We start from the raw sequence: 57,671 nt of genomic DNA, 5'->3' as shown, positions 1-57,671 counted from the left end.
TAATTTCACAAAGCCCAATTTTTTAGCCGAGTATTGCTATGATTAGTTTCTATCTGAACGGAAAGTACCATGAGATAAGCCACCTCAATCCGAATACGACGGTACTTGAGTATCTACGCTTGCACGAACATCAAACTGATACTAAAGAAGGCTGTGGTAGTGGCGATTGCGGCGCATGTACGATTATGGCGCAACGCTTGCCTAGTCATGTGATGAGCGATTCTAGTGACAGCACGCCTTTTTATACCTTTAACTCTTGTATTGCTCTATTGTCGCTGATGGATGGTCATCATTTAATGACCGCTTCTTATCTGGCGGACAATCCAGCACATCATCCAGAACGGGCCCTATTGCATCCTGCACAGCAGGCGATGGTTGACTGCCATGGCTCGCAATGTGGATTTTGTACGCCTGGTTTTGTCATGTCTCTGGCGAATCTGTATGAAAATAATCGTATGCAACAACAGCAAAATGCCAAGCAGGGCAGCACAAATGGTGAATCAAGCTACGATGACCCAAGCTATGATGATATTGTCGCCGCAATTTCAGGGAATCTATGCCGCTGTACCGGTTATCGACCCATCATTGAAGCAGGTCTAACGATGGGTAAGATTGGTCAGCAAAGAGTGGCTGATAAAACAGTCGCAAAAGATTTAACCATAAGCTTAGCGACGGATGCGATGGCAAGTAATAGTGATGCGCTGCTTAAAACTGCATCATTGGATACCTCGAATAAAGCCTCAACTATTGAGCCTGCTCTTGCTGAAGGGTCGCGGCAGTTATTCATTCCAAAAACAGTGGATGCGCTTAATCAGTTATTGGCCGTATATCCACAAGCGACTATTTGGGCAGGTGGTACGGACTTGGGATTAAGCATTACGCAGCACTTGGTTGATCATGAAGTGATTATTCAGCTGTCCGCTATTGATGAGCTAAAAACATGGTCACTTTCTCATTCAAAGTCTAGCTCAAAGCATGATTCAAAGGCTAATGCAAAGCTGTTATCCGAGTTAGACAATTCCACTGATAATGAAGAAGAAGTACAGGAATTGACGTTTGGGGCTGGCATGACCTATCAGCAAATGCTGCCGATACTTGAGCAAAACTATCCTGAATTTGCAGCACTATTCGCAAGAACGGCTTCACCGCAAATACGTAATATGGGTACGCTTGGCGGTAATATTGCCAATGCCTCGCCAATTGGAGATTTGCCACCAATTTTACTGGCGTTAGAAGCGCGCATTCATTTGCGTCATTGCAATCCCAATAATAGAGATATGGGTGGTGAAGAGGCAAACGCTAAAGATGAAAACAATGAACATAATCAAAAGCCTTATATAGACGAGATAATACCCTTATCAGAATTTTTTATAGATTATAAAAAGACCAAGCTACTGGCAGGCAGTTATATTGTCGCTATTCATATGCCACTGATGCAGGCTAATCAGCATTTATTTATTCATAAAATTAGTAAGCGTTATGAAGATGATATTTCTGCTTGTTTGGTTGCCGTAAGAATCGATCTGTCAGCAGACGGAATGACTATTGACCATGCAAAAATCGGTCTCGGCGGTATGGCGGCAATACCATTATTAGCCAAGAATTGCCAGCAAGCGCTCCTAGGTCAACCCCTTGAGCTTGCAAGTTTTGAGAAGGCTGCAAAAGCGCTACCGATGGATGTCTCGCCATTAACAGATGTTAGAGCAAGCCGTGAGTATCGCTTGCATGTGGTGCAACGTTTACTAATTAAGTGTGGCAAGCAGCTGATAAAAGAGACGCAAACTGAGAGAGAATCATCATGAGCCATCAATCATCCTTATTTGACAGTTACAGTATTCGCCGCGTACGTCCGCCTAAAAATAAAATCGGCACTTCTGCCAAACATGATAGTGCGATAAGCCACGTCATGGGAACGGCAACCTATGTGGATGATATCCTAAAGCCGCGAGGCACTTTGCATTTGGCAGTTGGTAAAAGCAGTCACGCTCATGCTCGGGTAACCAGTATGGATCTCAGTGCTGTTAGAGCAGCTGATGGGGTCATTGATGTTTTAAGTTTTAAAGACTTACCTGCTCAAACGGATATCGGCGCAGTGTTTGACGGTGAGCCATTGATGGTGGATGAGATCACAGAATACGTAGGTCAGACGCTATTTTTGGTCGTGGCAACCACTCACCGTGCTGCAAAAAAGGCGGTGCTTAAAGCAGTTGTAGAATATGAGCCATTAGCAGCGATACTGAGTATTGACGAGGCTTTGGAGCAGGAACAGTTTGTACGTCCAAGCCACTTTATGCAGCGCGGTGATACCGAAGCAGCGCTTGCAAATGCGCCTATGCGTATTGCAGGCCATATTCATATGCTAGGTCAAGAGCATTTTTATCTTGAAGGCCAAGTGTCCTATGTCGTGCCTTGTGATGATGGCGGGCTTGAAGTTTATACCTCATCGCAGCATCCGAGTGAAGTGCAACAGCTGGTCGCTGAGGTGACGGATTTGCCCTTTCATGCGGTCAATACGGTCGTGCGCAGAATGGGCGGCGGTTTTGGCGGCAAAGAAACCCAAGCAGCTGCATGGGCATGCTTTTGTGGTATCGTTGCCAAACGTCACAATGTACCTGTAAGTATGCGCTTGGATCGTCAAGATGACATGGTGGTGACCGGTAAACGCCACGAATTTGCCAACCGTTATGAGGTCGGTGTCGACGAGTCAGGGCAAATCCTTGGCGTCGATATGCAGCTGGCTGGCTTGTGTGGTTATGCACCAGACTTGTCCGATGCTATCGTCGATAGAGCGATGTTCCACTGTGACAACGCTTATTATTATCCAGCCGCGCACGTAGCAGGACATCGCTGCAAAACGCACACGGTATCGAACACTGCCTATCGAGGTTTTGGTGGGCCTCAAGGTCTGATGACTGCCGAATATATGATGGATCATATCGCCTATACTTTAGGCAAAGACCCTCTGCAAGTGCGTTTGATGAACCTCTACCAAAATGGCCAAAGTACTCATTATGGTCAGCCAATCGAGCATTTTGATTTGGCAACGATTATGGAGACACTGGCAAAAGATTGTGATTATGAGCAGCGTCGCCAGCAGATGATAAAAGCCAATGAGCAAGCCAAAGCTGAAGGCAGCGATAAGCGTCTGGGCATTGCCTTAACACCTGTGAAGTTTGGCATCTCGTTTACCGTGCAGACGCTCAATCAAGCAGGCGCTCTGGTACATATTTATACCGATGGCAGTATCCACCTTAATCATGGTGGGACAGAGATGGGGCAAGGGCTATTTGTCAAAATTGCTCAAATCGTTGCCAATGAGTTTGATGTGGATTTGGATACCGTAAAAGTATCGGCAACGCGTACCGATAAAGTGCCCAATACCTCACCGACTGCGGCTTCATCAGGAACCGATATCAACGGTAAAGCCGCGCAAAACGCTTGTTTAACCATCAAGGCACGTATCGTCGAGTTTGCCGCTGAGTATTTTGAAGTGGCGCAAGAAGACATACGCTTTGAGCGTAATCATGTCTATATTGGTGATAAGGAAGATTTTACTTTTGCTGAAATGGTGCAGTTAGCGTATCAGCACCGCGTTAGTCTATCTTCTACGGGCTACTATAAAACGCCAAAGATATTTTACGACCGCTCTAAAGCGTGGGGTCGACCTTTCTTTTACTTTGCCTTAGGCGCTGCCTGTTCTGAAGTTGAAATAGATACGTTAACGGGTGAGTATCAAGTGCTGCGCTGCGACATCTTACATGATGCAGGACAGTCGATTAACCCTGCTATCGATATTGGTCAGATTGAAGGCGGCTTTGTGCAAGGCATGGGTTGGCTCACAACTGAGGAACTTACTTGGGATAAAAAGGGCACGCTCGCATCTAATAGCCCTGCCAATTATAAGATTCCAACGTCACACGATTTGCCAAAACAATTTAAAGTTAAACTGTACGACCGTAAAAATGAAGAGCAAACCATTTATAATTCTAAAGCAGTGGGCGAGCCACCTTTTATGCTGGCAGCTAGCGTTTGGTGTGCTATCAATAATGCAGTCGCAAGCTTAAGTGATTATAAAAAGAACCCTGATCTTACGATGCCTGCAACCCCAGAGGCAGTATTAAAAGCGGTGATGCGCATGCAAGGCGAAAAGTGGGAGATTGACACGAATGTAAACTTTGATGCGATTGATAGCTTGACTAGAGATGAGGAGGACAACTGCGGTATTGACGACGATAAAGTTAAGCCACAACTCGTGCCACATGCCGAAGATATCAGGCCGCCAGAGGTCGAGGGTCAGACAGTCGACGAGCAGCCAGAAGCGATAGAGCATCCTAACGTAGCAACGGCTAGAGGCCCTGCACATAGTGAACCGACGCACAGTGAATAATTCATCATTGCCACCTATGCCAATACCAGTACGTTGGTATGATGGCCTAGCCCAGTATCAGCAGCAAGGGTATGCGCATGTGTTAGCGACTATCGTTGCGGTCAATGGTTCTGCGCCCCGAGCGCTACAGGCCAAAATGGTGATCACCCATGATAACTGTTGCGATACGCTTGGTGGCGGCGGTCTTGAGCATGATGTCGTCAGGACAGCACGGCAATTGCTAAATGGTGAGATAGATACAACCATACTCAAAGCTTCTAAAAGAGACAAAAGTGTCAATAAAAATACCGACAATGACAATGATAAAGATAACGACAGTGATTCGACGCCATCTAAAGTAGTAAGACGCGATACAGTTTATACCAAGCATTATCCGCTAGGCGCAAAGCTGGCACAGTGCTGCGGTGGTAGTGTCACCGTTATGTTTGAATGTTTTAATGTGACGCCGCCGATGTCAATATTGGTATTTGGAGCAGGGCATGTGGCAGCAGCGTTGATGACGATACTTTCGGAGCTGCCTTGCCAAGTCGATTGGGTAGATAGTCGTGCAGAGATGTTTGAGCGCTATTTATTAGATAAATCTAATTTACCAAATAAATCTATCCAAACAGAAGATTTATCTAAAGAACTAGAAGCCCAGTCTAGCTCAAATCAGCCCAAGCTTTATAATCTTCCTGTACATATCCGTCCGCATGTTGATGATGATCCTGTTGATTTCATTCGCCCGTTTGTTGAACCCTTTAAACAAAGTGGGCAGCGTTTTATTTTGGTTATGACCCATGATCATAGTCTGGACTTTGAGTTAGTACGTGCTGCGTTAGATGCTAGTTCAGAGGCAAACGGTTTAGCAACTAGTCTCGATAATGATGATTTAGATAACAATTTAGATAATGGTCGCTCAAAAGTCTCGATGCCTTATATTGGTTGTATTGCCTCGGCAACTAAAGCAGAACGTTTTAAAAGTCGTCTGCTGCAACGTGGTTATGATAAGCAGATAGTCGACCAATTAACCATGCCCATAGGACTACCAATTGGCGGTAAAGAGCCTATGGCCGTTGCCGTGTCTATCGCTGCGCAAATTTTGCAACATTATCATCAAAAATAATCTATAAGTGCTAGACCATCAATACTGATTTCTACCTTTACCATTAATTTAGATTCTAACTAAAACGTTCGGTATGACCAAGTGACGGGAGATTTACCCATGGCTCTACATATTTATCAAGCGCAGCTCCTGCACTATCTTACCGAAAATGATCTGAATCAAGTGGCTGAACGTGCGCATACTGAGAAATCCAGCTCAGCGACTGATAACCACCCAAATACAGCAACCATTGATAAAAACATCACGTTACTACCCGTCATTGCAGGCGTGAACGTCTATCCTGAGTATATTGCTAAGGGTGCGCTGGTTGTCGATGATGTAACAGGCTGTATTATAGATTATGGTAGTAGCGAAGCAATGTTAGCAAGTTATGCTAAAACTAATGATCAAGAACCGGTCAAGATTCATGATTATCGAGATAAGCTGATTATGCCGGGCTTCATCGATACCCATGTGCACTATCCGCAAATAGATATGATTGCCGCTTACGGTGAGCAGCTCCTTGACTGGCTCAATAATTATACTTTTGTCACTGAAGCCAATTTTGCTGATCTAAAGGTTGCCCATGATACCGCGCAATTCTTCTTAAATCAGTTACTCGCCAATGGCACGACTAGCGCCATGGTGTTTTCTACGAGCCATCCGCAATCCGCAGAAGCCTTTTTTACTGAAAGTCAGAGGCTTAATACCCGTATGATTACGGGCAATGTGTTGATGGATCAAAACGCGCCTGAGCATCTATGTGTGCCTGCTGAGCAAAGCATTCGAGATACGCAAGATATTATTGATAATTGGCATGGTCGTGGACGCCAACATGTGGCTATTACCCCAAGGTTTGCGATTACCTCAACGCCAAAACAGCTGCAATTGGCAGGCGAGCTATATGCCAGCTACGACACTGTTTATCTACAAACACATCTGGCAGAAAACCGTGATGAAGTGGCTTTTGTACGTAAGCTCTACCCCAAGCATAAAGGTTATCTAGATGTCTACGAGGATATGGGGCTGCTGGGTCGATACACCACTTTGGCACATGGTATCTATCTTGAAAATCCAGAATACGAGAGGCTACGGGCAACTGGTACGCAAATAGCACATTGTCCAACGTCTAATTTGTTTTTAGGCAGTGGATTATTTGATTTGCCTAAAACATTAAGCTATACCGGCGTCAGTATCGCTACTGATGTAGGGGCGGGAACCAGTTTATCGATGTTAGCAACCTTGTCAGAGGCTTATAAAGTTCAGCAGCTACAGAACAATCAATTGTCCGCTCATCAAGGGCTATATCAGATTACTTTGGGCAATGCACAGTCGTTAATGCTAGATGATAAAATTGGTAACTTTATGCCTAATAAAGAAGCGGATTTCGTGGTAATAGACATGGCATCGACGCCTTTACTTGAGCGACGTATGGCACAGACCAAAAATTTTGAAGAACAACTATTTGTATTGATGATGCTCGGTGACGATAGAGTGATTGAGGAGACGGTCGTTGCAGGGGTAAGTCGTTATAAAAAAGTGACTACAACATAAAGTTAAATCATATAGGAACAGTTCATGTGCGGGAGGGTAGAGAAAGTAAATTGCAAAATTTCTACGAACTGGGACACATCTTTAAATGACGATCAGCGTCTTTCTACTACAGCTTTTAGTTTGCGTAAACAAACACTGATCGTTTTTAATTATTAACGATGTTTAAACCTCAATTGCTAAAAATATGGCTACCGTATCATTCGGGATATTGTAGCCACACCCAGCCATTTTCTAACCATTCACTTAAGTCATCTGAATCGATATCCGTGACATCTTGATGTTGTAAGTGCTCGCCATTAGCCAAACGCACTAGTATGGCTGTTGCCGCAGCATCAAGACCATCAAGGCGTTGACCATTGGCATATATCGTCACGCCATCATCAGTTTGGCTATAGAGTAAGCGATTACTATAGTCTGCTTGCAGCGTTGCACCTTCTGATAAGGCTTGCATCAGCTCATCAGTGTCTAACGTTTCTTCTGGAATTAGCGCATCATACTGACGTTTGCTCACGACTTCCGACACTGCTTGACGAATGATATCGTCGCCACGCTCAGACTGCAGCATTTGTAATAGCTGGTCTTTAATCGCATTGATACTATCTGCTTGCAATTCACCTGACGATTGCAGCGCTTGTGGTAGTAGCATTGGGATAAATAAATCGCTATCATTGGTGGCGATATCAGCTAGGCTATCGATAATTTGCATCAAATTTGGACGACGACAGCCAAATGAAAAGGTTAAGCAGTCATCTTGCGCGACGCCAAAATGCGAGAGTTTCGGCGGTACATAAAGCACGTCACCAGCTTCTAGTATCTCATCAAAGATGAGCTCGCCCATATCATCAAACAATCTAATCGGCTCATCGGCAACGAACTCAGTATCTTTATCACAAAATTTGCCGAGCTGCCAACGCCGGGACCCAAACCCTTGCGCTAAAAACACATCATAATCGTCATAGTGCTTGCCCACCGAGCCGCCTTTGGGCGCATATGAGACCATAATGTCATCACGCTGCCATTGCGGAACAAAGTCAAACGCTTGCCATAATTGACCAAGCTCAGGTGACCACTGTTCCATATTCTGCACCAGCACGGTCCATTGTTCTGGTAAGTTATCAAAATCTGCTTCGGTTAGCGGGCTCTTTTTGAGTTGCCACTGTGGAAAGCCTTCTTGCTTGCTCGCGGCTTGGGTCAGTAGGCGCGCCGAAGCGTCTTCTTCAACGGCAAGCCCAAGCATGTCTTCTGGTTCGAACATGCCGACTAATTGTGGTAGACCTTGCTTAATGAGTAATGGTTTTTTTTGCCAATACTCGTTTAAGAATTGCTCAGGCGTAATAGAATCGGGTAAACAAAGGGGAATTGAGGTCATTGATAAATCCATATCTAAAGATGGGCATAAGATTAATAGTGAGGAGTGCTTTATAGGACAGTTTTAATAGTTTATGATTATTGCCTATCTGATAGTGAGTATTACAGTGTCAATATCAATAGCTACTGTCAGAACACTCCATCAATCGTAGGAAGTTTATGAAAAAATTGCATTTTATCGTCATTATCGCTAGCGTGTTTTTATTACAAGCTTGTGTCCACAAGATAGTGACCGTACCGGCTAAAATCGCTTATAAAACCACCAAAGGCGTGGTAAAAGGCACAGTAGCTGTCGGTAAAGCTATCATACCTGGCGATAGTGATGACGAAGATAAAAAGGATAAAAAATAAAACCTTACTCAAAAGCTATGTACCATTAAAGACGCATCTTTAACGATAAATCATAGCATTCAAAGTAAGGTCAATTATTTAGCAAGATATCAATGCATAGTCATTGATATCTTTTTTTAAGGTAACTGCAGCGTTTATTAAATCTTAGCAATCCACTCTTTAATGGTACGTGCTTGCTCAGCTGCATTACCGGTATAGGTGGCAGGCGTCATTTCACGTAAACGTGCTTTATCCGCATCGCTCACAGCATTCAACTCATCACTTTCAACGAAGGTTAGCATGGCTTCGCGGGTCATGGCATTGCCACGGGTTAAAGCTTTTAGCTTCTCGTATGGGTTTTCGACACGGTAGCGACGCATGACCGTTTGAATCGGCTCTGCCAACACTTCTTGGGCATTGTCCAAATCATCATTTAAGCGCTGCGCATTTAACTCAAGTTTGCTCACACCTTTTAGGCAAGCATCGAACGCAATCATACTTTGAGCTAAGCCAACACCGATATTACGCAGTACAGTAGAATCTGATAAATCGCGCTGCATACGTGAAATCGGTAATTTTTCACCTAAGTGAGCAAGCATCGCATTTGCCACGCCCAAGTTACCTTCTGAGTTTTCAAAATCAATCGGATTGACTTTATGCGGCATAGTAGAAGAACCTACTTCACCGTCTTTTAGGCGCTGCTTGAAATAGCCTAAGCTAATATATTGCCAAATATCACGGTTAAAATCGATTAGAATCGTATTGAAGCGTCTTACCACATCAAACAATTCAGCGATATAATCATGCGGCTCAATTTGCGTGGTATAAGGATTAAAGGTCAATTCTAAACGCTCATTGATAAATTGCTCAGCATGAGTTTGCCAATCAACATCAGGATAGGCTGAGAAGTGCGCATTATAGTTACCAACAGCGCCATTGATTTTACCCAATAGTTCTACTTGATTCACTTGCTTAATTTGGCGAGCTAGACGGTAAGCGACGTTTGCCATCTCTTTACCAAGCGTCGTTGGGCTGGCAGTTTGACCATGCGTACGTGACAACATTGGCTGGTCAGCATGAGTAATAGCCAAGTCAACGATGCTGTCGGTCACTTGCTGCATTTTAGCTACCACAATCTCGCGGCTGTCTTTTAGCATTAACGCATAGGACAAGTTATTGATGTCTTCACTGGTACAAGCAAAGTGGATAAATTCTAGGCTATCTTCTAGTTGCTGATTACCGCGGAATTTGTCTTTGATGAAATATTCAACCGCTTTTACATCGTGGTTGGTCGTCGCTTCGATATCTTTAATAGCTTGCGCATCGGCTTCACTAAAGTCATCAACAATGCTGTTTAAAAAGTCGTTGGTATCGGCATCAAACGCTGCCAACTCAACAATCGCGCTATTATCCGCCAATGACTGTAACCAGCGAATCTCGACGGTAACGCGGGCTTTAATCAGACCAAATTCAGATAAATAAGGACGCAAGCTGTCAGCTTTAGATGCGTAGCGACCATCGATTGGGGAGAGTGCGGTTAAGGCAGATAAAGAGGTTGTCATAAATATCCTTTAACTTAGTTAGTTAGGTTTAGTTAAATCAATTGCTTTAATTACAAGAGTAAAAATAATTCAATATGATAATTTATTTATATGATCAGCTTCAGATAGAAGCCGCTGCATCGAATACTTCTGATATGAAAATTGCCATAAAAGCAATTGAGCAGACAATTTGAATTGCTAGAGCCACTAAAATCAAGTTTCGTTTCTTTGTAGAGTATTTAGAACTATTCTTATTAGAGAATGTAAAAACTCCAATGATTAACAATAAAAAAACGGCGATCCAAATGGTATAAGCAATGATAAGCATCTATTTGCCCTTTATATGTATTCTAAAACCCACAAGGCGCATCAATAACAGCAATCACACCGCCACCAAGACACACCTCATCGATATAAAATACTGCTGATTGACCAGGAGTAACGGCACGTTGTGGCTCATCAAATAGCACACGAACCTCAGAGCCATCATCATTTAGCGTATAAACACGGCAGGCTTGATCGGGCTGGCGATAGCGAGATTTTGCCATGCAGCGTAAGCCTTCCGTGCTAAAAATATCAGCAGGCGGCAATCCATCGACCCAGTCAAGCTTATAAGCTTGTAGCTCATTACTCATTAGCATCGGATGCTCATGACCTTGACCGACGATTAAACGGTTTTTATCCAAATCCTTTGCCAGTACAAACCAAGGTTCTTCTGGACGGTCTTTGACGCCGCCGATACCGATGCCGCCACGCTGACCTAAAGTATAATACATCAAGCCATCATGCTGACCTATCACATGACCGTCGTCGGTGACGATATCGCCTTTTTGCGCCGGCAAGTACTGTTGTAAAAAGTCTTTAAAACGGCGCTCACCAATAAAGCAAATACCAGTAGAATCTTTCTTTTTAGCTGTCGCCAAGTCATGCTCTTCAGCGATTTGACGCACGACTGGTTTTTCAAGCTCACCTACTGGGAATAGCGTTTTAGCGATTTTATCGCCGCCAACCGCATGTAAGAAGTAGCTTTGGTCTTTATTGTTATCCAGTCCACACAATAACTGGGCGACGGTTTCGCCGTTGTTATTTTCATAGTTCAGGCTGCGGCGCGTATAGTGACCGGTGGCAATATAATCAGCACCGAGGGTCAAAGCATAGTCTAAAAACGCTTTAAATTTGATTTCTTTATTGCATAAAATATCTGGATTTGGGGTGCGTCCGGCTTTGTACTCTGCTAAGAAATGCTCAAACACGCGATCCCAATATTCCATCGCAAAGTTGGCGGTATGCAGCTTGATACCGATTTTGTCACACACCGCTTGCGCGTCTGCTAGGTCATCCATCGCCGTACAGTATTCGGTACCGTCATCTTCTTCCCAGTTCTTCATAAACAGACCTTCCACTTTAAAGCCTGCTTGCTGGAGTAAAACAGCTGATACGGAAGAGTCGACGCCGCCTGACATACCAACGATGACGTGCTTGCTGCTAGGATGGTCGATATCGGCAAGCGTCAAAGGACGATGGACGCTAAAAGAGTCTGAAACGGGTAGGCTTGCGGTGTTTGGCGTGGCTGACATAGAATTGCTCAACAATTTATACGTTATCCAAAGTGTGACATGACGCTATTCATCAATAAAACGACTAAGAGTGATAGACTTAGTCAGCTGATAAGGTCATCTCGTTTTCTGGACGGGGTATTTTGGTCTGGGTATTGTGATAAAATAAGCGTCATATTATAACAGTTAATTGTAAGCGGTGGCGACCTATGCGCGCTTACTGAGCGTAAAACCGCTTTAGAAATTTAGATAGTGGTTCTAAATTATTTCAATCACCCTTCATTCACTTAGTAATTCACTTGGAATAATAATGATAAAGATTGGTCAAGGTATCGATGTCCATGCGTTTCATAATACGGGCGAGCAGCAGCAATATGTGATACTGGCAGGTGTGCCGATAGAGCATACCCATAGTTTGCTTGCACATTCTGATGGCGATGTGGTGTTGCACGCGCTTGCTGACGCGTTGCTTGGCGCATTGGCGCTCGGTGATATTGGGCAGCATTTTCCAGATACCGATGCGGCGCACGCAGGTTTGGATTCGCGCGTACTACTCCGTTATGTGTATGGTAAAGTCCAAGCCGCCGGTTATACTTTAGGCAATGCTGATATTACCGTGATGTGTGAGCGCCCAAAATTGGCACCCTATAATCAAGCGATGCGCGAAAATATTGCCAGTGACTTGCAAACTGCTGTGAGTAATGTCAGCATTAAAGCCACAACGACTGAAAAACTGGGCTTTACCGGTCGCCAAGAGGGTATCATGGCCAATGCCGTGGTATTATTGGTGCCGAATACGACTATGTCTAGCGACAACATGGTTGGCGATAATGTTTCTGATGTTAACGTTTCTGATGCTAATGTGCTTGACGTTTAATCCCTAATAGCAAGTGATTAGATGGCTATTATAGTAAGTATCACTTGATGATGGTTGCAATATAATGGCAATCGCCCCATGTAGCAGCCACATGCCAAATTTAATGTGACATACCTCTTTTTGATAATGGTTTTAATAATTTTTGATTTTAATAAATAGGAGCTTTTATGAGTGAGCAAACCCCAAATACTGCTGCAAACGATGTTGAACAGCTGATTCGTGATCAAATCAAAGACAATAAAGTCATCCTTTATATGAAAGGCACTCCACAGTTTCCACAGTGTGGTTTTTCTGCCAAATCAATTGAGGTTTTGACGCAAATCGGTCGTCCATTCGCCTTTGTTAATATTTTAGAAAATCCAGAAATTCGTGCAACATTGCCAAAGATTGCTAACTGGCCAACGTTCCCACAGTTATGGATTGATGGCGAGTTGATGGGCGGTTCAGACATCATTTTACAAATGTACCAATCAGGCGAGCTTAAGCCTTTGGTTGAAGCCAATAGTCCTGCTGCTTAATATTTAAGCGCGTTTATTGGGCAGTTTATATGTCTCAATAAATAGTTTGAAGCATTTTTGAAGTATTGAAGCACAATAAACCCGAATAGCCTTCCTTAGTGGAATGGCTATTCGGGTTTTTTATTGTCTATGCAATTTATTGTTTTTATAGCTTTTAGCCCCATATAGTGTCCAAGATAAATATATTTTGCATAAAAGAGAGAATTATATGAATAATCAATTATCAAACACGGAATTAACGGAGCAACAAGAGGCGACTGAACAAGCAGCCATCGAAAAACGCCGCGAACATTTAAAAAACGAATCAACCCGTTTAATTGATATGGCGGATAATGAGCCAAATTCTGCCCTTAAATGTATTCATCAGCTAAGCGTGGCAGGCGGTGCAACCGAGGCGACTTATATTGCTATTGAGCAGCGTATCGTCGCTGATCAAGATGCTGCCGGTGCCTATCATTTGGCATTATTGGCACAAAATACCCCAGATTTACCCATCGATGCGCGTCAACTTATCGAGCTTGTGGTTAATAAAGGCGATAACGCTCAGCGTTTGGCCTTGTTAAAAAACTTGCCGTTGCCGCCAGTTGAGATGATTAAAGAGCAAATCTTGGCCAGTAATGACGGTGATGCTATTGGGCAGATGAATGCCTATTTGCAGATTAATCCAGAAGGTTATGGCAGCCACCATATGCTGGCAAGTGGGCAGTCCGACCGTATTGTACCGCTCAGCCCTGGTAAATAAATCCCACCTAGGTTCATCAAGCTTCTATTGATGTGCCTTGATCGTTAATTGCAATAATAGTTAATTTGAATAGTTTTTCGTATAACGTTTTTTCAGCGGCAAAAAATTGTTATAATTACCGGCTATCTAACCTATCTTTAATGGCTCATCTGAGTCGTTATCTCTTTTTAAATTCGACTGACGTTTATTTACCGGCAGCCATGCTATTTAACCATAGCCTCTGGCTCACGGTTGCGTTGAGAGTCAAGTGAGGCATACATGCAATACCCAAAAAATTACGACGTGGTAGTGATCGGCGGCGGTCATGCTGGCACAGAAGCTGCTTTGGCGGCCGCACGTATGGGGGCGCAAACTTTACTTTTAACGCATAATATCGAGACGCTGGGGCAGATGAGCTGTAACCCTGCGATTGGTGGTATCGGTAAGTCGCATTTGGTGCGTGAGATTGATGCGCTTGGCGGCGCCATGGCATTGGCGACTGACAAATCTGGTATCCAGTTTCGCGTGTTAAATAGCCGTAAAGGTGCTGCCGTTCGTGCTACGCGCGCGCAAGCGGATCGTATTCTTTATAAAGCCGCCATTCGTCATACGTTAGAGAATCAGCCAAATTTGGATATATTCCAACAAGCGGCTGATGATATTCTAGTTGAAAATGGTCGTGCCACAGCAGTTGTGACGGCAACGGGTATAATTTTTAACACTCAAACCGTGGTACTGACTTCAGGTACTTTTTTGGGCGGTGTCATTCATATCGGTTTAGAGAATTCAAAAGGGGGGCGCGCAGGCGACCAGCCTTCTATCAAGCTTGCTGACCGTTTACGCGAATTGAAATTACCCGTTGGTCGCCTAAAGACAGGTACGCCAGCACGTATCGATGCGCGTAGTGTTGACTTCAGTGTTATGACGGTGCAGCCGGGCGATACACCGCTGCCGGTCATGAGTTATATGGGCGATGTGTCCATGCATCCTGAACAGGTCAATTGCTATATTACCCATACCAATGCCCGTACCCATGACATTATCCGTGAAAACCTAGACCGCTCACCGATGTTTTCTGGCAAAATCGAAGGGGTAGGTCCACGTTATTGTCCATCAATTGAAGATAAGATTCACCGCTTTGCCGATAAAGACAGCCATCAAATTTTTATCGAGCCAGAAGGCTTGACCACGCATGAGCTATATCCAAACGGTATCTCAACCAGCTTGCCGTTTGATGTGCAATTAGACTTTATCCATAGTATGAAGGGCTTAGAAAATGCGCATATCACGCGTCCAGGCTATGCGATTGAGTATGATTATTTTGATCCGCAAAACTTGAAGCCAACTTTAGAGACCAAATCAATTGATCGTTTGTACTTTGCCGGTCAAATCAATGGTACGACAGGCTACGAAGAAGCAGGCGTGCAAGGTCTTTTAGCCGGTACTAATGCGGCACTGGTCACCTGTGAAAACAGTGAGTTTGACGTTTGGACGCCGCGCCGCGATGAAGCATATCTTGGCGTACTGGTCGATGATTTGATTACGCATGGCACCACTGAGCCATATCGTATGTTTACCAGCCGCGCCGAATATCGTTTGCTGTTGCGTGAAGACAATGCCGATCAACGCTTAACCGAAACCGGTCGCATGCTTGGTTTGGTAGATGACGTGCGTTGGCAGGCGTATCAAGAAAAAATGGAAGCCATTGCTACCGAAACTTCGCGCCTCAAAGACATCTGGGCGACGCCTGCTAATGCGCTAGGTCAGCAAGTGACCGAGCAGACAGGAGAGGTGCTTTCTAAAGAATCGACTGCTTACGATTTATTAAAACGTCCACAAATACATTTTAATGATATCGCTGCTATAACTGGCTCAGAGGTCGATAGCCAAGTCGGTGAGCAGATTGAGATTTCTGTTAAATACGCAGGCTACATTGACCGTCAGCAAGAAGACATCGACCAGATGAAGCGTTTGGAAAATACCGCATTGCCAATGGATTTTGATTATAGCGTGGTGTCAGGGTTATCTAATGAGATTGTACAAAAGCTGGCGCAAATTCGCCCTGCCACGCTTGCTCAAGCTGGACGCATTAGCGGTGTTACGCCTGCCGCTATTCAATTGCTTGCCATGACCGTTAAGAAGCAGAAAAAAGTACAGGCGGCATTAAACTCATAATCATTACTTAGCAAAGTGTTATGATTCAAAGCATGATTATCAAAAAAGCTCGTAACGAGTAATCGTTATGGGCTTTTTTTATGGCGAATAACTTAACAATTTCAGAACAGCTTGATGAGTTAAAGCTTGATACTTTAAAAAAGGAAAGGTTCAAAAGTAGGATAAAAATACCGACAAGGAGAGTCTTTATGCCTTACGATAAATTGTCAGAATTACCAGATGCCGTAAAAGACAACTTGCCTAAGCATGCGCAAGAGATTTTTCGCGCAGCATTTAATAGCGCCAGTAAACAATATGAAGATGAATCACGCTGGTTTGCTACCGCATGGACCGCTGTCGAAAATACTTATGAGAAAAATGCGGACGGTAAATGGGTAAAAAAAGCAGAGTCCTAATTCAAATCATCAATAACGACGTTAGATACTCTATAATAAAACAGCCTTTTATTATTTAAACTTACTGATTCAAACTCACTGATTTTAACCAACTGCTAGTCATTGTTCTTTATTTTTTAACAATACAGCTTTGGATACCCTGCTAACCTGAGCTTACTTATGACCGCTGCTATTATTTTTGCCATCACCATTGTACTGCCTAACCTTTTTTTGATGGGGTTGGGTTTTTTTATGCAGCGGCGCGGTGAGGCGAGTCAAGCTTTTATCGATCAAGCATCCAGCTTTGTCTTTAATTATTGTTTGCCTTGCTTGTTGTTTTTTAGCGTCGTCGATAGTGAGGTCGATTATGCTAAGCAAATGATTTTAATCATGGCTGGTATTTTGGTGACCTTTATCCTATTTATTGGCGCCGAGATTTATGCCAGTTATTTTATCCGTAAGCCTGCCGACCAAGGCGTGTTTGTACAAGGTATCTTTCGCAGTAATATGGCGATTATCGGGCTGGCAACCGTCGCCAACGCTTACGGAGAGCAGGGCTTAAGTATTGGCGCCGTCTATATGGGGGTGGTGACGATATTATTTAATATCTTAGCCGTCATTACCCTGAGTCGTGTGTCCAAAAGCGCAGACGATACGTGGCTCAGTCGCAGCATAATGATTGTCAAAAAACTGTTTACCAACCCCTTAATCATTGCGTTGGTTGCGGCATTTGCTTATAAAGCGTTACCGCTGCCACCGATTACCGGTGTGATTCATAAGACGGGCGATTTACTGGCGGCGGTGGCATTACCGTTAGCACTGATTTGCGCTGGGGCGAGTATTGATTTAAAGTCGATGTTGCACCCGTCGGGGCTGTCGATGCAGGCCAGTATTGGCCGTATCGTTATTGCGCCTTTTGTGGCCATCGCCGTTGGGTTAAGTTTTGGTTTATCAGGCATGCATATGGGCGTGCTGTTTTTAATGGCGGCGTCACCGACGGCGGCTGCCAGTTATGTGATGGCAAAGGCCATGGGCGGGAATGATATATTGGCTGCCAACATTTTAGCATTTACAACGGTAGTAGGAATGTTTGGGATGGCGATTGGCGCGGCGATACTACGCGTGTTAGGGTGGATATAGCAGGGTGGATATAGCGCCAATCATCGTGTTAAATCGTTGTGCTAAATGATGGATATAAAGTAAATAATAAACTGATAAAAAGGAGCACTCAACGTGCAGTTATTAAATCAAGCGGTCGTGACCGAACATCTTAATATGCAAGCGGCTATTGACGCTATCGAAGCAATGTTACATCAACAAGCGGCGCACCCTGAATGGGTTAAAGCCCCTGAGCGTTTGGTCATTGAGACGTTTAGCGAAGATGATAAACACAGCTCAGGCTCGCATTTATCGATGCCAGCGACGATTTATGATGGGGAAAAAGAATATACCGCCGTTAAGTTGGTGACTATTTGCCCTGACAATCCCAGCCGTGATATGCCAACCACCACCGCCCTTATTACCGTATCCGATAATGATACGGGCGCCATATTAGCGATTATGGATGGCATTTATATTACCCAAGTGCGTACGGCGGCGTTATCAGGTATCGCAACTAAATATATGGCAAAGCCTGATTGTCAAAGCGTGGCAGTGGTTGGCTGCGGCGGCATGGCTTATGAGCAATTGCATGCGGTATTGACAGTACGTCCTGAAATTAAAACGGTCTATTTATGGAATAGAAGCAGTGAAGGCGCTGAGCAATTTAAAACGCGTTTTGAGCGTGATTACAGCCAGTGGAAGGTTGATATAAGCATTTGCAAAGATATCAATGACGCTATTTGTGATGCCGATATTATCAACGTGGCGACACGGGCGACGGAAGGCTTATTTGATAGTGAACATATCAAATCTGAGGTTCATATCAATGCGGTTGGAGCATATCAGCCGTCGATGAAAGAGATAAGCAATGAGGTTATCGCCAACAGTGATATGGTGGTGGTTGATGACTTGGTAGGTAGTCGCCATGAAGCCGGTGACTTAATTCAAGCGCACGATAGCGAGGATTGTACATGGACGTGGAGTGACCTTAGTGGTGATTTGCAAGCGCTCGTCACCAAAGAGATCGTAAAATCAGAGCCGGGCATTACCTTGTTTAAATCAGTCGGCGCGGCAAGCTTTGATGCGGCCGTGGCTTTATATGTGGCAAAACAAGCCAAGCAAAAAGCTTTTGGCGCGGCAGTTGATTGGTGAAACGACTGATAGCTTATAAGCCTGATAGCTTATAAAGCCAACAACTAAGATTTATTATCTTAATCATTACTCTCATTAAAAAAGCCCCCGTTTCAAATTAGAAAAGGGGGCTTTTAACATTGAAAATAGTTATTTGATATTGTCTTTACGGCGTTTGCTTGCAAGACGCTGCTTGCGCTTGGGGCTTATATGATAGGTTAAATAGCCGCCAACAACCATCACCGCAATAAATGCCACGATATATAAAAATATTGATGAACCGATAAAAGTAGAGGGTTCCATGACCGTAATCTCATTAGGGCTTATCAATAATTATGCGAGCGGGGCGGTCTATTGTAAAGTAAACAAGTTTAGCTCAGGTGTAAGTTCCAGTGAACGTAAACGCGCTGCTTGGTCGTAAACGTTGGCAGTGACAATCAATTCATCTGGCTGATACTGCGCAAGGAATTTCGCAAGTTTCGGTTTGACCGTTTCTACAGAACCGATAAATGACACGGATAAAGCATTGTCTACCATCATTCTCTCAGCAGGACTCCAGATGCTATCCATATCATAAGTTGGCATTGGCATTTGTCCGCGCTCGCCTCGACGTAGACGCACAAAGCTTTGCTGCGCTGAGGTAAAGTGATATTGTGCGGTTTCATCATCATCGGCAAGTAATAAGTTTGCCGCTAGCATCACATAAGGCTTTTCCAAATACGCTGATGGTTTAAACTGTTCACGATACGCAGTGATGGCTTGACCGAGCATCTGCGGGGCAAAATGTGAGGCAAAGACGTATGGTAGCCCCAAATGTGCCGCTAAGGTCGCGCCAAAAAGCGATGAACCCAATATCCAAATAGGAATGTTTGATTTCGCCCCTGGGAATGATTGTACAGGGCTATCGTCTGTGCTATCGCCTAAGAAATATAGCAGTTCTTGTACATCTTGTGGAAAACGATCGGCGTCTTGCATTTGACGACGCAGTGCCTGAAAGGTAGCGCCATCTGTACCCGGTGCGCGCCCTAGACCTAAATCTACGCGGTCACCATATAGCGCCTGTAAGGTACCAAACTGCTCGGCAATGACTAGCGGTGCATGATTGGGCAGCATGACGCCACCTGCACCGATGCGTATGCGCTTGGTTTGACTGCCGATGTGCGATAACAGCACGGAAGTCGCTGCACTAGCGATACCAGGCATGTTGTGATGCTCGGCCATCCAATAACGGTTAAAGCCGGATTTCTCTGCTTGCTGAGCGATAGCAACTGTCTGTGCAATGCCTTCAGCGATGGTTTTTCCTTCAGGAACGGGTGCTAAGTCTAAAAAAGATAATGGAATTGTATTGCTCATGATTCACCTATTGTTATGATGGCGCTTTTCAACGACATTTTTATAGTTGGTTTTTTTAAACATCAGTAATAAAAAGCATTCTGATTATTCAATAGCTCATATGATGGGGCAGTTATAGAGAATATAAAGGTCAACGCCCAAGGTAATAACAAATCGTAATAATTCGAGGCGCGTATAAGAGTGCTGCGCAGATTTCTTACCGAAATAAATAGTCTTATAAAAGAAAAATACAAACGGCACCGCTATCTATTGATAACGGTGCCGTTTGTATTTTTTAGCAAGACGATTATTAAGCCATGCTGCTTGAAGTCGTTGTTAATTGCTTAAGCGCCGCTGCTTAAAAAGCTACTGATTACGTTAACAGCTACTGACTAAATTGCTTTTGGCATAACTCCATAAACGCGCGTCCGTACTGACGGATTTCTGCATCATCACGTACCGCCATCCAGCTGGTAAAACGTCCAAAATGATCAACAGGAATGGCAGTCAAATTCTGATAATGACTTGGCTCAAATGCCATTTCGGCAATAATGCCAATGCCCAATCCTAATCCCACATAAGTGCTAATCACATCGGCATCAAGCGCTGCGAGTACAATATCAGGCTCAAGTCCTGCGTCACTAAAGGTTTTATCAATAGCGCCGCGCCCTGTAAAACCGCCGTGATAAGTCACAATCGGATAGCTGGCAAGCGTTGGTAAATCAATCGATTCTAGTCCTGCAAGTTCATGGTCGCTTGGTACAATGACCCGATGCGTCCAGTCGTAATAGCGGTAGCAACGCAAATAGTTATTGTGTAATAACGATTCAGTGGCAATACCAATATCTGCCTGCCCGCGAATGACCATCTGGGCGATGGTTTCAGGGTCTGCCTGTTGCAGGATTAAATTAACCTTGGGGAAGCGCTCTTTAAACTCTTTGACCACTTCTGGCAATACATAACGTGCCTGCGTATGCGTGGTGGCAATCGTTAGCGTGCCAATATTGGGATTATTAAAATCCAGACTGAGGTTTTCAATGGTACGAATTTCAGCAAAGATAGATTCGATGTGCGGCATGAGTGCTGTGCCCATGGTCGTCAGCCCAGTTAGACGTTTGCCTTGGCGCACGAACACTTCGGTTTTAAGCTGGTTTTCAAGTGCTGCAATATGTTTTGATAGACTCGATTGGCTGGTATGCAGCACAGTTGCTGCTTGACTTAAATTATAGCCATTAATTACCGTATGCCACACTGTTTCCAACTGCTTCAGTTGGATTTGTAGATGCCGCTGATTGACCACTACGTCGATTGCCATCACTTAACCCTATTGTATAAATATACAAACCCTGTCTGTATATAAAAATAAAAACGTACAAATACTCAGTAAGTCACCAGTGTAAATCAAAGCTATTATTCTTGTATATAATAAATAGCTATGAATTTATGTTAATTAGGAATATAGAGTGATTTATTTAACTTTAAATGGACAAGTTGATTTGAAAACAAGACACGGTTAGAAAAAGTCATTTTTAATAATTAAGTGAGTTTTTGATACACGACGTTACCATCATGAAATAAATGAGGTGGCCGAATACTATGGTTATTAAGTTAATGCAAAAACATCTAGTCAAGGTTAGCGTTCTCAAGTACCATAATTCAATTTTGTGCTAATGATGGTTTTTGTGCAACGCTGAGCAATTTTTATCGATCCTTTTTATCTATAATCAATAAGAAATGATTGATAAAAATTGTGCGCAGTTGTGTTCTTTTGTCTCAAGTTTTGGTGAGTTATTATGTCTGCTGTCCAACCTGTAACGCCTGATCAACCGATTGCCAAAAAATCATGGGGAGAAGCCGCCAAAGCTTATCTAGACCCACGTGTCATTATCATGCTGTTTTTAGGGTTTTCAGCCGGTATTCCCATTTTGCTTATTTTTTCCAGTCTGTCATTATGGCTAAGAGAAGCAGGCATTGACCGTGGTGTTGTCACCATGTTCAGCTGGGCAGCACTGGGGTATTCATTTAAGTTTATTTGGGCGCCATTAATCGACGCGCTGCCGGTGCCTTTTTTGACCAAATGGTTGGGTCGTCGCCGTAGTTGGATGGTGGTATCACAGCTGCTTATTGTGTTGGCTATCTTTTTGATGGCGACGGTCAACCCTATTAGTGAAGACGTTTTGGTGTATATGGCGGGCGCAGCGGTTTTGCTGGGCTTTTCTTCTGCCACCCAAGATATCGTCATTGATGCTTACCGTATTGAGCTGGCACCGCCATCGATGCAGTCTATTTTGTCCTCTATCTATGTGTCAGGTTATCGCGTTGGTATGATTGTGGCTGGGGCAGGCGCGCTATATTTAGCAGATTATTTCGGTTCGACAGAAAGCTTTTATAGTTATGAAGCGTGGCGCAATACCTATTATATTATGGCTGGGGTCATGACTTTGGGTATATTGACCACCTTTGCCAGTTATGAGCCAACCGCTGAGATTTTGCAAAGTCATAAGCAAAAAAGCAACCTGAAAGTTTTCCTAATTTACTCAGCGTTACTATTAATACCAGCTTTATTGTTCGGCGTTATATACCTTATCAATATCCTTATTAACAAGGTCTTTGATAGTACCATCGCGCTGATACCGTTAATGGCCATGCCAAGTATTAAGTTCTACTTTTTAGCGCTGGTGGTGTGTGCGCCACTGCTGCTGTTGTACTTTATGATCAATCAACCTAAGATTATCAATAAAGCGCCATTAGTAGCGGAAACCCGCGAAGACTATGTCAGATTGGTTTTATTGTTTGTGTTTGCCGTCGTGGCGTTCATTGCAGCGTATGTATTAATAGGGCAGGTATTGCCAGAGTTTGAAGGCGTGTTTGTCAGCTTCATTAGTGAGACATTGCATTTACTGATAAGCTTAGCCGCAGCAATGGCAGCAGGTTATGCATTAGTAAAAGTAGGTTTAGTCAAAAAAGAAATTGCGATGGCGACATGGATTGAGCCGATTTTAGATTTCTTTAGACGCTATGGTAAAAAGGCATTATTGTTATTAGCGCTGATTGGTTTGTACCGCATATCGGACATCGTGGCAGGGGTGATATCAAACGTCTTTTATCAAGATATGGGCTTTAGTAAAACCGATATTGCCAATGCGGTAAAATTGGTTGGCGTGATTATGGCCATTGCTGGTGGTTTCTTAGGTGGGCTGTTGGCGCAGCGTTTTCGTATCATGCATGCCATGATGATTGGCGCTATTCTCGCTTGTGCGACCAATTTATTATTTGTGGTGCTGACCTATAATCCGGGCAGTTTGCCCATCATGTATATGGCGGTGATTTTTGATAATTTAGCAGCTGGTCTTGCTAGCGCGGTATTTATTGCTTTCTTATCGGCGTTGACTTCTATACGTTTTACCGCGGTACAGTACGCTATTTTTTCTTCGTTAATGACGCTTATTCCTAAGGTTATGGGTGGTTATTCAGGCTCTATTGTAGATAGTATGGGCTATCCGTTCTTCTTTATTTTTACCTTTGCGATTGGTATTCCAATTTTAGCGCTGATTTACTTTGTCGATAAACATATCGTCATTGGTGATAACGATGATATTTATGGCGACAATGACAATAATGGCGATGGTGAAGGTGGCAAAGGTATTGGTGATAAGTTAACCAAAGCCAATCCAAATCTAACAGATACCAAAGAGCCACCACGGGCATCAGAGTAGCTAAGACAATAAAATATAACCAGTTCGACAGGCTTATTCAGTAAACAGTAATTTTACGAGTTATTTATGACAGCAGCTACCATTGGTCAAATAAAACAGCAGATTCAGCAATTGGCAAATGCAGCTGCAAGCAGTCATTTGCCCTCGTTTTGGCTCACTGATTGGTTGTTGTTTGTCATTGAGCAGCCAAGCTCGTTTTTAATCACTGATGAAAACTATCAACTGACCGATAGCGAGCTTGAGCAGTTTTATGTAGGTGTGACTAAGATGCAGCAGGGTACTCCCTTGGCATATTTAACGGGACAGCAAGAGTTTTGGTCGCTGAACTTTAAAGTAAATGAGCATACGTTAATACCGAGACCGGATACTGAGATATTGATTGAACAAGTATTAACGTGGATAAACTCTCAACCGAAAAGTGTCGATGATAATAAAAAACCAAAGCGCCTATTAGATTTAGGCACTGGCTCAGGTTGTATTGCGATCAGCTTAGCACATGAGTTAAATAAGAGTAATCCAAATAGTAAGGCTGAAAACTGGCAAGTGGTTGCCGTTGATTTATCATCCGAGGCGTTAAAAGTCGCTAAGCACAATGCAATGGTAAATGAGGTTGCTGATATCGAGTTTATTCAAAGTAGTTGGTATGACGCGCTGCCTACTCAGGACGAGCCATTATTTGATGTGATTGTCTCTAATCCGCCTTATATTGATGAAGAAGATGAGCATTTATCAAGATTAGTTGCCGAGCCGATTAGCGCCTTAAGTGCCCCCAATCATGGACTTGCCGATATAGAACATATTGTCCAGCAGGCGCCGCAACACTTACGTAAAGGTGGGCTTTTAGCAATTGAGCATGGCTTTGATCAAGGTTTAGCGGTTCGTCAGCTATTTTTAGACAATAGCTTTGATTCTGTCCATACGGTTCAGGACTTTGGTGGTAATGATAGGGTGACTTTGGGTCAGCTGTCATAATTGGTTATTGTAGTGAATGGGTTTTAGACCCCCATTATTTTAATAATAGTGTTTTTAAGAGCAGGTATTTTTAGTAATACGTTTTTTGATTATAAATCGTGGTGAAAAATTGTGGTAGAAAGTATGACGCATTCAAAAGAAACAGGGCAGCTAGTAGATGACGAGCTGTTACGTTATGCACGGCAGATATTGCTTGATGGCTGGGATATCGATGCTCAATTACGCTTAAAAGCATCGCGCGTCGTTATGATTGGTGCAGGCGGTCTTGGTTGCCCAGCTTCTGAAACGCTCGTGCGGGCAGGATTGGGGCAAGTGCATCTAATAGATGATGACATGATTGAAGCCAGTAATCTGCAACGGCAAACGCTATTTTTACCTGAAGATATCGGCAAACCTAAAGCGCTTACAGCGGCGCAGATGCTCAGCAAAATTAATCCTCTGATTAGTGCCCGCGGTACAGTGGCAAGATTGAGTGAAGACAATGCTTATGAGCTGCTTGATATGGCATCTGGCACGCCTGACCTGCTTTTAGACTGTACTGATAATTTTGCCACCCGAGATATCATCAATCGCATTAGTGTTCGTTATCAGATTCCGTTGTTATCCGCTTCAGCGATAGCGATGCAAGGGCAGTTGGCATTATATGAGCCGCACTTGGATACAGGCTGCTATCATTGCGTCTTTGGTTCTGTGGTACTTGATGCAGAGGCGGATGAACGTACCTGTGCCAATTCAGGGGTGCTTGCCAGCACGACAGCTATCATGGGTAACTTACAAGCCAATGCTGCGCTGCAATATCTAGGATTAACCAAAAATCCACTGACAAATAAGCTGTTAATATGGGATGGTAGCCAGATGCAGCAACGGCTGATGGGCTATCGCAAAGATGCGCATTGTCCGATTTGTACTAAAGATTAGCAAATACTTAACCATTTTCAGTCTCTGTATCCTCATAATCTCCTTTTTATTACCATAGTTGTTTCTTATGAAAATTCATCGCCCGCATTTATTAAAGCATACCTTTAATGTCGTCAATCGTGTTCGCCAAACCGCAAGCGTTGCTGGTTTGTCAGCGCTCAGAATCGCAAAAGGTGAAAAACCTGATGCCATGCTGCTAAAGGAAACCTTTGAACAATTAGGTACGACTTACATCAAAATTGGGCAGTTTATCGCCAGTACGCCGTCATTATTCCCGCGTGAATATGTTCAAGCATTCCAAAGCTGTTTGGATCAAACGACGCCATTATCCTATGCTTATATTGAACAGGTATTAAAAGAAGAGCTGGCCGTTGATGGCCTGACGCTTGAGGAGATGTTTGCTCATATCGACACAAAACCGTTAGCATCAGCCTCTATTGCCCAAGTACATGCGGCGCGATTGCATAATGGCGATGAAGTGGTATTAAAGGTACAAAAACCGGGCGTTGAAACCATTATGCAAACGGATTTGGGCGTATTACATGGCGTGACCAAGTTGGTTGAACTACTAATGCCTTCGATGCGCTTTGCCAGTATTGCGCCGATCATCGATGAGATTCGTTTGCGTATGCTTGCCGAAACGGACTTTATCGCTGAAGCGCAAAATATTCGTGATTTCCAGCAGTTTTTAGCGATATCAGGAAATACACGCGTCGTCGCGCCGACCGTCTATGAAGAGCTGACCACCAAGCGTGTGCTGACCATGAGCCGCTTATACGGCGTTTCTATGGTAGATGAGTCCGTCATGCGTCAGTATTGTAATGACCCTGCGCAAGTGATGGCAGATACTTTGAATACCTGGTTTGCCAGTCTCATGCTCTGTAATAGCTTCCATGCAGATTTACACGCGGGTAATTTGATGCTATTAACCGATGGGCGTATTGGTTTCTTGGACTTCGGTATCGTTGGTAAATTAAAAGCTGAGAGCTGGCGCGCCTGTATGGGTATGATGCAAGCAATGCAAGACAGCGATTATCAAGCAATGGCGCGCCATATGATTGATATGGAGATGACCCATGGCGGCAACCAAGTTGACGTCGCGGCATTGGGCAATGATTTGCAGCGTATGATGAAAACCATTATGGCAGAAGACAAAGCATTTACCAGTGGCGTGCCTTTTAACAGCAAAGAGCAGGCCGATGAACTCAATAAGATGATGCTTGAGATTGTTGAGGTCGGTAAGCGTCATGGTATTCATTTCCCACGTGACTTTGCTTTATTGACCAAGCAAATGCTCTATTTTGATCGTTTTATGCGCACGCTTGCCCCTGATATGGATATGTTTAGCGATCAGCGCGTGCAAATGTTAGGTCAAGCAGAAACAGCCGAGTAGGCGAGTCCTCCAAGCCGAAATATCTCTTAATAGTAAGTACATGATAGTAGTAAGCGTTATATTTAGAACTCTTTTATTCTATTTTTAATTGGTTATGTATCACTGCTTTTGACTGCTTTTAACACAAAGGATTGTGTGCTTCTTGCCACAAAATGGCTCTGTCATGATGACTGCTTTTAAAAGCCGTGCTGCTACTATTATTACCAATCAAACGGCGATTGCTTGCATAGGGTTATATTGTCTGGCGGTGGTTATGGGGTTTGGGCGGTTTTTATTTACCGCAACCTTACCTGATATTATGACACAATTATCGTTATCGACGGTCATTGCAGGTTGGCTGGCCTCGGTCAATTATAGTGGTTATTTTATTGGCGCGCTCATTGCGATGTTTGTGCCCCAACGTTTGACATGGCAAATGCTCATAGCATGGACAGCAGTCAGCATCGTTACCACCATGCTATTGGTCGTGCCAAATCTGTCGTTGAATCTCTGGTATGTCATCCGCTTGTTATCTGGTATCGCCAGTGGGGTGGCGATGATTTTAAGCTCATCGCTAGTGATTCAAAGCTTTAGTCATGAGCGCCGCTCGGTACTCTCAGCCTTGCATTATGCGGGTATTGGGGTCGGTATCAGCGCTTCTGCCATATTGACGTGGTGGTTATTAACACTCGGCTATCATTTCGATATCATTTGGTTGGCAGCAGGGATTATTAGTCTACCGTTATTATGGCTGCTTTATGCCATTAGACCGCAAAATCTGATTTCACCTGATTTATCATCATCTAAATTATCGTCCTCTAACTTGCAGTTCCCTAAGCGACAATCCTCTAAGCTATCATCCCTTAAATCACAGCCTGTTAAATTAAACCGCAGCAATCAGCGCCTATCCATACAGCAAACTTATCTTAATTTTAAACGTTCTTTATATGAAGCGGTGGCAGGTCATACCAAGGCGATTGTATTACTGTCGGCAAGTTATGTGTTGGCGGGGTTTGGTTATATTACTTCAGCGACTTTTTTGCCGGTGATGGCAACGCAGCGGCTTACGACACAAAGCTATGCAGGGTTACTGATTTGGCTGGTGGTTGGTATCTTTGGCATGCTATCGAACCCTATTTGGGGCGCGCTTGCCAAGCGCATTGGCGAGACCAAAACCTTGATGGGTTTAACGTTATTGCAAGCGTTTGGTATGTGTTTGCCAATATGGTCTGATGGTGCTATTGGCTTATATGGTAATGCAGTGATTTTGGGCTTAACCTTTGTCGGTATGGTGTCAATGACACTTAATTTGATTAAAAATATCAATCCCGCTTACTCAAATTTATTGATCGGGCTGGCAACTTTGGCGTATGCAATAGGCCAGTTCATAGGGCCGCTGGTCACGGTGGCGCTGGCAGGGAAACAGGACAATTTTAACGCCGGTTTATTGGTCGCGGCTAGCGGTTTATTAATAGGATTGGTTTTAGTTTTCTTTTTTCAGCGTCAAACTCAGCGCCAGCGGCAGTCCTAGTTTAATTGATAACTAGAATTAAAAGAAAGGAAATAACTACAGCCACATTAACCGTCAAACTAAACCACGCTACGGCTAAATACTTCTCGTAGCTCAAAGCTGGTATGCACTTGGGCGACGCCTTCGATGCGATTGAGCCTATGCAATAAAAACTCCTCATAATGCGCCATATCGCGTACGCGCACTTTAATTAAGTAATCTTCGGTGCGACCGGTGACGATACTACAGCTAACCACCTCATCGAAACTTTGAATTTTTTCTTCAAAAAGCTCAAAGCGATCTGCAGTATGGCGATCCATACTAATCGCGATAAATACCGCCAGAGGATAACCGAGTTTTTGCGCATCGGTTTGTGTATGGTAGCCGGTGATGATGCCTGAATCTTCTAAGCGCTTGATGCGGCGCGCGCAAGGGGTCGCCGATAAGTTGACCCGTTCGGCAAGCTCGGTAATACTCATACGTGCTTGGGTTTGTAATAAGCGTAATATCTGTTTGTCAGTATCGTCAATATCTATGGCTAAAGAGTTTTCCGTATGGTTATTTAACATCGAATATCGCCTTATTGGTGAATTGCAGCAATTATAATCATAATTGTGCATTTTTTCACTAAATTACTATAAATTTTGGTGAAATAAAGCTGATTTCTAACACAGAAACTTTGTTATTATAATGGCATAAACTTTTATTATCTCGTATGATAAAGAATGATTTGGTCATTAGTTGCCCAGCTAAAATCTACACTTCAACTCAGCTCTTTATGTTATCTAAGGATTGATTATGCCTAATCAAGCAACACGCCATACAGACAACACCTCTGCAAAAGTTACCCCAAAAAATGCCGCTTTCGATTTCCGTAAATATCGTCCATTTGCGTTTGCACCTGTGCTGACAGATCGCACTTGGCCGAGCAAAACGATTGAGAAATCACCAATTTGGGCAAGCGTGGACCTGCGTGATGGTAATCAGGCGCTGATTGATCCGATGACGATTGAACAAAAAATGCGCTTTTTTAAAACCTTGGTCGATGTGGGTTTCAAAGAAATTGAAATTGGCTTCCCGTCAGCGGCACAAGTTGAGTTTGATTTTGCACGTAAACTCATTGAAGAAAACCATGTGCCTGCTGATGTCACCTTGCAAGTATTGGTGCAGGCGCGTGAGCATTTGATTGCCCGTACTTTTGAGTCATTAAAAGGGGCGAAGCGTGCCATCGTCCACGTTTACAACTCAACGTGCCGTATCCAACGCGAAAAAGTATACGGTAAAAATAAAGCTGAAATTAAAGAGATTGCCATTACCGGTGCTAATTTATTGGTCGAATACGCGGCCAAATATCCGGAAACAGAATGGGTATTCCAGTATTCACCTGAAAGCTTTAGCCAAACCGAAACGGAATATGCGGTCGAAGTCTGTGATGCGGTTTGTGATGTCTGGAAGCCTGAAAACGGTCAAGAAGTGATTTTAAACTTGCCCGCGACGGTTGAAGCGTCAACGCCAAACGTGTTTGCCGACCAAGTTGAGTATTTCTGCCGCCATCTTGCCAAACGTGAGCATGTGACTATCAGTTTGCATACCCATAATGACCGTGGCTGTGCCGTAGCTGCGGCTGAGCTTGGCGTGCTTGCTGGTGCCGATCGTATTGAAGGCACCTTGCTTGGTAATGGTGAGCGTACCGGCAATATGGATATCATGGTCATGGCAATGAACTTGTTCAGCCAAGGCGTTGATCCAGAGCTTGATTTTAGTAATATGAGTGAGATTGTACAGGTAGTGAGCGAGTGTAATAACTTGCCACTTCATCCTCGTCATCCGTACGTTGGCGAGTTGGTCTTTACCGCTTTTAGCGGCTCGCATCAAGATGCCATCAAAAAATGCCTCGATTATAATGAAAAGCATGCCGAGCAGACCGAAAATGTGTGGGATGTGGCGTACTTGCCAATTGATCCGGCGCATATCGGTCGCAGCTATCAAGACGTGGTACGTATCAATAGCCAATCTGGTAAAGGCGGCGTTGCTTATATCTTGCAGCGTAACTATGGCTTTAACTTGCCACGCTGGATGCAGATTGACTTTAGCGGTGTGGTACAAAAACAAGCGGAAAGCGCTGCCCGTGAATTACAGAATGATGAAATATTACAAACCTTTGAAGACACTTATTTGCAGCAAGGCAGCTTTGAGCTTCTAGATTATAGTGTCAATAATAAAGGCGGTGAGGTGTACTTTAACGGTCAAGTACAGATGAATGGTGACACCATCACTATTGATGGTACGGGTAACGGTCCCTTGTCATCGTTCATTGACGGACTTGCCCAGCATACGGGTAAATCTATCCATGTCATCAACTACGCTGAGCATGCGATTAATCCGCAGCACAATAGCGGTGATGGTATCGATGATGATACCAATAATGATAACAAAACCAACGCCAACGCTGCTGCTTACATTCAACTAAATGTCGATGGTGAAGTTTATTCAGGCATTGGCACTTGTAGCAGTACCGTATCGGCCATGCTTAAAGGCGCGTTATCCGCCTTTGCTCAGGCAGTAAATACCGCTGCTGCTTAATAAGATTCATAATATTAAAACAGTATCAGTATTAAGACAGCTTATTTAATACGGTAATCTATAACGCTATGGCTTTTGCAACCAGCAAATCAGCCATGGCGTTATTTTTTATGTAAGAATTTATCTTAGCAGAACGCTATTTTAAAGGTACCTTTTTTATATTGAAATAATTATAACTGGGTGCGTGCTTAGCGACGTCTTTACGAGTGATAGCATATTGTTACTTGTGTTTTTGGTGTCTAAGACTTACGCTAATGTATATATCATTCATTATTATAATAGTAGAAAAACAAGGTTAATTATGGAACCTATATCATTTGCTTCATTTACATTGGCATCTATTTTAGCTTCACTGCCAGCGAATGGTGAAGTCGTTAGTAAGCCCACGATTACCACGCATATCAGTCCCGCCATTGCCGGACAGTGGGAAATAGATTTAGACAGTAGTATCACAATGACTAAAGAAGCGGAGGCCAGACAAGCGGCATCCAAGCAGCAAAAAGAAAAAAGTGTTGAGCCAAAAGTAAACGCTGATACAAAAGATGGACTACTGAGCCAGAATGAAAAACGTATCGTTAATATAAAGCCGAGCAGCAGTCAAAAACTGATGGCTTCAGCAGCGAAATCCAATCAATGCCGTGAGTTATATAACTTTGCTGCGGATAATGAGATGTGGGCGGTTAGCGGTAAAGAATGGACCTATGGTCGCTACCTAGTCACCCACCGCGAAGAGGGTTTGCCGATTATTGCTCTCAAAACGGTCTATGACAACAATGAAGTAGATTGCTCAGGCAATCAGATAGATCAGACTGATGAGGCGCTGATTGCGTTTTTAAACCATGACGGTAATCAAATGCAGTGGTGTGCCGACCCTGATGGTACAGAATGCTTTATGAATTTCACTAGAGTATTACCATAATATTTTATTATCATTTATAAACTGTCGTCTATAAAATTTAAAAATGTCATTTATAAAATCCAGACACATTAAAAAACCGCTATCTATTTGGATAGCGGTTTTTTTATTAATTTTCTTGTAAAACAATAGCATTTAGAAAGACTAGGAATCAGCCTTGTCTTTATTGGCTGTTAATAACTCTCTTTCAAGATAATGAATATTTTGTGCTTCATGGACAAATTTATCATCAGCCAAAATTACATCGCGATGCATCGGTATATTTGTCTTGATACCTTCAATCACCAATTCATCAAGTGCGTGCAAGGTTTTAGAGATTGCTTGCTGCCGCGTTTGACCATGGCAGATAAGCTTGCCAATGAGTGAGTCGTAGTAGCTTGGAATCTCATAGCCGGGATAGAGATGTGAATCAAAGCGAACGCCAGCGCCACTAGGTGAGTACAGCTGAGTGACAGTACCGGGTGATGGCATAAAGGTCACTGGATCTTCAGCATTGATACGACATTCAATCGCATGACCTTGCACCTCAATTTCGCTTTGACGATAAGATAAGCCGTAACCTGCCGCGATTTTAAGCTGCTCAACGACCACATCGATACCTGTAATCATCTCGGTGATGGTATGCTCAACCTGTACGCGCGTATTCATCTCGATAAAAAAGAATTCATTGTTTTCAAATAAAAACTCAAACGTCCCAGCACCGCGATACTTGACCAGCTTACAGGCTTTGACACAGGCATCGAGGATAGGCTGACGTACATCATCAGGGATATCAGGGGCAGGGGCTTCTTCTAATACTTTTTGATGGCGGCGCTGTAAAGAGCAATCACGGTCATAAAGATGAATCGCATTACCATTGCCGTCGCCAAGTACCTGTACTTCTACGTGGCGCGGATTTTGTAGATAGCGTTCCATATAGACCGTATCGTCGCCAAACCACAATTCAGCTTCTTGCTTTGCCGCTTGCACTTGACCAATAATTTCCTCAAAGCGCTCAACGACGCGCATACCACGACCACCACCGCCTGCAGCTGCTTTAATAATAAGAGGAAAGCCAATATTGCGTGCTTGCTCTTCCGCATTGTGCATGGTCACCGCACCCACTGAACCGGGTACCGTTGGCACACCTGCTTTTTTCATAGCATTGATGGCGGAAACTTTATTGCCCATTAAGCGGATATGATCGGCACTAGGACCAACGAAGGTCAATCCGGCTTCTTCGATACGCTCAGCAAACTCAGCATTTTCAGCCAAAAAGCCGTAACCAGGGTGAATAGCATCAGCACCAGTAATCTCAGCGGCGGTCAAAATCGTATTGATATCAAGATAGCTTTGGTTGGCATTGGGTTTGCCAATACAGATTGCTTCATCAACAAAGCGTAAGTGCATCAAGTTTGCATCAGCGGTAGAATAGACGCCGACAGTCTCTATGCCAAGCGCCTTACAAGCTCGAACGATACGTAGGGCAATCTCACCTCTGTTGGCGATGAGCAGTTTTTTTATCATGGGGTCATCCTTGTTGAAGCGGCAGTCATTGATAAAGTCGCTATTTTAGACATCATAAAAATAAATGGCTATACAACTCATTTAGATAAATTGAGCGCTGATGCCGTATCAATAATAACGAGGTCTCAATCATTACAAAGTAAAGGTTGGAAATAGCGTTACGCTTTGTAGCGTATGACCGGCTGACCAAACTGCACAACTTCAGAGTTGTTTACTAAGATTTCATCCACAATACCGCTTTGAGTCGCTTCAAGAGGATTCATGATTTTCATGGCTTCAATAATACCAAGCGTGTCACCCGCTTGTACTTTTTGTCCAACCTTTACAAACGGTGGATCGTTAGGGCTTGGGGCTGAATAGAAAACACCAACCATCGGCGATGTCTCAACGCTACCAGCTTTGATAGCGGCTGTGGCTTCAGCAGCGATTGGCGCAGCGCCAACACTAGGAGCAGCCATCATCGTTGGTGCAGGCGCATCATAGTGACGAGTTAAGCTAATATGTTCGTCGTCTGAGCTGATTTCTAAATTAACCAGTTCACTTTCTTCCATGAGTGCGATCAGGGTGCGTATTTTTTCAATATCCATAATTTTAATTTTGCCTTGTACTAAATTCGAGAAAATAGTGTAACTAAATATTGTGTTGGTAATTGCTAATGATACCTATATTCACGCCAATGAGCAATCGATGTACAGTTGTTAACTGAGTTTTTTTACATATTATGACGTAAGCTATCTTATAGAGTAAGAAATACTTAATGATTTATCATAGTCTATGTGACAAGGTAGCGCTAGTAATGGTTACTAGACGCTACGATTGGATAAAGGTAATGACAACATTAAGCCCACATCATCGTTAAGCGTTTTTGCTGATAGCGCAAACGTACGGTAAGCAAGATGGAAGATAGGAATAAGCCGGTGATAAGTGCCATCCAGAAACCTTGCGCGCCAACGTCGGTAAAGCGCACGAGATAAATACCAAGTGGTAGGGCCACGAGCCAATAACAAAATAGCGTGACCCACATCGGTATGGTGGTGTCTTGCATACCGCGTAATATACCGGCGACATTGACCTGCCAACCATCAAATAACTGATAGGCTAAGGCAAAGATAAGTAGGTGCATGGCTTGGGCTGTGACGTCGGGATTGTCGGTAAAGGCCGCGGCCAATTGCGGTCTAAATAACCAAATGCCAAGCATACAAGTAAGTGCAATTATTACCGTCCATATCAAACCTGTGGCTTGTACCTGACGTAATGCCATCAGGTTTTTCTCACCAAAGCGGTTGGACACCATAATCGTCAGCGCCATCGCGACTGAGATGGGAATCATAAACAGCTGCGAGGTCACCGATAGCGCCACCTGATGCGAGGCGGTTGCAAGCTCGCCTAAGGGGCTGATTACCAAGGCTCCTAAGCTAAATAAACTGGCTTCAAAAAAGATAGAAATGCCAATCGGGATACCAAGCTTTAATAGTTTTTTGATTTGAGCGCGATTGGGACGGGCAAAAGCATAAAAGAAGCGCGTACTGGCAAACTGTTGACGCTTAGTAAAACTGGTATAAGTCGCTAATAGTATGACGTTAATCCAAAGGACTATTGCGGTTGCAACCCCGCAACCTGCGCCGCCCATTTCAGGCATGCCAAATAGACCATGGATAAAAATATAGTTAAGCGGAATATCGGCAAGCAGCCCGATGATACTGATAACAGTGACAGGCTCTGGTCGACCAAGCGCCTCGCAATAGCTGCGCAGTACCGCATAGACCGCAATCGCAGGGAAGCCGAATGAGACACCTCTTAGATATTGGGAAGCGATAGGTTGGATGTTTTCAGGCACACCCATCACCCCAAGTATATTGGGTGCCAGATTGACGATAACAAAACCGAGAATACCAATGACACCTGCCGTCCATAAAGACTGTTGGGTGATGTGTGGTACTTGGCTGTGTTTGTTTTGACCGATTGCTTCACCAATGAGCGGCGTGGTGGCAATCAAAATACCGGTCGCCAATAAGAATAATGGCAGCCAAATACCGGAACCAACAGCGACGGCGGCTAGGTCAAGGGCAGAGACTTGACCGGCCATAATGGCATCGACAACCCCAAGTGCGGCTTGGCAAAACTGGGTAATCAAAATAGGCAGTGCAAGTACGCCTAAGCGTAAGCTGTAACTTTTAAAATCTCTGAAAGATAATGGGAAAACCATAATAAGCAACTTTTTATTCTTTGCGGTAATGATTGTAGATGAGCAAATGCTGCCATCAACAAGTTAATAGCAAGACAGTAAAATAGGATTGGTGCGACGATAATACTCCGATAAATAATATGAGCAAGTGCAATCTGAGTAACAATAGGCCGGCTAGGTATAAAAATAAAAATGGTAGCCCTAAAATAAAAATAACCCGTCAATTCGCAAGCAGAATCGACAGGTTATTATTAAAAATAATGGTAAACAAGCTTAAGTCTGATGTCAACGTTCTAGACGCGTTTGTTAATACTTATACTCGTCTAATGGTCTAAGGTTTGCTAGTGTAGCAATACAGATAAAATTAATTATTTATAAGGATTCAGGTAAGTCTTGCACCAGTGCTTGATAGCCAATCAAGGTGTTATTGGCGTCAAATGCCTGTACGACAATGGCATAATTGGTTGAACTATCGGGAATAACAGGAGCAAACTGGGTCTCAAGATTGCTCAATATCAGATTCTGTACATAACCGTTAGCACCCGATTCTGCTTTATTAACATCAATTTGACTCACTAAGACATGCTTAGCATTGCTAGGGTTTTGCCACGTGACGGTTTTTTGACTACCATTACCGATAATATCAAGATTGAGGTTGCCAAGTTGATAGTCGAGTGGGTAAGTCTTAAAGTTAGAGCGGTCGCTAATGGTATAAGTAACATTACAATTATCTTGACCACTCGATAGCTTTTTACCACCTAGACCATCTTGATATTCAAAACTGCCTTTCCAAGGCGCCCCTGCTTCATTTTTTGCAAAGCTACCAGCAAAGGTCGTTAATAAGTTTGGTGTCTCTATCCCTAAATCACTGACATATTTAATGTCTAAAAATTCTAATGTATCAAGGCTGCCCGTCACTTTACCAGCGATATAGTTATCTACTTTGATTGCTGAATTGATACCTAACGCATTGTTTTCTTGGCAAGCTTGCTGCTGATAACTAAAGCTACCATCAACGCTGCCTGCGCCATCTTTACTGATATCAAAGTATACCGCACCGATATCAATATCGCTGCTGTCACCATCGCCAATCTCGACAAAGTGCCCCGCATAAAGACCACCGCGACCGCCTTCTGGCGTTAGCTTATCCAAGAACTTATCAAGCGATTCTTCTGGTAAAAAGACCGATTCCAAAATCTCAGCCATAGATTTTTCATCATCGCTCAATTTATCTTCGACTTCTTTATATTTCTCTTTGACTTTATCTTCCACGCGATCGTATTCATCTTTTACTTGATCTTCTACGCGATCATATTCTTTCTTCACTTTGTCGCCATCACTGCCACAGGCGCTGAGGGTTAGACTTAGGATGCTGGCCGTTAATACAGATAGTAGTAGCTTGGGTGCGCTCATAAATGAGTCCTGATGGTTGATTGCTATTTTAGAGAAGCGAAAATAATTTCTGTGCATAAATATAGCAAAATCTATCAGGTATGTACGTGGATAAATGTGCACTCATGACATAAAAATTCTTACACCATCGTTACCGTCAAAGACTAGCATTCTCTGGCAACAGATTAAGCTCTTCTGCCATATCCATAATCGTGTTCCAATGCTTGGGTTCAAGCGGAAGAATGGTCAGCTGCTCACAGCCTTTTCTCAGCAACAAGGAATCTTCAAGCGCCGGCAAAAACTTAAGTTGGGATAATGGCAATATATCCGTAAAAGCCTGCTCAAAAGTCACATCTACCATATACCAGCGTGGCTTATCTTCAGTTGCTTTAGGGTCATAATGTCGATGCTCAGGATGGAACTGGGTGATGTCAGGGTAGCCTGCCTTGCTAATGGTCACGATGCCAGCGACGCCAGAAGGTCGGGCGCTTGAATGGTAAAAAAATGCCTTGTCACCGACTTTCATATCGTCACGCATAAAGTTACGGGCGCGGTAGTTACGCACGCCATCCCACATCTCCGTGCCCGCACGTTGTAAGTCTTCTATATTAAAACAGCGGGGATTGGATTTGATAAGCCAATATGCCATGGTCTTTATCCTTGTAAAATTATTAGTGTAATAATAACGGTTTAATAGTGATGAGTTTAAAAGCTGCTATTTATAGATTCTCATATTATGTGGTCATTTTGCTTATTTATTATTTTACCTATTAGCTTAAATGCCATTTTTTGTCACTGTTTTTATGTCTAATTTATGATGATTAGGCTTTTCTTTAGCTCGCCCAGCCGTTATCCTAGCGCTACTTTCTGCTGATGATAGCAGCTACCCCTTTATAGATAAGTGCGCTTATGTCAAATATCAAATCATCTCATTTTTCCAACAACCTTGGCGCTGTTAATCGTGATAATTTCAATCATGACAATACAAGTCCTGACAGTATAAGTGCGCTCGATGTCAGAGATATTCCGTTGGCACTTTATATTCATATTCCGTGGTGTGTGAAAAAATGCCCTTATTGTGATTTTAACTCGCATGAGCTGCCGATTGACAGTCAGCTGTCTATGTATGATGAGTATGTTGATGCGCTAATACTTGATGCAGCGTCGCAGCAAGCGTTAACCCAAGGGCGAGAAATCAGCTCAATATTTATCGGTGGTGGCACACCCTCGCTGCTGCCCATTACTCAGTATCAACGCTTATTTAACAGTTTGCGCGAGATTTTTAGGTTTGCCGGAGACATTGAAATAACGATGGAGGCCAATCCAGGTACCCTTGAGCATGCACCATTTGCGGAGTATTTAAAGGTAGGCATCAATCGTTTGTCTATTGGCGTACAAAGCTTTGCTGCTGAGCAGCTCACCACACTGGGGCGTATTCATAATCCAGCCCAAGCGCTCTCTGCCATTAAAGCGGCTCGTTGCGCTGGATTTGAGCGCGTCAATGTGGATTTGATGCATGGGTTACCAAAGCAAACGATGAGTGAAGCCTTGAACGATATTCAAATGGCACATGACGCAGGTGCTACGCATATTTCATGGTATCAGCTGACCATTGAGCCAAATACCGTATTTTATCGCAGTCAGCCGATTTTACCCGATGAAGATAGCTTGGCAGATATCGAGCAAGCGGGTCAGGCATTGCTTGAAAGTTTGGGCTATAACAATTACGAAGTGTCGGCATGGGCAGGCGCGTCCGATAAACCTTGTCGTCACAACGTCAATTATTGGCAGTTTGGCGACTATCTAGCTATTGGTGCTGGTGCTCACGGTAAAGTCACCATTGATGACGCCGCGATTAAAGAGTGGTCTGCGGAGAAGGTGTCAAAAGAGGCATTAAAGGAGACAGTAGGCGAGTCAGGTATTTATCGCTTTAGCAAATCACGTATGCCCAAAGACTATATGGAATACCAAGACCAGGCTCAGCAGAATGAAATAAGCCAAAACAACCAAATGGTAACCATACCAAAGACGCCAATGCCGCCAAAAATGGTAGGTTGGCAAGCAGTTGCAAGTGATGAGCTGGTCAGTGAGTTTATGCTCAATGCGTTACGCTTACATGATGGCGTGGCGTGGTCGTTGTTTGAAGCTCGGACAGGACTGAGCTATGACAGTATTGCTCTAGAGGTGAATAAGCTCATTAAACAAGGGCTATTGATAGATGATAATGAGCATTTACAGCCGACCGCATTGGGTAAAAGGTATCTGAATCAAATCTTAAGAGAGTTTTTGTAAAATTAGAAGATAAAAAAAGAGGCTTACCAAATGATAAGCCTCTTTAAAATAAGTCTAACAATATTCAGACTTAGATTTTGTTTTGTACTTCTTGTGCAGTACCGGTTACAGCGCCACCAGCACTTGAAACGTCTTGACCTAGACCTTTAAAAGTGTTGCAACCAGTTAGTACAAACATAGCAGTCAAAGATGCGATAACCAATTTTTTCATAATTTTTTCCTCAAAAAAGACAGGGTTGTTTTATAAGTAATAACAGTAAAACTTAGCGTTTTGCTTAAGTTTTACTGAGGGGTTGCAGGATACGATAACATTGTAGGATGGGATAACAATGTTTTTAAGCCATCTCGTTGTCCGTTACAGCCATCATAATCAAAGTTAAAATCAGAGCACAGTATCAAAATGTAATTATTGGCAGTAAACTGTAACTTTTGATTACGCCTGCTATATAAGCCAAATATAAAGTCCAAACCATTGACGGAGTTCGTATGACCATTCATATCGTGTTGGTAGCGCCAAAGATGCCTAGCAACACTGGCAATATTATTCGCTTATGTGCCAACAGTGGGGCGCAGCTACACTTGGTTAGACCGTTAGGGTTTGAGCTTGACGATAAAAAGCTACGCCGCGCAGGTTTGGATTATCATGAATATGCCCATCTGCAAGTACATGACGATTGGGCAATGACTAAGCAAGCGTTGCAAGCTGCTGGTTGCGATATTATTACCGCGCTGACGACCAAGCTTAGCAAACCGTTTTATGACTATGATTTTAGCGGACAAACGACTGACCAATCAGACAATCAGTCGACTACTAGCCCATCATCAAATCATGTTGCGCTGGTTTTCGGTTCTGAAACGGCAGGGCTACCAGATGATATCCGTGCCGATATTGGTGCTAATAATTGGCTACGCTTACCAATGCTCGCTGATTCGCGCAGTTTAAATTTGTCTAATAGCGTGGCAATATGCTTGTATGAGGTTTGGCGACAGCAAGGGTTTGACGGTGATGAAGGCCGCAGTATCGGTTATGAGACCTTGACGGTTTATGATCCGAAATAGAGAAGGTAGTTACGTCAAAAAGAGGTTAAAGAGAATTAAACTAATGATTTTCTTTAACCTCTTTTTTACTGCTTTTTTTATAAACCACGTTTTTTATAAACAATTAGGCGGTTTTGGTAAACCTGCAAGACGGTTGACGTGACGGGCGACCAAACCAGTATTAAATAGCTGCTGGAGCTTTTGATTACTGATGTGATGCTCAGGTAAAGTTTGCTGTAGCCATTTAATCAGCGGGCGGGTAGCAGGGGCGTGATTAAATTTGACAAAAAATGCGCGCACCTGTTGCAAGATTGCTAAATGTTCAGCATTGATAATCACCTCTAGGCTATTGGCTAGCTGCTGGGCGATAGCAGGCGTCCAAATCGTATGGTCGCATAAATGTCCGTCTTGATCTAATTCAACGTTGAGCGCTGCTGTGATAGGAATGATTGTATTGTCATTATTCATAGAGCAATCGTCACCACTTTATCAAACTTAGCACCATTAGCATGAGTATTTTGAGTCATGGCGACCCATTCACTATCGCTTAAAATAGCGGTTAATTTCGTAGTAAGGTTTAGCTTAGCAGTTGTATCAACACTAAGCTGCGCCACATCCTCGGCGAGGGCATAAATAGCAGCGATATCTTCTATCTCGATGCTCTCAAGGTCACCTAAGTAGGCATTAAACCAGTCAATAAAAGCGACCGTTGAGCCTAATAATATAATGCTATCACCCGCACACCACGTCGATGCCATTTGTTCTGTGCTGCGCCTGAGCGTGTCCATGCTGCAATGTAATTGGTATAAAGTTGCCATAATCGTGTCCGCTTGCTTACTGTATTTATTGTCATATCAAACTAAATATTAAGAGTGAAGAGTCGTACTAGTACTAAAAGCTGCTACTAAAAAACCAGAATCTGGTCAAAATCTTGCGAATTTACCACCTCTGGAATCAAGGTTAATTGCGTCGCCAAATCAGCCGGTAGCATACCGGTAATCCAACCGCTAAACACATCGTCAGGTAACCAAGCAGCTGGCATATCATATAACTCAAGTGACTGAATCATGCCATGTAGACGTGAGTTAGGCTGCATTAAAAAACCAAATACAGGCGCATCCAAATACAGCTGCACCTCATGACCAAAAGTCGCTAAAGTTAAAGCCAGCGCGCAGCCTTCATAGCTTGCCATCTCGGTAGCTGTGTGCAAGCGAATGAGTAATTTCATGATGTATTCCTAATCTGAGGTATCGCTAGTCGTTATTGCTAAGCTGGTTTTTTATGGGCTAACTATTTATAGGCTGGTCATTTTCAGAGCGAACTATAATTCCAATGCTAATTAAAACTGTAGCAAACGACAGTCGCCTTGCATCATCATCGCAAGCTCACTCAGTCCAACCAGCTTAAAACCAGCGGCCAGGTTTTCGCTATCTAATTGATGGCGAGTGCTATTTTCGCTATCTGAAATACCACGGCTAAGCGCCGTACTGACGCAAACGGGCAGCGCCAATTGATATTGCTCAGCAAGCTTTTGCCACGCTTGGGTGATATTCATCTGGTCTGCTGACTGCCAGCGTAATCGATTGGCCGTATTGGCGGCGTCGGCATAGAAAAAAACATTCAATGGCGCGGGCGGGTTTTCAAGGTCGTCGCTGTTATTGGTTTTATCATTATTATTTATGTCAGTGCTTGCTAGATAAGTACGAGCATAGCGTAGCGCAAGATGTGCCAGCGGATGGCTGGGATCAGCGGTAATTAATAATAGCGGGGTTGTGGTCGTCATAATCGCGGTGTCACTTATGATGAATGAGTATAAGGAAAAAAGCGCAACGCCTTAATTTTTTTAAGACTCAAGGTTTTTAAGAATCAAGCACTTAAGAATCAAGTTTTTTGAGCCTTTTAAGCATTGGCTATTGTAGCATTATTCACGAATTTTTCGTGTGTTCGTCAGTTGTTAGTTAGTATAGGGCTGTCAGTAGCATGGTTGAGGATTTATGCTACTATAAAACGCACAAATTAGAATATGTGTAATCGCTTTAATATTCTAAAAATAATTTTTCCAATTCATGTGGTTTTTATAGCTTTATGCTGCAAGGAGTTGTCGTCGTTATGCTATCTACCGTACCTAGTGGTACAGGCTTTCAGCCCACACCAGAGCAGCTACAAGTGCTACAGACTGCCAGCGAGTTTGCCTATCAGGTTTGGCAAAGTCGAACGGGCGCTTGCCAGACGTTTTTGCGCAGTTATCCATTACAGAGCACTTTAACGCGCCAGCAAATTGATGATTTGATTCAAGATTATACGTTGGATGAGAATTATCAGCTCGCCAATGAAGACAAAGTAATGATCGGCTTGCGGCATTTACGTATGCTGCTGATGATGCGCTGGATTTGGCAAGATGCCTTGGCCGTCATTGAGCTTGAGCAATTGACCGATGAGCTGTCTGAGTTTGCGGATGGCTGCATTTTATTTGCCAAAGACTATACCTACCAGCAGCTGATGGCGCAATATGGGCAACCGACCTTTATTAACGCTAAAGGTAATGTGCAAGTGGATGACATGGCGATTATGGCAATGGGTAAGCTTGGCGCGCATGAGCTGAATTTATCCAGTGATATCGACCTTATTTTCGTCCATCAGGCGCGCGGTGAAACGGATGGAGATAAAGCAAAAGGCACACGCAGTATTGATAATAAGCGTTTTATGACGCGGCTTGGACAAGGCATTATCAGATTGCTCGACAATAATACCGCTGATGGCTTTGTGTTTCGGGTCGATATGCGTTTGCGTCCGTGGGGCGATGGCAGCGATTTGGCGATTCATTTATCAGCATTACAGAAGTATTTTGCCCAGCATGGGCGGGCATGGGAGCGTTTTGCTTGGCTCAAAGCCCGCGTGGTTGGGCATATAGAGCAGCCGTTTTATGATGAAATACAAGCGCTGATTAAGCCTTTTGTGTTTCGTTATTATGTTGATTATAGTGCCTTTTCAGCCCTCAGAGAAATGAAGTCTCTTATTCAGAATCAAGTCGCTCAGCGTGAAGACTTAGACAATATCAAGCTTGGCGCGGGTGGTATTCGAGATATTGAGTTTATCGTCCAAGCCTTTCAACTAATTTATGGTGGTCGGCATCCGCAGCTACAGGTCAAGTCTTGTTTGGCGGCGATGCAGGCGCTGTGTCAGCTTGAGTATTTAGAGCAGAGTACTTATCAAGAGCTACAAGCGGCTTATCGTTTTTTACGTCGCCTTGAGCACGGTATTCAAGCAATTAATGATCAGCAAACGCAGCGCCTACCGCATGACACACAGTGGCAGCATAATCTGGCGCTGACCCTTGGTTTTGATGATTGGGCAGGATTATTAGCGACACTTAATCAACACCGTTATCATGTCAATGTACCGTTTGAGCGTATGGTCACCGAACGGCAGATACCCGATCAAGAAGATGACGAGCTTGAGCCTGAACAGTTAAATGAGCAGATTGCGCGTTTAAATGAGGTATTAACCGAAGAAAATCGTGCGCTATTACAAGGTTTTTGGCAGTCAAAAATGGTCGCCAATTTGAGCGATGAAGCGCGTGAGCGTTTGGATGATGCTTATCCTGTGATTGTACACGCGCTACTTATCCATGAAGAACAGCAGCAACTTGCTAATACCGCCTTGCCACGTTTAATTACTTTGCTAGAAGCCATTTGCCGCCGCTCTATTTACTTGGTGATGATTGCAGAAAACCCCAATGCCACCGTTGAGCTGATTCCGATGTTATCAGCCAGCCCTTGGATTGCTAAGGAATTGGCGCAGTATCCGGTACTTTTAGATACCTTCTTACAGCAGCGTTACCGGCATTTGCCAGACAAGCGTGAGCTGCGGGACATTTTGCGTCAACAGTTATTGCGCGTAGAGCCTAACGATGAAGAGGAGCTACTTAGCGTACTGCGTTTATTTAAAAAGAACCAAGTGTTGGCAGTGGCTGCCAGTGATGTGTTGGCAGAACGCCCAATCATGAAAGTGTCAGACTCACTGACTTATATTGCCGCTGTGGTACTCGAGGCCGCGCTTGAGCGTGCCTTTGCCGAAATCGTCAAACGCTATGGTTATCCGATTGGTCAAGATGGCGATCCGGTCACGGAAGCGGATTGCGGTTTTGCCATCATTGGCTATGGCAAGCTTGGCGGGTTGGAGCTGTCGTATTCATCAGATTTAGACTTGGTGTTTTTGCATAAAATAAAAGAGCAAGGCATGACTACGGGCGAAAAATCAGTCAGCGGTATGAAGTTTGCGGCTCGCTTGGCGCAAAAGCTCATGACTTATCTTAATACCCAAACCCGTGATGGCCGCGCTTATGAAGTCGATATGCGGCTGCGACCGTCGGGTAACGCTGGCATGATGGTGGTTTCTTGTCATGCGTTTGAGACTTATCAGCTTGAGAAAGCGTGGTCTTGGGAGCATCAAGCGTTGGTACGGGCGCGGGCAATCTGCGGTGACAAACGCGTGACCGCCCGTTTTTGTGATATTCGTCGTACTGTTTTGGCATTACCGCGTACGATTGAGCAAGTTCGTATTGAAGTCACCAGCATGCGTATTAAAATGCAAAAGCATTTGGGTACCAGTCAGCACCAGCAGCAAGCGGGTAAGTTCCATCTTAAGCAGGATGCTGGCGGTATTGTAGATATTGAGTTTTTGGCGCAGTTTGCGGTATTAGCCTATTCGCATGAACATCCAAGCTTGACTAAATGGAGTGACAACGTGCGTATTTTTGAAGAGATGGCGACTTTGGGTATTTGGGAGGCACAGGTTTGTCAGGATTTGACCGATGCTTACTTACGTATCCGCGCCGCGACGCATCAATTGGCATTATCCGAACAGTCGTTATTGGTTGATGAGTCATTATGGACAGAAACGCGAGCACTGGTACAAGCGCAGTGGCAGCATCTGATGGGCGTAGAATCCGCAGAGTAAAGTTGCTGCACTATAATGATGCGGCCAGATGATATGACGATAAGCATAGCGCTTTGATAGCCATTGTGCTCAAGGGTATATGAATAAAAGCCATGCAGTGATAAACTAAAATATTGTATTTGCCTCTCGTGCCGGTGCTATAATCACTGGCACCTTAAATTTGCAGATAGAAAAATTGCATCTGAAATTGCATCTAAAAATAGGCACTCAGTGTCAGCAGGCAATTTTAATTAAAATATCTACTTAACACTCAACAAAAAAAGTTAGACGTCAGCGCTAGCATAAGGACTATTAAATGAATATGGCAACACAAGAAGGTAAGCTTTGGATGAATGGCACGATGATTGAACAGCCAGATGCCAAGGTTCATGTGCTTACGCATAGCCTGCATTATGGCATGGCGGTGTTTGAAGGCGTACGTGCTTACCAAACTGCTGACAATCGTACGGCGATTTTTCGCTTAAAAGACCATACCGATCGCCTATTGGGTTCTGCAAAAATCTTTCAAATGAATGTACCATTTGATGCAGCGGCACTTGAGCAAGCGCAAAAAGATGTGGTCAAGCAAAACAACTTGGCAGAAGCTTATATTCGTCCGCTTATTTGGGTTGGCGCAGAAAAATTGGGTCTGTCATCACGTGACAATAGCATCAATGCAATGGTCGCTGCTTGGCATTGGGGCGCATACCTTGGCGAAGACGGTATCAAAAACGGCATCCGTGTAAAAACCTCGTCATTTACGCATCACATGACCAATGTGACCATGTGTAAAGCCAAAGCATCTAGCAACTATCCAGTATCTATCATGGCCAACCAAGAAGTTACTCGTAATGGCTATGACGAAGCCATCTTGATGGATCCGCAAGGTTATGTTTGCCAAGGCGCTGGTGAGAACTTATTTTTAGTCAAAGACGGTGTGCTGCATACACCGGACTTGGGTGGTGGTGCGCTTGATGGTATCACGCGTCGTACTATCATTCAGTTTGCTGAAGATTTGGGCATCAAAGTCGTTGAGCGCCGTATCACTCGTGATGAGTTTTACTTGGCGGATGAAATCTTTATGACAGGTACGGCCGCTGAAGTCACGCCTATTCGTGAATACGATGATCGTATTATCGGTAATGGTGGCCGTGGTGAGCTCACTGAGAAATTGCAAACCTTATACTTTGATGTGGTACATGGCCGTAATGAGCAGTATATGGATTGGTTAAGCTTTATTGATTAATTTTAAAAACTGCATTGTATGAAGTAAAAAGCTAAGACTGTTTTAAGTCTTAGCTTTTTTTTTGAGTGGTATTAATCGGTATTCTAAAGTGAAGTTTATACACTATAACTACTAACGATAAGCTCGCACATAATTTATGGATGCGGTATCATAACGTCGCTTAGTTTCAAGCTACATCTTGCTATGGTGTCCATCTATAAATACGGCTGCTTAGCATGTCGATTCTTAAAGCAGGTGAGTTCAAATTGAGAGCGGCATAGAATCTTATTTTTTAGCTAAGTCTGGTTTTACTTTGAATAGATTAATGGAGAAGCTGTTGAGAGTCTTACATTTTGTCACTGGTGGCTTTTCAGGAGCCACGAAAGTTGCTATTGATTTGGTTGAGGCTCACAATCAAATAGAATCGACTGAAAACCTATTAGTACTGCGTCGTAAAAAAACGACCGTACCAGAAAAGCTTGCTGAACTTGAAGATAAAGGTATCGATTACAAGGTTGTCACAGGTACTACCCATCTTGCGACCGTTCACGAATTAAAAAAACTATGTGAGCAATGGCGACCTGATATATTGGTTGCGCATGGGTTTCCTGAGCATTTACTGGGAAGACGGGCAGGGCTATTGGCACAAGTACCTTGCTTGGTACAAGTGGAGCACAACTCTAAAGAGCGCTATACACCTTGGAAGCTATACCAAACGCGTAAACTAAGTAAATCAACTGCTAGAATTGTGGCTGTCTCTGAAGGCGTAGCCCAAGTCTTATCTAAGCAGGGTCTTAAAGCGCCTATTCAAGCCATTCCAAATGGTATTGATACCACTCGATTTGGCGGTGTGAACCTTGCACCTGTTAATGAAAGGTCGCATGATCTGATTATGGTGGGAAGATATGCTAAAAGTAAGGATCACGTTACTTTAATTGAAGCACTGAAGCAGTTAAAGCAAAAAGGCATAAACCCCACTCTTACCTTAGTTGGCAGTGGGCGTAAGCGTTACCAAAAAGAAGTACATGATTTGGTTGCTCGCTATGAGCTGCATGAACAAGTGACCTTTATAGAGTACAGTAGCGAAGTTGAAAAGCTATTGCTGCAACATAAAGTATTTGTCATGTCGAGCCGTTTTGAAGGGCTGAACCTAGCGGTGCTAGAAGCGATGGCAAGTGGCTGTATCGTTGTGGGAAGTACTGCAATGGGAGTAAAGGAGTTGATTGATGACAAAAAAGATGGCTTCTTGTTCCCAGTCGGGGCAGCAACAGAGCTAGCGAATATCATCGCGACTGTACTATCTAATCCATCAAACTACCAAGCACTAGCAACGGCAGCTAGAGAGAAAGTTTTAGTTCATTATGATAAAAAACAGGTTACTCAAGCGTATTATCAATTATTTCAGAATTTATTAACAAGCTGTTAATTATTATAAAGTTTTTAATGTGAGTGTTGTATGAATAAAGAAGATCTAACAATTGGTATTTTAATACCTGTTTATAATGTAGCGGATTATGTAGAAGAGTGTATAGAATCCATACTCACTCAAATCGATACTAGAGCATCTATTTTAATAATGAACGATGCTTCGACAGACAATAGTGCAGCTATTATCAAGCGTTTTGAAAACCATCCTCAAGTGCAAATCTTCGATGCGCCTCATAATAGAGGTTTGTCAGCCACACGTAATGCGCTTTTTGATATGGCGCAAACAGAGTATATCTGGTTTATTGACTCTGATGATGTTATGTACGAAGGTGCTTATAAATCTGTCATGTCTCAAATAGAAAAATTGAACTCGGATGTGCTATGTGCCGATTATGTATCATTACGAGGGAAAAAAGAGGTAAAGAAAAAAGCTTTTATAGGCAAGGCTAATAAAAATTATATCAATAAGAGAAATAGCTTCTTAGATAATATTATTGAAAATAATAGTAATCATGTTTGGAATAAGGTCTTCAGAAGACAGGTAATACAAGACATAAGGTTTAAAGAAGGATTGAATTTTGAAGATATTTTGTATATGACTGATATCTCATTAAAGAGTTTCCAATATAGCTATTTAAAACAGCCTGTAATAAAGTATCGTGAGCGTGAAGGGTCTATTTTAAAAAATCTCGACAAAAAATACGTAGATGATTATTTATATGCTTTCACTTATCGTGTTGAGAAATATCAGAGAATAGGAAGAGATGACGGTTATCATTATTTACTGTATAAAGCATATAAGCGTTATATAGGGCTGTTAAATAAAATAGCTAAAAACCATCAGGAAGATTTGTTAAAAGATACTTATGATCAATACAATAAGTACTTCTCAGAGCTCTATCTGGTTGCTAATAAAGAGCTGCCAATACATCAAAGAATAATCCTGAATATTAAACGTTCCAAATTAGACAAAATTCTGAAAGGTATATAGACCATGGAAAAGATCTTTAACGTTATCAGTAATAAGCCCTTTAAAATATTCTATAACGGTCTTGTACCTCGCAGTAAAAGAAAGGAGTGGGGTTTTAGATACTCAGAACTTCCTGTACAAGCTCAAGTAGCCACATACTGGCATCATATTATAGAAGCGTATTTTAATGGTGAGATCGAAAAATATAATATCCAACCCAAAAAAGACTTAAAAAATAAAAAAATTATTTGGCAGTACTGGGCACAAGGAGTAGAGAATGCAAAAGACACTGCCAAGCTTTGTTTTGCATCTGTAGATAAATACAAAGGTGATTACGAGGTTATACGTATTACAGACGATAATATAGATGAATATCTGGAATTGCCAACATTTATTAAAGAGAAAAGAAGAAATTCTGAATTTCGTCCAGTATTCTTTTCTGACTTATTAAGGGTTGCTTTAATAAACGTGTATGGAGGTATATGGTTAGATGCATCAATACTAATGAACGATGATATTCCTACTAAGTACGAAGAGTATGATTTTTTTATGTTTTCAAGAGATGCTGATTCTGCTAATAAGGATTGGGGTAAAGGCGACCAGCATTTTTATTTCAGCTGGCGTGAAGAGTTTAAAGTTAAACATTTAAGTAGTATCATCTATGGACATAAAAAAAGTGAGTTATCCTCAGTGATATTAGATTTATTATTATTTTTCTGGAAAAATGAAGAGAAAATCCCTCACTATTTTTTCTTCCAAATAATGATTAATGAATTGAAAGATATGAATGTTGTCAATTTTAATTTTCCAGCAGAGGATGATACGCTACCGCATTTACTGCAGACTAAAATGAATAAGAAATTTAAACAAGAGGAATATGAATCTATTGTAGGCCAAGCCTCCTTACACAAACTAAGCCTACACGAAGAACTTAAAGAAAATGATATATTTGGCAATTTAACCTATTATGGCTTCTTTAAGAAAGAAATTTTTAGTAAATAGGGCTTTTAAAAGCTTACTGCCAATGCTCCTCTAACCAAGGAGTTGGCTTCACATGACGATACCATTTACCGCCGCCGCCTTTGATGGCATCTGGTGGATTAATCTCGCCATGAAAGATAACGATTTTTGCGCCCTCAGGCAACGTCGGTGCGCGCAGAAAGTTAAAAGGGATAGGGGCAATACACTGATATTTAAAACTGACACACCAGTCCTTATCCCAGTACTCTAGATGATGATGCTCACGCAGATAGTTAGATAAGTAAGCTTGCTCATGTCGAACTTGCTGACGAATGCTGTCGAAGTTGCGCTCAAAGTTTGCGAGCAAATCAGGATACGTACCCATACCAACGTTAAAGCGATAAACCGAGCTATTACCAATCATGCGCCATGGCTTTTTCCAGTCACGAATGATGACGACGCTGTCTTCATACTCAGCTTTATAAGTGAAAAAACCATCGATATTATCGACGATAACGATATCGATGTCTAAGAATAAGGCGACGCCTTTTAGGTCATATAATTCTGGCTTAAAAGTCGTCAGCTTTTTCCAGCCACGTTCAGGGCCCGCTGGTAAATCCATTTCTGGAATGGGGTAGCACTGAATGGCAGGGTCGATGCCGGTGCTATCATCGGTGAGACAGACCATTTGGAAATCTAAGGTCAGATGCCGACTGACCATGTTATAAAGACGGTTGACATATTCAGGACCGTATTTATCGCCCCATTTCATACAAATAATATAACGTTGCTCAGAGTCTTTGCCATCTATTAGGTCTGAGTCTATTGATAAGTTTTGCTTTACGTCAGTTGCCATCATGCACTCATATTGATATAAATGAAGAACGAATGTTAAAAAACTAGAACTTAAAAGGGTAGAAATAATATAAACGTTAACCGATTTAACAAGGCTATTATTCACATTATTTCTTAAGTGTTAGGTATTAGATCTTGGTATTGTTTTACTTATTATGAGCTATTGATTATTCTTAGTTTAAGATTTTGTATGCTTAGAGTTTTGATTACGAATAAACGCTGCTAATGCTTCTTTATCAGCGCTATAAGGATTATCTAAAACGGGTATGTGCTTAAAACGGCGATAGCCCCACATATAATGACTGCATTTATCTTCAATCATCTGTTGCATCGCCAGATTAAGCGCATAAGCAGCGGTTTCAGTATTGCGATCATATAGGGCGGGATCGTCTAATTTATAACAATAAATATCAAAGCCACGTCCGTCATCACGACGAATACAAGATAAGCCGACCAACGCACATTTGGTCTTGCTCGCAAGTTTGGAGGCAAGCGTACTGGTTAAGGTTTCAATCCCAAAAAAGGGCACGACCACACCGCCTGATGGATCGGGAACATGATCGGGCAGTACGATACTAAAGCCACCTTGTTTAAGGGTTTTAAATACGGCTTTGACGCCGCTACCATCGGTCGGTACTAGGGTCGCATTCAGACGCGAGCGACCTTGCAGGACAAAGTCATTGGTAATATCGCCTTTAACAGGCTTATACATAATCGTTGGCGAACCAAACTGATTAAGCCAAGCGTTCATCATCTCCCACGTGCCAAGATGCGGGACAATCGCCAGCATGCCGTTAGGACTGGCAAGCCCTTCTAATAAAAAATCTTTATTATAAACGTCACGAATTTGAGCAATGCTCCATTCAGGTGGCATCGCCCAACTCTTGATAGACTCAATACTGGTTAAACATTGATGATAAATAATGTCTTTGGTTAAGGCTTGCTTTTGACGCTCAGATAACGACGGCGCAATCAGTGCCATATTGATACTGACAGTACGCATAATGCTAGCATTTGGTAGGCGTAATATTACCCAAGCAACAAAACGTGCCAGCATCTGTAAGACAGACAGGGGCACGAATTTGAAGATATGATACGGATTCATGACCGTTCACACGGTGATGAATCACGTAACCAGTCAGATAATAAGTAACTAAGCATTATCTGACTATTTATTGCGCAGGTTTGTTGGTGTCAGCCTGTGCTTTTTCGCGCACACGGATACCAAGGTCACGTAGCTGCTTGCTATCAACTTCAGCAGGTGCTTGGGTTAGTGGGCACTCAGCAGTTTTGGTTTTTGGGAAAGCGATGACATCACGAATAGAGTCTGCGCCTACCATGAGCATAATTAAGCGATCTAAACCAAAGGCCAAGCCACCATGCGGAGGCGCACCGAATTTTAAGGCGTCAAGTAAGAAGCCAAACTTATCTTGAGCCTCTTGCTCTCCGATACCAAGCGCTTCGAGTACGGCTTGCTGCATATCATAGGTATTGATACGTAAGCTACCACCACCAACTTCTGTGCCATTTAGTACCATATCATAAGCGATAGAAAGCGCCGCTTCAGGATTGGTTTTTAATTCTTCAACAGAACCTTTTGGCTTCGTGAACGGATGGTGCATTGAGGTCCATTTGCCATCGTCAGTTTCTTCAAACATTGGGAAGTCAGTGACCCAAAGTGGCGCCCATTCACAAGTCGTCATTTCTAAATCTAGACCAATCTTTTGGCGTAGTGCGCCGATGGCGTCATTGACGATACTGGCTTTATCCGCACCAAAGAAGATAATATCGTTGCTTTGGGCACCAGTACGTTCAATCAAGCTGACCAATACGTCATCAGTCATGTTTTTGATGATAGGAGACTGTAGACCAGACTCTTGGTCGACGCCGTTGTTGATGTTGCTGGCGTCATTGACTTTGATATAAGCCAAACCACGTGCACCATAAATGCTCACAAACTTGGTATAAGCGTCGATTTGTTTACGGCTTAATGAGGCGCCGCCAGGAATGCGTAGGGCAGCAACGCGACCTTTAGGATCGTTCGCAGGGCCCGCAAACACTTTAAAATCAACGTCTTTCATTAAATCGGCTACGTCGACCAATTTTAATGGGATACGTAAGTCAGGCTTGTCTGAGGCATAGTCACGCATTGCTTCAGCATAAGTCATGCGTGGGAATTGCTCAAATTCAACATCCATCATAGTCTTAAATAGATGCTTAATAAGACCTTCGTTGATATTCATGATTTCTTCTTCATTTAAGAAAGAAGTCTCAATATCGACTTGGGTAAATTCAGGCTGACGGTCAGCACGTAAGTCTTCGTCACGGAAGCATTTAGCGATTTGATAATAACGATCAAATCCTGACACCATCAATAACTGTTTAAACAGCTGCGGTGACTGCGGTAAAGCAAAGAAGTTACCCGGACGTGTACGTGAAGGCACAAGATAGTCACGTGCGCCTTCTGGCGTTGCACGAGTCAAGATAGGGGTTTCAACGTCTAAGAAACCATGGTCATCTAAATAGCGACGAATCGTTGAAGTGGCTTTAGCACGGAAAACCATACGCTCTTGCATCTGCGGACGACGCATATCAAGGTAGCGATATTTTAAACGCAAGTCTTCTGATACCGTGGTTTTCTCATCATTCAATGGGAAAGGCGGTGTTTCAGATTTCGCCAATACTTCAATCTCTTTGCCCAATAGCTCAATTTGACCACTGGTCATATTGGCGTTTTCAGTGCCTTCATAACGGCGGCGTACGCGACCGGTAATTTTTAGCACGTATTCAGGACGTACCGCATCAGCAAGAGCGAATGCTTCTGGCGTGTCAGGGTCAACGACGACCTGCAAGATACCTGCGCGGTCACGCATGTCTAAAAAAATTACGCCACCGTGATCGCGACGACGATGTACCCAACCTACGATACTAATGGTTTGCTCAAGTAAGCTTTCGGTTACAGCGCCGCAATATTCGTCTCGGTATTCGCTATGCGTCATAGTGCTTTGCGTCATAATATAATTATCCAGTTGTCAGCCCAATTCGAAATACAATAATACAGCCGCTAGCGTGTGATACAAGCGCCGTGCGATTCAAGCCTTTAGCTAAAAAAGCACAAATAACGCGATATAAGACAAATGGTCATCACGTTGGCTGCAGAAAATTTGGTGTAAACACATATTATGCCTAATCTGCCTTTGTTATACAACCAGCGGTTGCGATACAAAGCGCTGAGAGTCAGCAATGCTCAGCAAATATGGCATCTTACTGGTTCGTGGTGTGTGCATGTGGTGTTTATAAGATGTTCATCGTTGTTTATGGTATTCATGCCATAACATTGAGCGTCAGTTAAATATTGTCATTTTGCTTGAAAATACTAGCCACTGTGCACATATCAGGCTAACTTATAAAACCTTATTAAAACAATTTCGATTATCTATTTTAACTAACAAGGAATTCCGCTCATGCTTTTTCATCCTTCTAAAAACCCTGTTGAGCTAAGAGTTATCCACCTGAATAAAAGCCAAGAGCAACGTCGTGAAGACCTGATGGAGGCGACGCAAGGTAAAGCGGCGCTTAAACAACTGAAAAAAACCATGGCTAAAAAGGCCAAACAAGCATTAAAAGTAAAAAGTAAAAGCAAAAATAAAAAAAATAATAGCGATGATAAGCAACAAGTTTTTGTGCTTGATTTTGATGGCGATATCAAAGCCACGGCGGTGAAGCATTTACGCGAAGAAATCAGCACGCTCATCAGTACTGCTAATAAAGGCGATGAAGTAGTGGTGCGCCTAGAGTCAGGTGGCGGCTTGGTTCATGGCTATGGATTGGCCGCTGCACAATTAGCCCGTTTAAAAGACGCGGGTCTAAAACTCACCGTCTGTGTCGATAAAGTCGCGGCAAGCGGCGGCTATATGATGGCTTGCGTCGCCGACAATATCGTCGCTGCACCCTTTGCTGTGATTGGCTCTATCGGTGTGGTATCGCAATTACCAAACTTCCATAAATGGCTCAAAAACCATGATGTCGATTATGAGATGTTTACCGCTGGCGACTATAAGCGTACTGTGACCGTATTTGGTGAAAATGACGCTGAAGACCGCGCCAAATACCAAGAAGAGCTTGAGCAAACACACGAGTTATTTAAGCACTTCGTTAATACTTATCGCCCAACATTGGATGTTGCAAAAGTCGCAACTGGCGAGCATTGGTATGGTGAAGATGCGCTGAAACTTAATTTAATTGATAGCCTGCAAACCTCAGACAGCTATATTTTAGAGCGTATGGAAAATAATGAAGTGTATGCGCTGCATTCACGCCAAAAACCAACCCTTGCAGAAAAATTAGGGCTGTCACAAGCAGCAGAGGCGACACTCAGCATAGCGATTGATAAATTGCCAGATGCCTTGGCACGTTTCGATTTAAACAGTCGCTTGAATATTCTAAAATAATCTTGAATATCATCATGATATCTAGTCGATGATGTTTTAGCGTTGCATTTTTTAATCGTGCATTGTTTGTATTTTGTAAAAGGCGTGTCCTAGTGGGTCGCGCCTTTTTGCTGTTTATTGATAAACGCTGTGTTATAAATGTGGCATACAGAACAGAGTATACGCACGTACACTATAAGAATTTCATTGCGTTTTTTATAAAAGCTTTATGTGAACGTGATGAAAATAATTAACCAGAAGCAAGGAAAAGGATGTCAGCTATGTCTACCGATACATTAATGTTTACCGCCACCGAACATGGTCAAGCCATGCATGCCAAAGTTAAAGCCTTTATCGAAACCTATATCGAGCCAATCGAAGCGCAGTTTTGGGCGGATTGTCATGGGCAAAATCCTGACGGCGATTGGACAAAATGGCACTGGCCAGAAAAATACGAGAGCTTGCGCAAACAAGCACGTGAAGCGGGTCTTTGGAATTTATTTTTGCCAGATGACACGCTAGGCGCGGGGTTATCGGTTACCGATTATGCACCGATTGCTGAGCTGACTGGCCGCAGTTTGCTTGCGCCTTACGTATTTAATTGTAATGCGCCTGATAGTGGCAATATGGAATTGCTATGGCGTTATGGCACACAGGAGCAGCAAGACAAGTGGCTCACGCCGATATTAGAAGGTAAAACGCGTTCAGTATTTTGTATGACTGAGCCTGATGTTGCCTCAAGTGATGCGACCAATATGCAAGCGACTGCTGTCGTCGATGGTGACGAGATTATCATCAATGGTAGCAAATGGTGGTCATCAGGTCTGGGTGATCCTGCGGTTGATGTCTTGATTGTCATGGCCTATACCCCTGATGACACTAAAGACCGTCATCATCAGCATTCGATGGTTTTAGTGCCAGCTAAAACGGCAGGCGTCAATATTGAGCGTATGCTAAAAGTATTTGGCGATTATGATGCGCCGCACGGCCATGGCGAAGTCAGCTTCAATGATGTACGTGTGCCCGTCAGCCACTTTATCGGTGGCCCAGGTATGGGCTTTGAGATTGCGCAAGGTCGCTTAGGGCCAGGTCGTATTCATCATTGCATGCGTTGTATCGGCGCTGCTGAGAAGTCGCTAGAGCTGGCCGTCAAACGCGGCATGGAGCGTACAGCTTTTGGTAAGCCACTGCTACAATTGGGCGGTAACTTTGAGCGTATCGCTGAGGCGCGTATTAAGATTGATCAAGCACGCCTGCTGACTTTATACGCGGCGCAGAAAATGGACGCCCAAGGTACCAAAGCAGCACTCACAGAAATCTCTGCGATTAAAGTGGTTGCACCGACTGTATTACAAGAAGTGGTCGATATGGCGATTCAAATCCATGGTGGTATGGGCGTTTGCCAAGATACCATGTTGCCGTCCTTTTATGCTCAAGCTCGAGCGTTGCGCTTAGCTGATGGTCCTGATGAAGTACATAAAACCATGATTGCGAAACTAGAGCTTAAGCGTCAAGGTTTTAGTCGTTCGTCGAAACCTGCTAAATCATAATATAACGTTAAAATACCATCTCTAAAAATTCACTATTAATCAGTTAATAGTGAATTTTTCATCACTGTAATTATTGATAAAAATAACTGACCACACGATAAGGAACATCTTATGGCAACTGACAATCATGCCAACAACACTGACAATGACCATCAAACACTTAATAAAGTCTTGGATAAAGGTGGCGAAGTGCGCGAAGGCGAAGAGCTTGATGCACAAGCAGTCAGCAATTGGCTACGCGAGCAAGGGATTGATATAGAAGGCGAGCCAACGGTTACTCAATTCTCTGGCGGTGCTTCAAACTGGACTTACCGGCTGCAATATGGAGGCGAAGGTAAGAGCCAAGACCTTATTTTACGCCGTCCGCCAAAAGGCACCAAGGCCAAATCAGCGCACGATATGGTACGTGAATATACCGTGCAAAAAGCCTTAAAAGATGCTTATCCTTATGTGCCAAAAATGGTCGCGCTATGTACTGATGAAAATGTCATCGGTGCGGACTTTTATGTCATGGAGCGCATGGAAGGTATCATTCCTCGTGCCAATTTGCCAAAAGGTATCGATTTAGATGTAGAGCAGACGCGCGCTTTATGTACCAATGTCATTGATGCGTTGGTTGACTTACATCAAGTCGATTATAAAGAGCATCCTGACTTGGTCAACCTTGGACGCGGTGAAGGTTACTGCGACCGGCAAGTAACTGGTTGGGATAAGCGTTATGTCAAGGCCAAAACGCCAAATGTACCAAGCTTTGGCTTAGTTCGTCAATGGCTAGGCAAGCACACACCCGCTGATAGTAAGACTTGCCTCATTCATAATGACTGGCGCTTTGATAATGTGATTTTGGATGCTGCTGATCCAACCAA

Annotated in this window: 48 protein-coding genes and 1 pseudogene (1 of these 49 running past the window's edge); 29 read left to right on the top strand and 20 right to left on the bottom strand. The window is 43.3% G+C overall.

What is annotated here, in order from left to right; translation table 11 throughout:
- The first annotated feature begins 38 nt into the window (after positions 1–38).
- The 4 genes from JMX50_RS04275 (at position 39) to guaD (ending at position 7,025) form a co-directional block, all read left to right on the top strand.
- Positions 39–1,802, top strand: a complete 1,764-nt coding sequence (locus JMX50_RS04275) for a xanthine dehydrogenase small subunit (RefSeq protein ID WP_201628561.1) — start codon at positions 39–41, stop codon at positions 1,800–1,802.
- Positions 1,799–4,387, top strand: a complete 2,589-nt coding sequence (xdhB, locus tag JMX50_RS04270; RefSeq protein WP_201628560.1) for a xanthine dehydrogenase molybdopterin binding subunit — start codon at positions 1,799–1,801, stop codon at positions 4,385–4,387. Before JMX50_RS04275 ends, xdhB begins: the two co-directional genes overlap by 4 nt.
- The gene (locus JMX50_RS04265) at positions 4,380–5,492 is read left to right on the top strand and encodes an XdhC family protein (RefSeq protein ID WP_227670903.1); all 1,113 of its coding nucleotides are present in this window, start codon (positions 4,380–4,382) and stop codon (positions 5,490–5,492) included. Before xdhB ends, JMX50_RS04265 begins: the two co-directional genes overlap by 8 nt.
- A gap of 99 nt (positions 5,493–5,591) precedes the next feature.
- Positions 5,592–7,025, top strand: a complete 1,434-nt coding sequence (gene guaD / locus JMX50_RS04260; RefSeq protein ID WP_201628559.1) for a guanine deaminase — start codon at positions 5,592–5,594, stop codon at positions 7,023–7,025.
- Between the two features lie 196 nt (positions 7,026–7,221).
- On the opposite strand, the gene JMX50_RS04255 is transcribed toward guaD, so the two are convergent.
- A complete protein-coding gene (locus tag JMX50_RS04255; protein ID WP_201628558.1) occupies positions 7,222–8,394 on the bottom strand; it encodes a cupin domain-containing protein in 1,173 nt (390 codons plus the stop codon).
- Positions 8,395–8,552: 158 nt separating this feature from the next.
- Between JMX50_RS04255 and JMX50_RS04250 the strand changes: the two genes are divergently transcribed.
- Entirely contained in the window at positions 8,553–8,744 is a 192-nt protein-coding gene (locus tag JMX50_RS04250; protein ID WP_183617888.1) for an NF038104 family lipoprotein, read from the top strand.
- A 137-nt stretch (positions 8,745–8,881) separates the two neighbouring features.
- On the opposite strand, the gene purB is transcribed toward JMX50_RS04250, so the two are convergent.
- Both purB and mnmA read right to left on the bottom strand, forming a co-directional pair.
- The gene (gene purB, locus JMX50_RS04245; protein ID WP_201628557.1) at positions 8,882–10,285 is read right to left on the bottom strand and encodes an adenylosuccinate lyase; all 1,404 of its coding nucleotides are present in this window, start codon (positions 10,283–10,285) and stop codon (positions 8,882–8,884) included.
- Positions 10,286–10,614: 329 nt separating this feature from the next.
- A complete protein-coding gene (gene mnmA, locus JMX50_RS04240) occupies positions 10,615–11,841 on the bottom strand; it encodes a tRNA 2-thiouridine(34) synthase MnmA (protein ID WP_201628556.1) in 1,227 nt (408 codons plus the stop codon).
- 289 nt (positions 11,842–12,130) lie between these two features.
- Between mnmA and ispF the strand changes: the two are divergent.
- From ispF to JMX50_RS04205, 7 genes and pseudogenes are all read left to right on the top strand, one after another.
- Positions 12,131–12,607 (top strand): annotated as a pseudogene (ispF, locus tag JMX50_RS04235) (2-C-methyl-D-erythritol 2,4-cyclodiphosphate synthase); the annotation flags it as partial.
- A gap of 257 nt (positions 12,608–12,864) precedes the next feature.
- Positions 12,865–13,215, top strand: a complete 351-nt coding sequence (gene grxD, locus JMX50_RS04230) for a Grx4 family monothiol glutaredoxin (protein WP_025653310.1) — start codon at positions 12,865–12,867, stop codon at positions 13,213–13,215.
- Positions 13,216–13,423: 208 nt separating this feature from the next.
- The gene (locus tag JMX50_RS04225; RefSeq protein WP_201563494.1) at positions 13,424–13,957 is read left to right on the top strand and encodes a hypothetical protein; all 534 of its coding nucleotides are present in this window, start codon (positions 13,424–13,426) and stop codon (positions 13,955–13,957) included.
- Between the two features lie 258 nt (positions 13,958–14,215).
- Positions 14,216–16,111 carry a tRNA uridine-5-carboxymethylaminomethyl(34) synthesis enzyme MnmG gene (mnmG, locus tag JMX50_RS04220; RefSeq protein ID WP_201628555.1) on the top strand — a complete coding sequence of 632 codons (1,896 nt, stop codon included), beginning with the start codon at positions 14,216–14,218 and terminating at the stop codon, positions 16,109–16,111.
- 188 nt (positions 16,112–16,299) lie between these two features.
- Positions 16,300–16,506 carry a ChaB family protein gene (locus JMX50_RS04215; RefSeq protein WP_201628554.1) on the top strand — a complete coding sequence of 69 codons (207 nt, stop codon included), beginning with the start codon at positions 16,300–16,302 and terminating at the stop codon, positions 16,504–16,506.
- Between the two features lie 159 nt (positions 16,507–16,665).
- Positions 16,666–17,625, top strand: coding sequence for an AEC family transporter (locus tag JMX50_RS04210; RefSeq protein ID WP_201563490.1), 960 nt, complete (start codon positions 16,666–16,668; stop codon positions 17,623–17,625).
- Positions 17,626–17,718: 93 nt separating this feature from the next.
- Positions 17,719–18,738, top strand: a complete 1,020-nt coding sequence (locus JMX50_RS04205) for an ornithine cyclodeaminase family protein (protein ID WP_201618629.1) — start codon at positions 17,719–17,721, stop codon at positions 18,736–18,738.
- A gap of 129 nt (positions 18,739–18,867) precedes the next feature.
- Here JMX50_RS04205 and JMX50_RS04200 read toward each other — a convergent pair whose 3' ends face one another.
- From JMX50_RS04200 to JMX50_RS04190, 3 genes are all read right to left on the bottom strand, one after another.
- Positions 18,868–19,020: a hypothetical protein gene (locus JMX50_RS04200; RefSeq protein WP_201628553.1), complete on the bottom strand. Its 153-nt coding sequence runs from the start codon at positions 19,018–19,020 to the stop codon at positions 18,868–18,870.
- A gap of 48 nt (positions 19,021–19,068) precedes the next feature.
- Positions 19,069–20,070, bottom strand: coding sequence for an LLM class flavin-dependent oxidoreductase (locus tag JMX50_RS04195; protein WP_201628552.1), 1,002 nt, complete (start codon positions 20,068–20,070; stop codon positions 19,069–19,071).
- Between the two features lie 364 nt (positions 20,071–20,434).
- Entirely contained in the window at positions 20,435–21,364 is a 930-nt protein-coding gene (locus tag JMX50_RS04190) for a LysR substrate-binding domain-containing protein (protein ID WP_183617908.1), read from the bottom strand.
- Between the two features lie 478 nt (positions 21,365–21,842).
- Between JMX50_RS04190 and JMX50_RS04185 the strand changes: the two genes are divergently transcribed.
- The 5 genes from JMX50_RS04185 (at position 21,843) to JMX50_RS04165 (ending at position 28,558) form a co-directional block, all read left to right on the top strand.
- Positions 21,843–23,765, top strand: a complete 1,923-nt coding sequence (locus JMX50_RS04185) for an AmpG family muropeptide MFS transporter (RefSeq protein ID WP_201628551.1) — start codon at positions 21,843–21,845, stop codon at positions 23,763–23,765.
- A gap of 66 nt (positions 23,766–23,831) precedes the next feature.
- The gene (prmC, locus tag JMX50_RS04180; protein ID WP_201628550.1) at positions 23,832–24,737 is read left to right on the top strand and encodes a peptide chain release factor N(5)-glutamine methyltransferase; all 906 of its coding nucleotides are present in this window, start codon (positions 23,832–23,834) and stop codon (positions 24,735–24,737) included.
- Positions 24,738–24,860: 123 nt separating this feature from the next.
- Positions 24,861–25,655 (top strand): HesA/MoeB/ThiF family protein, encoded by a 795-nt coding sequence (locus JMX50_RS04175; RefSeq protein ID WP_201628549.1) that lies wholly within the window; start codon positions 24,861–24,863, stop codon positions 25,653–25,655.
- A 67-nt stretch (positions 25,656–25,722) separates the two neighbouring features.
- Entirely contained in the window at positions 25,723–27,048 is a 1,326-nt protein-coding gene (locus JMX50_RS04170) for an ABC1 kinase family protein (RefSeq protein ID WP_201563477.1), read from the top strand.
- Between the two features lie 163 nt (positions 27,049–27,211).
- Positions 27,212–28,558 carry a YbfB/YjiJ family MFS transporter gene (locus JMX50_RS04165; protein WP_201628548.1) on the top strand — a complete coding sequence of 449 codons (1,347 nt, stop codon included), beginning with the start codon at positions 27,212–27,214 and terminating at the stop codon, positions 28,556–28,558.
- A 59-nt stretch (positions 28,559–28,617) separates the two neighbouring features.
- Here the strand turns inward: JMX50_RS04165 and JMX50_RS04160 are convergent, their stop codons facing one another.
- Positions 28,618–29,106, bottom strand: coding sequence for an Lrp/AsnC family transcriptional regulator (locus JMX50_RS04160; protein ID WP_201563473.1), 489 nt, complete (start codon positions 29,104–29,106; stop codon positions 28,618–28,620).
- 229 nt (positions 29,107–29,335) lie between these two features.
- Between JMX50_RS04160 and leuA the strand changes: the two genes are divergently transcribed.
- Together leuA and JMX50_RS04150 are read left to right on the top strand one after the other, a co-directional pair.
- A complete protein-coding gene (gene leuA, locus JMX50_RS04155; protein WP_201628547.1) occupies positions 29,336–31,120 on the top strand; it encodes a 2-isopropylmalate synthase in 1,785 nt (594 codons plus the stop codon).
- Between the two features lie 301 nt (positions 31,121–31,421).
- Entirely contained in the window at positions 31,422–32,039 is a 618-nt protein-coding gene (locus tag JMX50_RS04150; protein ID WP_201628546.1) for a hypothetical protein, read from the top strand.
- A 141-nt stretch (positions 32,040–32,180) separates the two neighbouring features.
- On the opposite strand, the gene accC is transcribed toward JMX50_RS04150, so the two are convergent.
- The 5 genes from accC to JMX50_RS04125 all read right to left on the bottom strand — a co-directional run bounded on the left by accC (position 32,181) and on the right by JMX50_RS04125 (position 37,768).
- Positions 32,181–33,542 (bottom strand): acetyl-CoA carboxylase biotin carboxylase subunit, encoded by a 1,362-nt coding sequence (gene accC / locus JMX50_RS04145; RefSeq protein ID WP_201628545.1) that lies wholly within the window; start codon positions 33,540–33,542, stop codon positions 32,181–32,183.
- 158 nt (positions 33,543–33,700) lie between these two features.
- Positions 33,701–34,129, bottom strand: a complete 429-nt coding sequence (gene accB / locus JMX50_RS04140) for an acetyl-CoA carboxylase biotin carboxyl carrier protein (protein ID WP_201624799.1) — start codon at positions 34,127–34,129, stop codon at positions 33,701–33,703.
- A gap of 251 nt (positions 34,130–34,380) precedes the next feature.
- Positions 34,381–35,748, bottom strand: coding sequence for an MATE family efflux transporter (locus tag JMX50_RS04135; RefSeq protein WP_201628544.1), 1,368 nt, complete (start codon positions 35,746–35,748; stop codon positions 34,381–34,383).
- 351 nt (positions 35,749–36,099) lie between these two features.
- Positions 36,100–37,140 carry a hypothetical protein gene (locus JMX50_RS04130; RefSeq protein WP_201628543.1) on the bottom strand — a complete coding sequence of 347 codons (1,041 nt, stop codon included), beginning with the start codon at positions 37,138–37,140 and terminating at the stop codon, positions 36,100–36,102.
- A 136-nt stretch (positions 37,141–37,276) separates the two neighbouring features.
- Positions 37,277–37,768 carry an EVE domain-containing protein gene (locus tag JMX50_RS04125; protein WP_201628542.1) on the bottom strand — a complete coding sequence of 164 codons (492 nt, stop codon included), beginning with the start codon at positions 37,766–37,768 and terminating at the stop codon, positions 37,277–37,279.
- 260 nt (positions 37,769–38,028) lie between these two features.
- Here JMX50_RS04125 and hemW point away from each other — a divergent pair, with 260 nt between their 5' ends.
- Complete coding sequence (gene hemW, locus JMX50_RS04120) at positions 38,029–39,411, top strand: radical SAM family heme chaperone HemW (RefSeq protein ID WP_201628541.1); 1,383 nt, start codon at positions 38,029–38,031, stop codon at positions 39,409–39,411.
- 70 nt (positions 39,412–39,481) lie between these two features.
- Here the strand turns inward: hemW and JMX50_RS04115 are convergent, their stop codons facing one another.
- Positions 39,482–39,622, bottom strand: a complete 141-nt coding sequence (locus tag JMX50_RS04115; RefSeq protein ID WP_144296920.1) for an entericidin A/B family lipoprotein — start codon at positions 39,620–39,622, stop codon at positions 39,482–39,484.
- 275 nt (positions 39,623–39,897) lie between these two features.
- On the opposite strand from JMX50_RS04115, the gene JMX50_RS04110 reads away from it, so the two are divergent.
- Complete coding sequence (locus JMX50_RS04110) at positions 39,898–40,470, top strand: tRNA (cytidine(34)-2'-O)-methyltransferase (RefSeq protein ID WP_201628540.1); 573 nt, start codon at positions 39,898–39,900, stop codon at positions 40,468–40,470.
- 93 nt (positions 40,471–40,563) lie between these two features.
- Here the strand turns inward: JMX50_RS04110 and JMX50_RS04105 are convergent, their stop codons facing one another.
- From JMX50_RS04105 to tusD, 4 genes are all read right to left on the bottom strand, one after another.
- Positions 40,564–40,917: a TusE/DsrC/DsvC family sulfur relay protein gene (locus tag JMX50_RS04105; protein ID WP_201628539.1), complete on the bottom strand. Its 354-nt coding sequence runs from the start codon at positions 40,915–40,917 to the stop codon at positions 40,564–40,566.
- Positions 40,914–41,267, bottom strand: a complete 354-nt coding sequence (locus JMX50_RS04100; RefSeq protein ID WP_201628538.1) for a hypothetical protein — start codon at positions 41,265–41,267, stop codon at positions 40,914–40,916. The genes JMX50_RS04105 and JMX50_RS04100 overlap by 4 nt, the downstream gene beginning before the upstream one ends.
- Before the next feature lie 86 nt (positions 41,268–41,353).
- A complete protein-coding gene (locus tag JMX50_RS04095) occupies positions 41,354–41,677 on the bottom strand; it encodes a hypothetical protein (protein ID WP_201618608.1) in 324 nt (107 codons plus the stop codon).
- Between the two features lie 111 nt (positions 41,678–41,788).
- The gene (tusD, locus tag JMX50_RS04090; RefSeq protein ID WP_201628537.1) at positions 41,789–42,232 is read right to left on the bottom strand and encodes a sulfurtransferase complex subunit TusD; all 444 of its coding nucleotides are present in this window, start codon (positions 42,230–42,232) and stop codon (positions 41,789–41,791) included.
- A 326-nt stretch (positions 42,233–42,558) separates the two neighbouring features.
- Here tusD and glnE point away from each other — a divergent pair, with 326 nt between their 5' ends.
- The 5 genes from glnE (at position 42,559) to JMX50_RS04065 (ending at position 50,012) form a co-directional block, all read left to right on the top strand.
- Positions 42,559–45,408 carry a bifunctional [glutamate--ammonia ligase]-adenylyl-L-tyrosine phosphorylase/[glutamate--ammonia-ligase] adenylyltransferase gene (glnE, locus tag JMX50_RS04085; protein ID WP_201628536.1) on the top strand — a complete coding sequence of 950 codons (2,850 nt, stop codon included), beginning with the start codon at positions 42,559–42,561 and terminating at the stop codon, positions 45,406–45,408.
- A gap of 295 nt (positions 45,409–45,703) precedes the next feature.
- Positions 45,704–46,633 (top strand): branched-chain amino acid transaminase, encoded by a 930-nt coding sequence (locus tag JMX50_RS04080; RefSeq protein WP_201628535.1) that lies wholly within the window; start codon positions 45,704–45,706, stop codon positions 46,631–46,633.
- A 316-nt stretch (positions 46,634–46,949) separates the two neighbouring features.
- Complete coding sequence (locus tag JMX50_RS04075; protein ID WP_201628534.1) at positions 46,950–48,038, top strand: glycosyltransferase family 4 protein; 1,089 nt, start codon at positions 46,950–46,952, stop codon at positions 48,036–48,038.
- A gap of 30 nt (positions 48,039–48,068) precedes the next feature.
- A complete protein-coding gene (locus tag JMX50_RS04070) occupies positions 48,069–49,031 on the top strand; it encodes a glycosyltransferase family 2 protein (RefSeq protein WP_201628533.1) in 963 nt (320 codons plus the stop codon).
- Between the two features lie 3 nt (positions 49,032–49,034).
- On the top strand, positions 49,035–50,012 hold the full coding sequence (locus JMX50_RS04065) for a capsular polysaccharide synthesis protein (protein ID WP_201628532.1): 978 nt from the start codon (positions 49,035–49,037) through the stop codon (positions 50,010–50,012).
- Positions 50,013–50,025: 13 nt separating this feature from the next.
- On the opposite strand, the gene JMX50_RS04060 is transcribed toward JMX50_RS04065, so the two are convergent.
- From JMX50_RS04060 to aspS, 3 genes are all read right to left on the bottom strand, one after another.
- Positions 50,026–50,826, bottom strand: a complete 801-nt coding sequence (locus JMX50_RS04060) for a glycosyltransferase (protein WP_201628531.1) — start codon at positions 50,824–50,826, stop codon at positions 50,026–50,028.
- A gap of 177 nt (positions 50,827–51,003) precedes the next feature.
- Entirely contained in the window at positions 51,004–51,930 is a 927-nt protein-coding gene (locus tag JMX50_RS04055) for a lysophospholipid acyltransferase family protein (protein ID WP_201628530.1), read from the bottom strand.
- Between the two features lie 67 nt (positions 51,931–51,997).
- Positions 51,998–53,824: an aspartate--tRNA ligase gene (gene aspS, locus JMX50_RS04050; RefSeq protein ID WP_201563576.1), complete on the bottom strand. Its 1,827-nt coding sequence runs from the start codon at positions 53,822–53,824 to the stop codon at positions 51,998–52,000.
- A 465-nt stretch (positions 53,825–54,289) separates the two neighbouring features.
- Between aspS and sohB the strand changes: the two genes are divergently transcribed.
- The 3 genes from sohB to JMX50_RS04035 all read left to right on the top strand — a co-directional run.
- Positions 54,290–55,276, top strand: a complete 987-nt coding sequence (sohB, locus tag JMX50_RS04045) for a protease SohB (protein WP_201563438.1) — start codon at positions 54,290–54,292, stop codon at positions 55,274–55,276.
- Positions 55,277–55,554: 278 nt separating this feature from the next.
- Complete coding sequence (locus JMX50_RS04040; RefSeq protein WP_374220396.1) at positions 55,555–56,805, top strand: acyl-CoA dehydrogenase family protein; 1,251 nt, start codon at positions 55,555–55,557, stop codon at positions 56,803–56,805.
- A 111-nt stretch (positions 56,806–56,916) separates the two neighbouring features.
- Positions 56,917–57,671, top strand: partial view of a phosphotransferase family protein gene (locus JMX50_RS04035; protein WP_201628529.1) — the 5' portion only. It continues 529 nt past the right edge of the window; only the first 755 of its 1,284 coding nucleotides appear in the window; the start codon lies at positions 56,917–56,919; its stop codon lies off the right edge, out of view.

The sequence above is a fragment of the Psychrobacter maritimus genome (assembly GCF_904846345.1).
GTDB lineage: Bacteria > Pseudomonadota > Gammaproteobacteria > Pseudomonadales > Moraxellaceae > Psychrobacter > Psychrobacter maritimus.
This window is presented reverse-complemented; position numbering and strand designations above follow the sequence as displayed.

Coding starts and splice junctions, on each gene's coding strand:
- mnmG (WP_201628555.1), top strand. CDS start 14,216: ATGCAATACCCAAAAAATTACGACGTGGTAGTGATCGGCGGCGGTCAT.
- accB (WP_201624799.1), bottom strand. CDS start 34,129: ATGGATATTGAAAAAATACGCACCCTGATCGCACTCATGGAAGAAAGT.
- JMX50_RS04105 (WP_201628539.1), bottom strand. CDS start 40,917: ATGAATAATGACAATACAATCATTCCTATCACAGCAGCGCTCAACGTT.
- glnE (WP_201628536.1), top strand. CDS start 42,559: ATGCTATCTACCGTACCTAGTGGTACAGGCTTTCAGCCCACACCAGAG.
- JMX50_RS04110 (WP_201628540.1), top strand. CDS start 39,898: ATGACCATTCATATCGTGTTGGTAGCGCCAAAGATGCCTAGCAACACT.
- xdhB (WP_201628560.1), top strand. CDS start 1,799: ATGAGCCATCAATCATCCTTATTTGACAGTTACAGTATTCGCCGCGTA.
- purB (WP_201628557.1), bottom strand. CDS start 10,285: ATGACAACCTCTTTATCTGCCTTAACCGCACTCTCCCCAATCGATGGT.
- JMX50_RS04065 (WP_201628532.1), top strand. CDS start 49,035: ATGGAAAAGATCTTTAACGTTATCAGTAATAAGCCCTTTAAAATATTC.
- guaD (WP_201628559.1), top strand. CDS start 5,592: ATGGCTCTACATATTTATCAAGCGCAGCTCCTGCACTATCTTACCGAA.
- JMX50_RS04135 (WP_201628544.1), bottom strand. CDS start 35,748: ATGGTTTTCCCATTATCTTTCAGAGATTTTAAAAGTTACAGCTTACGC.
- JMX50_RS04185 (WP_201628551.1), top strand. CDS start 21,843: ATGTCTGCTGTCCAACCTGTAACGCCTGATCAACCGATTGCCAAAAAA.
- JMX50_RS04080 (WP_201628535.1), top strand. CDS start 45,704: ATGAATATGGCAACACAAGAAGGTAAGCTTTGGATGAATGGCACGATG.
- grxD (WP_025653310.1), top strand. CDS start 12,865: ATGAGTGAGCAAACCCCAAATACTGCTGCAAACGATGTTGAACAGCTG.
- sohB (WP_201563438.1), top strand. CDS start 54,290: ATGCTTTTTCATCCTTCTAAAAACCCTGTTGAGCTAAGAGTTATCCAC.
- JMX50_RS04115 (WP_144296920.1), bottom strand. CDS start 39,622: ATGAAAAAATTGGTTATCGCATCTTTGACTGCTATGTTTGTACTAACT.
- JMX50_RS04070 (WP_201628533.1), top strand. CDS start 48,069: ATGAATAAAGAAGATCTAACAATTGGTATTTTAATACCTGTTTATAAT.
- JMX50_RS04060 (WP_201628531.1), bottom strand. CDS start 50,826: ATGGCAACTGACGTAAAGCAAAACTTATCAATAGACTCAGACCTAATA.
- JMX50_RS04195 (WP_201628552.1), bottom strand. CDS start 20,070: ATGAGCAATACAATTCCATTATCTTTTTTAGACTTAGCACCCGTTCCT.
- JMX50_RS04160 (WP_201563473.1), bottom strand. CDS start 29,106: ATGTTAAATAACCATACGGAAAACTCTTTAGCCATAGATATTGACGAT.
- JMX50_RS04275 (WP_201628561.1), top strand. CDS start 39: ATGATTAGTTTCTATCTGAACGGAAAGTACCATGAGATAAGCCACCTC.
- JMX50_RS04190 (WP_183617908.1), bottom strand. CDS start 21,364: ATGGCAATCGACGTAGTGGTCAATCAGCGGCATCTACAAATCCAACTG.
- JMX50_RS04200 (WP_201628553.1), bottom strand. CDS start 19,020: ATGGAACCCTCTACTTTTATCGGTTCATCAATATTTTTATATATCGTG.
- JMX50_RS04125 (WP_201628542.1), bottom strand. CDS start 37,768: ATGGCATATTGGCTTATCAAATCCAATCCCCGCTGTTTTAATATAGAA.
- JMX50_RS04150 (WP_201628546.1), top strand. CDS start 31,422: ATGGAACCTATATCATTTGCTTCATTTACATTGGCATCTATTTTAGCT.
- mnmA (WP_201628556.1), bottom strand. CDS start 11,841: ATGTCAGCCACGCCAAACACCGCAAGCCTACCCGTTTCAGACTCTTTT.
- tusD (WP_201628537.1), bottom strand. CDS start 42,232: ATGACGACCACAACCCCGCTATTATTAATTACCGCTGATCCCAGCCAT.
- JMX50_RS04100 (WP_201628538.1), bottom strand. CDS start 41,267: ATGGCAACTTTATACCAATTACATTGCAGCATGGACACGCTCAGGCGC.
- hemW (WP_201628541.1), top strand. CDS start 38,029: ATGTCAAATATCAAATCATCTCATTTTTCCAACAACCTTGGCGCTGTT.
- JMX50_RS04170 (WP_201563477.1), top strand. CDS start 25,723: ATGAAAATTCATCGCCCGCATTTATTAAAGCATACCTTTAATGTCGTC.
- JMX50_RS04225 (WP_201563494.1), top strand. CDS start 13,424: ATGAATAATCAATTATCAAACACGGAATTAACGGAGCAACAAGAGGCG.
- JMX50_RS04175 (WP_201628549.1), top strand. CDS start 24,861: ATGACGCATTCAAAAGAAACAGGGCAGCTAGTAGATGACGAGCTGTTA.
- aspS (WP_201563576.1), bottom strand. CDS start 53,824: ATGACGCATAGCGAATACCGAGACGAATATTGCGGCGCTGTAACCGAA.
- JMX50_RS04095 (WP_201618608.1), bottom strand. CDS start 41,677: ATGAAATTACTCATTCGCTTGCACACAGCTACCGAGATGGCAAGCTAT.
- JMX50_RS04040 (WP_374220396.1), top strand. CDS start 55,555: ATGTTTACCGCCACCGAACATGGTCAAGCCATGCATGCCAAAGTTAAA.
- accC (WP_201628545.1), bottom strand. CDS start 33,542: ATGATAAAAAAACTGCTCATCGCCAACAGAGGTGAGATTGCCCTACGT.
- JMX50_RS04250 (WP_183617888.1), top strand. CDS start 8,553: ATGAAAAAATTGCATTTTATCGTCATTATCGCTAGCGTGTTTTTATTA.
- JMX50_RS04055 (WP_201628530.1), bottom strand. CDS start 51,930: ATGAATCCGTATCATATCTTCAAATTCGTGCCCCTGTCTGTCTTACAG.
- prmC (WP_201628550.1), top strand. CDS start 23,832: ATGACAGCAGCTACCATTGGTCAAATAAAACAGCAGATTCAGCAATTG.
- JMX50_RS04165 (WP_201628548.1), top strand. CDS start 27,212: ATGATGACTGCTTTTAAAAGCCGTGCTGCTACTATTATTACCAATCAA.
- leuA (WP_201628547.1), top strand. CDS start 29,336: ATGCCTAATCAAGCAACACGCCATACAGACAACACCTCTGCAAAAGTT.
- JMX50_RS04130 (WP_201628543.1), bottom strand. CDS start 37,140: ATGAGCGCACCCAAGCTACTACTATCTGTATTAACGGCCAGCATCCTA.
- JMX50_RS04210 (WP_201563490.1), top strand. CDS start 16,666: ATGACCGCTGCTATTATTTTTGCCATCACCATTGTACTGCCTAACCTT.
- JMX50_RS04255 (WP_201628558.1), bottom strand. CDS start 8,394: ATGACCTCAATTCCCCTTTGTTTACCCGATTCTATTACGCCTGAGCAA.
- JMX50_RS04215 (WP_201628554.1), top strand. CDS start 16,300: ATGCCTTACGATAAATTGTCAGAATTACCAGATGCCGTAAAAGACAAC.